A 45,122-nucleotide genomic window follows, 5' to 3' on the forward strand; every position below is an offset into this window, starting at 1 on the left:
CTAGTTTTTTCATAACCCTGTAAAGACTTTCAAGACAGCGTGTATACCCTTGTTTCCTGAGACGATGCCATAGTTCGGGAAGCTCAAGTGTCGGGTTCCGTTTGTGATACCTTTTGATAAGATCTATTTCTTCCTTGGTATGCTCATTGGGATGATGATGCGGTCGGCGTGATTTAACTGCAAGGGACTCCACACTTCCGTCCCAGCGTTTCAGCCAGAAATATATATATGAACGTGATTTATTGTATTTTCTGCTCGCTCGGCTCACTCCATATTTCTTTGCGTAATTCATTAAGGATTGACGAAACTTCATATCTTGTGTTATACTATTCATGAGAGATAGGCTTCCTTTCTGATTTGTATTTGTGTGGTAACTTTATTTTATCAGATTTTTGCCTATCTCTCTTTTCTTTTTTCTTAATTTTGTCCAATATCTATTGTAGCACTACATTCATATTTTATCGCAATTTATTCTTTTGCTTGACAACATATTGCGACACTGCTATAATAAAATGTGTAGTTATCATGTTCATATATTGCAGTTTTTTTCTGCTTCAGATATGGGGGAAAATATATGCAGAAACAATTCTATCCTGTTATAGGAACTGAAAAAGCTCTGCCATTTTATATCATCGGCATAGGCGTGAGCTGCTGGCAGTTTCCTGTCAGCAGACCGGAGGGCTATGATTATCCTCAGCTTTTCGTCTGTCTTGAGGGCGAGGGTGAGGTAACGGTAGACGGCAAGACCGTAAAAATAATGCCTGACAGCATTTTCTATATACCACCGCACTGTCCCCACGAATATAGAGCCACGACTCATTCATGGTATCTTGACTGGGTGTGCTTTGACGGCAAACAGGCTCTCGAACTGCTGAAAGAATGGGATCTTAACAAATTTCATGTTTTCTTAAACTGCGGCGCAGAGCGTATGCACAAGCTTTTTGACAGCGCATATTACACCATAAAAAGCGACAAGGCATACGGCAACTATTATGCCTCCGCACAGCTTTACGATATGCTTCTTGAATACCGCAAGCTTTCGGACGATAAGTTCCCATACAAGAGCCGTGTAAATTCCGAAGCCGTCGCAAAGGTCATGAAATACACCGAGGAGAATTATTCAAAGCCTATAAAGCTCGCCGACATGGCGGCTGTGGCAGGGGTATCAGAACAGCACCTTTGCAGACTTTTCAAGAAAAATTTCAGCATAAGACCAATGGAATATTTAAACACAGTGCGCATAAGCCACGCAAAGGAGCTTCTTACCTACTCCTCAAAGACAGTTGCGGAGATAGCTTCGGAAACAGGCTTCAGCGACAGCTCGTATTTTTATGTTGTATTCAAAAAGCACGAGAACATCTCTCCGGCTGAATACAGGAAGATAAAGGCATAAGGTGGCAATAAATATGGAACAAAAATATATCTATTCTTTTTCTCAAATAGAGGATAAGGTCAAAACTTTGCATGAAACCAATACTGAGGCTGCAGCAGCCGTTGCCCTTTCATGGCTGGGTCTGAGCCGTGATGAGCTTAAAACACTCAGGGTATCAGACTACAACAGCACAATGCGAATGCTCCACTCTGCAGGCAGAGTGGTGTACGTCCGTGAAGATCTTATAGCAGATATTCTTAAAGCTATATGCGAGGAGGCTCCTGAATACAGCATGGGCTTTTTCATCACAGACGTGAACTCTGCATACGAAGCCGCAGAAAAGCAGGAGCTTTCCCCTATCAGCGTGCTTAAAATGAGATACTTCTACGAAAAGCACAGTGCAAAGCTTTCAGGAGAGCCTGAGGACAGAGTATTTCTCAAAGAGATACTGCGCTCAGTTGGCGAAAGCGAAGCTGATATGGAAAAGCAATTCGCCGAATACGAAAAGGACGCACCTGAAAAAATATAGACCATTGCCACTGCACAAATACATCGTCTATATGTAGTTCATTTGCCTACACATCTATTTGTTATAATTCACAAGACGGCTTTCAAAGCCGTCTTTTTTATGTCCTAACAACAAAAAAAGAGCAAAACCGAAGTTCTGCTCTTTTGTAAACTATTCTGTTAGTCTATCAGATCGAAATTAGATAGAAGAATGGCTCTTTACATAGTCAACAACAGCGTCAACAGTTGTGTAAGCAAGACCTACGCAAGTGTCAGCACAGCCGTAGTAAATAGCAATTCTGCCTGTGTCAGCGTCGCAAAGTGTTGCGCATGGGAATGTTACGTTCTGAACATCGCCTACGCACTCATAGATCTCTCTTGGGTTGATGAGATACTCACCGCATCTGTACTTAACTTTCCATGGCTGCTCCTTGTCAAGGATGCAAGCTGAGAAGCTGTATACAAAGCCGTTGCAAGACTCAAGAACACCGTGATAGAAGCAGAGCCAGCCCTCGTCTGTCTCTATTGGAATAGGACCTGCACCGATCTTCTTGGACTCCCAACCCTTGAGAGGTCCCATAACGTGTCTGTGCTCTCCCCAGTACTTCATGTCAGGTGACTGTGAAATGTACATATCACCGAATGGTGTGTGACCTGAGTCAGAAGGTCTTGAGAACATTACATACTTGCCGTCGATCTTTCTTGGGAAGAGTACGCCGTTTCTGTTGAATGGGAGGAATGCGTTCTCACACTGATAGAATGTCTTGAAATCATATGTATAGCCTACGCCGATAGTTGGCTTCCAGCCGTATGCGTTACACCATGTTACCCAATATCTGTCTTCGATGAAGCATACTCTTGGGTCATAACCGTAGCCCCACTGATTTACTTCTTCTGTAGACTTTTCAGCCTGCTCGAACATGATCCTTGTAGGGTTGATGTTCCAATGAATACCGTCCTCAGAGAAACCAGCATGGAGAGCCATGTTTCTTTCCTTATCGTCAACACGGAATACGCCTGCGAACTTGCCCTCGAAAGGAACTACCGCACTGTTGAAGATAGAGTTTGATGTAGGAAGAAGATTTCTAGGAATGATAGGGTTTCTGTTATCTCTCCAGATCACTTCATTGCAGTCAGCCGGCTTATCCTGCCAAGGCATATTTGGGATAGCCTGTCCGTTGATTACTTTAACGCTCATGTTAAAATCCACCTTTCATAATATAAAAAATGATTACTTTTTATTTTTCCCCCGAATAGAAATGCGAAACTTTTCCCGCTTATTCAAGGCGATATCATTCGGCTTACCTTATCGGTAAAATGCCGCTGTTATTATTAAAACACACTTTCAGAAAAATTTCAAGCCCCTATTTTTGCTGAAAACGTTTAAAATTTATATGTAAACGTATTCTTCTTAAATTTAACATTTTATTAACAGTTTGCTTGGTTTCATATTTTTGCATCGCACTAAAAATATGCGACTTTATGCGCCTGCACGTCCGTTCTCCGCCCAGTCCATGATAAAAATGAAATATCAGGCAGTGTTTTGAATGTAAATTATAAAAGTTGCCCATAATGGTCATATTAGCATAAGCATATTCGTGCAAGTTTCTGATTTTTTGCAAGAATAGAAAAAAGCACTTGCAAAAGCAGTGAAAAGGGTATACAATATAAGTAAGGATATCAGATACGTTCGGCAGAGTGCGACAGTGGTCGGGATTTGCCGAATTTGTTCTGTATAGTAGTGTACTATAATTTATAATTTACAAGTGGAGGACATTGATATGAAACTAACAGAAATGTCTGCAGAGGAACTGGCATTATTCAAAGCAGAAGTCCAGAAAAAATATGACGATTTCAAGGCTCAGGGACTTTCGCTGAACATGGCAAGAGGAAAGCCGTCTGCTGAGCAGCTCGACCTGACAGAGGGTCTGCTCACAGCAGTAAAGAGCAGCGAGGATTGTTTCGCTGAGGACGGCACAGATTGCAGAAACTACGGCGGTCTTGACGGTCTGCCTGAGGCTAAAGCACTTTTTGCTCATATGCTCGGCGTAACACCTGATGAGCTTATCATTTGCGGAAACTCAAGCCTTAACATCATGTATGACACTATTGCAAAGTTCATGCTTTTCGGCACAGGCGATGGTGAAAAGCCTTGGAAGGATACAAAAGTAAAGTGGCTCTGCCCTGTTCCTGGATATGACAGACATTTTCTTATAACAGAAAAAATGGGCTTTGAGCTTGTAAACATTCCAATGGACAAAAACGGTCCTGACATGGATATGGTAGAAAAGCTCGTTGCTGAGGACGATACTATAAAGGGTATATGGTGTGTTCCAATGTATGCTAACCCTACAGGCACAACATACTCTGACGAAGTAGTAAAGCGTCTTGCAGCCATGAAGACAAAGGCTAAGGATTTCAAGATATTCTGGGATAACGCATATTGTATCCACCACCTTTCTGATACACCTGACACACTGCTCAACATTCTTGACGAGTGTGAAAAGGCAGGCAACCCTGACAGAGTTTATATGCTCGCCTCTACATCAAAGGTAACATTCCCTGGTGCAGGCGTTGCAATGATAGCGTCATCTGAAAAGAACATCAAGTACCTCAAATCTATGATGACAGTTCAGACTATCGGTTATGACAAGATAAATCAGCTCCGCCACGTTAAGTTCTTCGGCACATATGAAAACCTTATGGAGCATATGAAGAAGCACAGAGCTATAATCGAGCCTAAGTTCAAGATAGTTCTTGACACTCTCGAAAAGGAGATAGCACCTCTGGGAATCGGAAGCTGGGAGAAGCCAAACGGCGGTTACTTTATAAGCTTCAACGCTCTTAACGGCTGTGCAAAGAGAATTTGTCAGCTTTGCAAAGAGGCAGGCGTAGTCCTCACAGGTGCAGGTGCAACATACCCTTACGGAAAGGACCCTAACGATTCAAACATCAGAATTGCTCCTACATTCCCGCCTGAGAACGAGCTTAAAATTGCAGCCGACGTGTTTGCTACAGCAGTTAAGCTTGCAAGTGTAGAAAAGCTTCTTGCAAAATAATTCAACTAAGTCAAGATAACAATACTCTCTATATAAAAAAGCGATGACCTTGCAAAAGGCTCATCGCTTTTTTTGTTTGCCCATAAAGCAAAAGCGGTATCGACCTCCTAAAAGGTCATACCGCCCGCTATGGTAAGGAAATTAAAGGCGGCACCGCACAAGGCACGCCTGTCGGCTTTGCACGCAATCTGCTTGCAGATTTTCCGTCATATAGCACAGAAATTTCTTGACATACGTCAGTATGCCTGCATAATTTCTGCACTATCTGACAAAAAATCTGACTGCGCATCTTACGCACAATCCTTGTGCGGTGCTGCCTTAAAATAGAAATAAAGCTTATTCTTTTACAGCTCCCGAAACAAGTCCGCTGTAAATGTACTTTTGCAGTAAGAGGAATATAATAAGAGTCGGAATGATACAAATTACGATTCCCGCAAAAACTACCTCCCACTGTACAGAAGTGGCATTCATAAGATTGTAAAGCACAGTTGAGATAACAACGTGGTCATCATCAGGCATATAAAGCTTTGGAGTGTAGAAATCGTTATAGATACCAACGAACTTGATGATAAGCACTGTTGCTATTGCAGGCTTGAGGTTAGGGAGAATTATGCTGAAATATACCCTTGGATAAGAAGCACCGTCCATAATAGCACTTTCGTCCAGGGAATATGATATCTGCCCCAAAAACTGAATGAAAATATAGATAGAAATAATATCAGTACCGATATTCAAAATGATAGGTGCAAGCATAGATCTGTAAAGACCAAGCTTGTAAACTATCTGGAATACCGTTACCTGCATTGTGATATTAGGCAGAAGCGTTGCAATAAGGAACGCTGTCTTTACTACTCTTGAAAAATAGGTGTTGAAACGCTGAACGACATAAGCCGTCATCGTACCTGTTATTATCGAACCAACGCAGGATACAACAATGATTATAGCCGTGTTTTTGAATGCAAGAAGAATGTTCTGTGTAAAAAACGCTGTCTTGAAGTTCTCCCACTGAGGCACTTCCGGAAGAGTGAACACCGTGGTGTTTGAAAGCTCTTTGTAGGTTTTCAGCGAGCCTATGAGCACAACAAGTATCGGTACTATTACTATAAGACAACAGAGTATAAGAAAAACATACTTGATAATGTTCAGTACCCTTGAGCCGATATAAAGCGGCTTTGAATCTTTGTTTTCATTCTGTGCCATTATTTCACAGTCCCCTTTCTGCTCCTTTTGTTCTCCTTAGGGGTCTTGTCGTCCTCACGGAAGAAGTATTTTTGTATAAACGTTACGATTATCGTTATGATAAGCAGCACGATACCCATTGCCGAAGCAAGACCCACCTTTTTCAGCGAGAACGCCGTGTTGATAGTCTTGATAACGAATGTGGTAGTGCCCATCATGCCCTTTGTTGTGATATATGGTATCTCGAATACTGAGATAGCACCCTTTACCGCAAGGATAAGCTGCAATGAGATGATAGGCTTTATGCTTGGAAATACGATATATCTGAAGTTCTGCCATGGGTTAGCACCGTCAAGGTCAGCCGCCTCGTAAAGGTCAGGGCTGATAGACTGGATAGCACCGATATACATGATGATATCAAAGCCTATGTATTTCCATATGGAAATGAACACCAAGCAGCAGTTTGCAAGAAACGGCCTGTCAACATCGAACCACAGTATCGGGTCAAGGCCCAGTGTGGTAAGGATAGTGTTGAGCGTTCCGTCAGGGGTAAGACCCTTTTGACCTTTGAGGAAAAATCTTTGGAATATGATAGATACCGCAACGCCGTTCATAAGATAAGGGAAGAAAAGTATTCCCTTGAAAAGTCCCTTTGCTCTTATCTTTGAGCAGAGGATAGACGCCAGCAGCAAAGCCAGTGCCTGCTGAATGAATGAACCAACAAGATAATAAAGGCTGTTCTTGAAAGTTTCAAGATAGTCCTTGTCGGTGAATATCGTTACATAATTTGAAAAGCCTGCATATGTAGGGTTAGTGCCGTATGGATCTCTGTTCTGAAAACTGAATATGACCATATCCAGAGCAGGGATAAAGGTAAACGTTACAAGCAGGATTATCGGCAGTGCAAGAAACAGTATAGAAGTATAGAACTTTTTACCCGCATAAGTCTTTGACCACTGTGCAATGCCTTTTCTATTGCCGTTTTGCATTTGAGGTCCTCCTGAACACAATTATCAGGCACAGGAACAATGCCTGTACCTGATAAGGGATTTATCTTAAGTCTTAGCCGAGAACTTTATCTCTTGCAGCAGCCCACTTCTTGTTTACATCAGCGATGATCTCGTTGAAACCGTCGTCGCCCTTGCCTGCGAATGCTGCCTCAGCAAGCTTGATCTTGAAGTTGTCCTCGTCGCCCTGCCATACGCCAACGCCTGACTCCTTGTCGATCTCGTCGAACTTACCAACGAGGTCATCCGGACAAACAGCCTTCTCGAAGAATACAGCGTCCTTGAATCCTGACAGTGTGCTTGGAAGCTCCTTGTTCTGAACTGTTGAGATCATACCCTCCTGCTCAGAGAAACCTGAATCAGAAACGAACCACTCAACATATGCCTTTGCAAGATCCTGATTCTTGGAGTTTGCACTTACGCCGAGAGTATAGTCAGGGCCTTCCTCTGCGTATACCTTTCCGTCAGCCGCAGTGATAGGAACAGGCATATAACCAATATCGTCAGGGTTCTCAGCCTTTTCCATGAACTGTGAAACTGCCCATGAACCCATTACCATTGTAGCGATCTTGCCCTCGCCGAACCATACCTTTGATGACTCCCACTCTGTGTTAGCGTGGTCTTCTTCAAGAAGGTCAGGCTTTGAGAACAGATCATACATCAGCTTGTATACTTCATAATAGCCGTTGCCCTCTACAAAGAGGTCGCTCTTATCCTGAAGAAGCTTGTTTTCAGCTTCAGCACCGCCTGCTGCTGAAAGAACAAGGTTCTGCCACTGAGTAATAGTCCAACTTGCGTCCTTGAAGTTTGTGTAGTAAGGGATAGCGTCTGTGTTATCCTTGATGAGCTGAAGATCTGCAAGGAACTCGTCAGGAGTCTTAGGAGTTTCTGTTATACCAGCCTGCTCCCATATCTTCTTGTTGTAAAGAACGCCTGTAGCTGTTCCGCCTACCGCAAGTCCGTAAACATTGCCGTCAGCCGTCATCTTCTTGTCTGACCAGCGATATGTGTCCTTGAACTCGTCATAAGTTCCGAGAGATACGAAATATGTAGGAAGTTCCTCAAGCTTAAGGCTTGAAGGGATACAAAGAACATCGCCGTAATCATCTGTACCCATTCTTGTTGCTACATCTGTATCGTAGTCCTTGTATGCAGTGTATTCAACTGTGCAGTTGTAAGCTTCCTCAAACTTGTCTGTGAGAGCGTCGAGCTTGCCGTCCTCTTTTCTGTCAGTTCTGTTCGTAAGAACTTCCAGTTTTGCACCCTTTGCGTCGAATGAGTCTTTGATATCAGCCTGCGATACTTCAGGTGTAACAGCCTTGCTGCTTGAATCTGTAGAGCTTCCGCAGCCTGTGAACGCACTCATTGTTCCCATTGACAAAACCAGTGCCATTGCACCGGCACATATCTTCTTTGCTTTCATACTTGATAACCTCCGAATTAGCTTAATTTAATTAAGTAAATTAATTTGTCTTTGACGACAATATTAAGTATACAGCCTAAATAAAATTAAGCCAATATCTTTTTAGAAATTAATATCTTTTTAATCTCAACTTTGTAAACAAACATAAACTTTAAGACCTGAATTTTAGCAATATGCACAAAAAAGTGGCGACAGTCTTAACAAAGACTGTCGCCAAGATCAGACAACCGACACAACCGACGGGGTCATGTCGCAAACAATAGAAAATCATAGATTAGAAAGGTGCACTTAATAAGTACAGGTATATTATAACTTAAAATTACTTATTTGTCAATAGCAAAACAAAAAAAGATCAACAAACACCATGCTGATCCTTTTGTTATATTCGCTAATAAACACCTATATTCTCTTTACAGAGTCCTTTATAACGAGGTCGCCCTCGATAGTTCTTATCCTCGGCTTGCCGTCAGGTTCTTCCATTCTATCCATAAGTGTCATTACCGCAAGGTCTGCCATATAATCTGCGTCAACGTTTATAGTCGTGATAGTCGGGTCTGAAACTTCGGAGATCAAATAGTTATCATATCCCACAATGGAAATATCCTCAGGCACGTTATATCCCATGCCACGGAGCTGTCTTATTGCACGGTAAGCCACCTCGTCGCAGTTGCACACGAAAGCCGTTGGCATATCGTCCTCAGGGAAAGTCATAGTGATAAAATCACGCTTGTAACGATCGTCGATACGCCACTTTTCGTTGACCTCATAGCCATGCTCTATCATAGCCTTTACATAGCCCATATATCTGTCAAAAATACTCGTTGTGGCAAATTTACTTCCTATGTATCCTATCTTTTTGTGACCCATTTTTATAAGATATGAAGTAAGCTTGTAGCCTCCGCTGTAGCCATTTGTCACAACAGCGTCCAAGTCTAAGGACGGCACATAGTAATCAAGCAGTACAAGATCTTTTACATTGTCATTAAGAAGCTTTGCATAATTCTTTGAAAGCTGTCCCAGTGAAATAAGTGCTGAAACCTGCTTGTCCTCGATACAATGCGGGAGCATGAGCCTGTCCTCGTCCTCCTGATCTAAATTTTCCATTATGCAGAACATATTCTCTTTTTTGAGCCTTGTTACAAGAGCGTTATACAATGCCCAATAAAATGAACCGTTAGGATTGATGAATTTTGATGGGATAAGCACACCGATAGTATTACCTCCCCTGTTCTGAGTGCTTTTCACGCCCACATAACCCATTTCGTCAGCGACCTGCTTTATCTTCTCTCTGAGAGCATCGCTAACTCCGCTTTTTCCTGCAAGGGCTTTTGACACAGTGACATTACTTGTGTCACAGGCTTTGGCTATATCTATAAGTGTAACTGCTTTCTTCAAAATTCTCACCGCTTTTTCTTCTTAATGAACTCCTTAAAATAAACTCTGATAACATTCTCATTCAATTATATCATTTTATGACATAAAGTCAATAGAATATTGCAAAATCTCACATTTACACAAAAACGCAGACCAAAATCAGTTGATAATGCTCTCAACAGGAGCGTTATCCCTCTCTCTTTGCAGTCTTTTTCGCTCAATGAGTTTTCTTATTATAGTGCAGATGAGCAGAGTCGCTGATATGACAGCAACACCTATTATAGGATAAAATCTCCACATATATTCCTTATCCATATTCTGCAAAGACTGATCTACAGCCGAATTGCTCAGCTTGTCCTGTATCCTTTTTATAAGATATCCGCCCGCTTTAAGAAACGATATCATGCCCCCAAGGCTAAGTATAAAGGAAACGATATATTTTTTGAAAAACGCAAACAATATTCCTGCAAACATGACAACAACGCCTGCCGCCATTGCCCACAGCACCCACTTTGGCGGAACGGGCTCTATATACTTGCCCATGATGCCCACGATAGTTACACCGCCGTAGAAAAATCCCGAATACGCAAACGGCACTATCATAAGAAGCTTCAAAATAAGATAATAAACAGGCTCACCGTTCGGTTTAGTGCGTTTCGCCTTTTTCATCATCTTTTTCGCCGAGCGGCTCTGCCTTTCTCTGGCTTCCTCACGCTCTCTCTGTTCTTCAAGCTCCTCTTCTTTTCTGAGCCTGTCCTGCTTTTCTTTCTGTGCTTTAAGTCTGTCTTTTTTTGACATAATGTACCTCTTTTATGTATTAAAATATTATCGTATCATAGTTTTCTCATCAGATATTTTATTATATCATAGTATGCCACGAAATTCAACACATACAAATGAAATTTTCTTCCTTTGCACTGTTAAGAAGGCAGAATAAAATTGAAAAAGGCTTTCCAAGACAAATAATACTTATGCCGACGGCTGAATTAAATTTCTCAGCAGGTCAACAATAAAAGCGAAAAGAAAAACAGAAAGGAACGTGAAAAAATGTCGTCATTTTTCAAAAAAACAGCCTGCGTCACAGGGATAATACTGCTGGGGCTGTTTGGTCTTATAGGATTTTATTCCACAACGCTCCCCGATTTCTACCTTGTTTCAAAGGGCAGCGAGCTTAGCGTGAACTCCTTTTTCACCATATCCTCAAAGCCCTGCGAAAGCAAGGTGACAGTGGCGGTGTCAGGCGGTTCGTCAGGAGCATCACGATACACAAAAAATATGCTCATGCTTTTTGGGGCAGTGCCAGTCAAGGAGGTTGAATCAAAGACAATGGAAAGACCAATGCTTTATCCTTGCGGACAGCCATTCGGCATAAAGCTTCTCACAGAGGGCGTAATGGTAGTCGATCTGCAAAAGGTGGATACTTCAAGCCCTGCCAAAGATTGCGGTATAAGAGAGGGCGATGTTATAGTATCTATCGACGGAGAAAAAGTCAAAAGCAACGCAGACGTTGCAAAGATAATAAGAAGCTCAAACGGTGAAGCCTGCTCGGTGCGCATAAAGCGTGGAAGCAACGACCTGACCTTCAAGCTTTGCCCACGCCTTGAGAGCGGAAGCTACAAAGCAGGAATGTGGGTGCGTGACTCCTCCGCAGGCATAGGCACTCTCACATTCTATGACCCTGAAAACGGAACTTTCGGAGGTCTTGGTCACCCCGTATGCGACGCAGACACAAAAGAACCCCTCCCCCTCTCCGCAGGCACAGTTGGCGAAATAAACCTCACAGGCTTCAACAAGTCACGCTCAGGATGTCCGGGACAGCTTTTAGGCGAGTTTGCAAACTCCGCCTCCACAGGTGATATCCTGAAAAACTGCGAAAGCGGCGTGTTCGGCACACTGAACGCAAATCCTTGCCCAAATGCAAAAGAGTTTCCTCTCGGCTTCCGTCAGGAAATACACCCCGGCAAAGCCAAAATACTGTCCTCTATTGACAATGACGGACCAAAAGAATATGAGATATCTATCGAGCAGATAAATCTCTCAGATTCTGCCGAGCATGACCTAGTTATCAAAATAACTGACAAGACGCTTCTTGAAAAAACAGGGGGCATTTTGCAGGGCATGAGCGGCTCGCCTATCATTCAGGACGGAAGACTCGTGGGCGCAGTGACCCATGTTTTTATCGAGGACACCGCCAAAGGCTACGGTATCTTCGCTGACGAAATGTATTCAAAGACCTCAGAGCTTGCCGAAAGCACCATAGAAAACGCAGGTTAGCGACCTTTGCCGATCGCTGTCGATTTATGAAAAGGCTTTGCATAGAGAAAAATATCATCTGCAGTCGAACAATGCTTAATTATCTTGTTTTGGCATATTCACGCACTGATATTTGTACACTTTGCATTAATAAGTCGATAATTTGTTGACGATTTTTCTAAAAAACTATTGCATTTAACAAATAAATGTGTTATCATTTATCTTGTGAAAGGGAGTTAAAACAAACGCTCTCAAACAAAAATGACAGATTATACGACGGAGGAAATGACAATGACAAACAAGATCAAAATTCTTATTGGCGACGATTCGGCACAGTACGGGGTAGCATGTGCTTCCTCACTGAGAGCAATGGGCTTTTTCGTGATAACACGTCCCAAGGACGGACTTACTATCTATGACGCTATCAAAAACGAACAGCCGGACGTTGTTATCGCAGACGCAGTGATGCCGAGCCTTGACGCAATCGAGCTTATCAGAAAGATACAGAACTCGTCCTATCAGAAACCGCTTTTTATAATCACAAGCGCCTATGAGAACTCATTTATAGAAACACAGGTCATGAACGCAGGAGCATCATATTTCATGCTCAAACCATTCGACATAAAGATACTTGGCGAGAGGATAAAGTCCATGCTGGATATCGACACCGATATATCCTCCGACTCAAGCTATACGAAAAACAAGCAGAGCATAAACCTTGAGATAATCGTCACAGACATAATCCATCAGATAGGCGTACCTGCCCACATCAAGGGCTATCACTATCTCAGGGAAGCTATCATACAGTCCGTGAACGATAAGGAAATGCTTGAAAGCGTTACAAAGCTATTATATCCTGCAGTGGCAAAAAAATTCGCAACTACGCCCTCCAGAGTGGAAAGAGCCATACGCCATGCCATTGAGATAGCATGGGACAGAGGAGATATCGACACCCTCAACAGCTTCTTCGGCTACACCATAAACACAGGCAAGGGCAAGCCCACAAACAGCGAATTTATCGCACTTATCGCAGACAAAATAAGCCTTAAATTCAAGACCACCATGGCGGTCTAGGGGTCATAAGTCATATATGCAAAAAGAGCAGAACGCATTTTCACGTTCTGCTCTTTTGTTACTTGTTGATAAATGTAGGGGCGAACAGTGTTCGTCCGTCTTTGTTCACCTGCTAAATTTGCAATAAGACAAACTTTTTCGCTTTGGGTGTGACGTTGCATTTCCGAACACAGGCGACCTCAGGTCGCCCCTACACACAAAATACAAAAAAGAGGGCGAAAATGATCCGCCCTCTGCATTTTCATATTATCACAGCTTTATCTCTTCGCTGTTCTTTTCGTCCTTGCTGTTATCATGCTCTATCCTGTCACGGTGAGTTTCAAGAGGAGCTGAATCCTTTACGCCCTCAGTGGCTTCTGGTATAAAGCAGGTCTTTACCGTCATAAAGAATATTCTAAGATCAAGCATAAGCGACTGATGCTCTATGTACATAAGGTCAAGCTTCAGCTTGTCATAAGGCGTAGTGTTATACTTTCCCATTACCTGCGCATAGCCCGTAAGTCCAGCCTTGACTTTCAGCCTGTATTTGAACTCAGGCATTGTTTTTTCATACTTCTGCGCGATCTCAGGCCGCTCAGGTCTAGGCCCTACAAACGACATATCGCCCTTTAGTATGTTTATAAGCTGTGGAAGCTCGTCTATCCTTACTTTTCTTATAAACTTACCTATAGGAGTGATACGGCTGTCATTTTTCTTTGCAAGGGTCGCACCGCTTTTCTTTTCAGCGTCAACTATCATGCTTCTGAACTTGTATACCTTGAACACCCTGCCCCCCGTTGTGAGCCTTTTCTGAGAATAAAGCACAGGACCGCCATCATAAGCCTTTATTGCAATAGCCGTCACTAGCATAAACGGTGACGCCACCACCAGTGCGGCAGCCGACAGCACAATGTCAAGTATCCTCTTTATCGCACGCTGTTCCCAGCGCAAGCCGTCATTTCTCGCCAACAAAAGGGGCGTATCGAAAAGGTGGAAATCCTCCGCACCCCTTACGATAATATCTGACAGCTTAGGGTTTATATAAGTCCTGATAGAATTTTCAAAAGTAAATTTCAAAAGCTTGTTTCTCAGGTCATTTGGGATATCCGATATTATAACAGCCTCGTGTTTTAATATCTCACGCTCGATATCCTCAAGACTCTCCTCACAGCTTATAGAAGCGCATATCCTGTATTTGTCATTTCTCACGCTCATTTTTGAAACAAGGTACTTAGCGTTCTTGTTTCCATAAACGATTATCATTCGCCGTGGAGGGTATACCGCCTGATATATCCAAGTGAAAACATAGCTCCACGCAAAGGCTATTGCCACCTGAATTACCGTCATAACAAGTATGGGCGCTACGTTGAGCCTGCCTCGTCCGATAAGAGAAACGAGTATAAATTCTATAAAATTCGCACCCAGCACACCCAGCACCTGCGAGCCGAAAAGCCCCGTGAATTTATCATACCCAAGACGGAAGCCGTTAAAGGTCTTTGCCATGGATATATAGAGCACCACATAGATAGCCACCATAAGAATGTTACCATTATGCCAGAATGGGTCACGCATCGCCTTGTTGTAATAGTTGTTCCAAACCGTGTCGAAGCACTTCATAAAGGCACAGATTATAACAAGTGCGCTGAGATAGTTAAGTATCTTTTTGAACTGATCTCTGTTATTCAACAAAAAACCGCCTTTCTCTGCTGTTTTTGTTATCTGCTCAATGAGTAAAGTATAGCATACTTTTCGCCAATAATCAAGCATTACACACAATTTTCACCGACTGTCACCTTTTTCAGCCTGATTTTTCAAGATAATACCTGTATCTCCGTTCAATATAGCTTTAAGCTATGATAGACCATAAAATAAAAATTATTGATTTACTAGGAATTTTGTGTTATAATATACTTTGCTGAAAAATAAAAAATATATTTTTATATAGATAACAGAAAAGAGGAAAATAAATGAAGACCTGCGAGCTTTTCAAGAAAAAGACAACATTATCCTTTGAGGTGTTCCCACCAAAGAGTTCAACGCCTGTTGAGAGCATATACAGCACCATATCACAGCTCCAGCCACTTAATCCTGATTTTATCAGCGTAACATACGGAGCAGGCGGAAGCACGAACAATGCGACTATCGACATATGCTCGGCTATAAAAAATCACCACAAGATAGAGTCGGTGGCACATCTTCCATGCCTTTATCAGACAAAGGAACGAGTATTAGAGCAGCTTGAAGAGATGAAGTCTGCGAATATTGAGAACATACTTGCTTTGAGAGGTGACAGAAACCCTGATTTTGAGCCGGCAGGTGATTTTCACTACGCTTCCGACCTTGTATCTTTCATAAAAGAACACAGCGACATGAACGTAATAGGCGCATGCTATCCTGAATGTCACCCGGAGTGCGACAGCATAGTAGATGATATAAAGCACCTGAAGGATAAAGTAGACGCAGGCTGTTCACAGCTTATCACCCAGCTTTTCTTTGACAACAGCACATTTTACGATTTCAGAGAAAAAACAGCCATAGCAGGGATAAACGTGCCTATCGAAGCAGGAATAATGCCTGTGACCAACAAAAAGCAGATACTTAGAATGACAACTCTTTGTCATGCGACCCTGCCGAAGAAGTTTCTAAAGATAATGGACAAATACGAGAACGACCCAATAGCAATGAGAGATGCAGGCATAGCCTATGCGGTATCGCAGATAGTAGATCTCATCGCCAATGATGTAGACGGCATACACCTTTACACCATGAACAATCCATATATAGCAGAGAAGATATGTGAAGCGGTGAAGTCGCTTTTCTGATTTACACAAACGCAAGCAGGTGGAGAATTGATCTCCGCCTGCTTTTTTGTTTTCCGCACAGACCAACTGTAGGGGCGAACAGTGTTCGCCCGTTTCATTTTTTCACAATCCTACTGATTATTACATTGTATAAACACTGCACCCAAATGTAGGGGATAGTTTATTGTGCCGCAAAATCACTTCGCTCTTTGATTTTTTTCCTCGTATAAGAAAACACAAAGCGGGTCAGAGCTTTACACTCCGACACCGCTTTATTATAGCTTATTATTCATATCTCAAAGCGTCGATAGGATTGAGCTTCGCCGCCTTTATGGACGGAATAAGTCCAAATACTATTCCAACTACCATTGAAAATACCACCGACACTACTATTGACGCCGAGGATATCGCCACAGGCACTTCCGCTACCTTCGCTATTACCTGTGAAAGCCCTATGCCCGTCAGCACTCCGATTATTCCGCCTATGCTCGTAAGCACTGCCGCTTCTGTCAAAAACTGTGCAAGAATTCTCTTTTTCCTTGCTCCCAGTGCTTTTTTCAGTCCTATCTCTCTCGTTCTCTCTGTTACCGACACGAGCATAATATTCATTACGCCTATACCGCCTACCAGCAGAGAGATGCTAGCTATCCATATAAGCATCTTATTAGTCGATGAACTCAGATCCTGCAATGACTTCGCCTGCTCCAGCAAGCTATCGCTCTTGTATTCCACAGAAGCGCTGGTTTCCTTACTTCCGCCCTTTACAGCCGAAACGTTCTCGTTAAGAATATCCGCCGACTTTTTGCCCGCATTCGTCATCGAGTCCGTGTCCACAGCCTTTACGATACAGTTTTCTGGCTCATCATAGCGGAAAACTATCCCCCAATCGTTTGTGGGGATAAAGACAAGTCCGCTTGATGTCTGATTGTATGTGTAGTAGTCCTCCACGGAGCTTATAACAGGCTCAAAGTTTGAATTTTTCACAGCCACGCCTATTACAGTGAACGGCTCGCCACTTATGTCTATGACCTTTCCCACAGGGCTTTCACCCTGGAAAAGACCCTCTGCAAGCGTCTTGTCTACCACTGCCACCTTGTCAAATTTGGTAAAGTTTCTCTCCGCAAAGCCCTTTCCCTCAACTATCTCGTATCCAACAGTGTCAAAATAATCCTTGTCTACTCCGTATATAGTTGACGAATCCATTTTGTTGTTAAGATAAAACAGATTGTCAGGATTGTTTCTTGTGCGGTAAAAAGTGCTTGACTCCACCTCTTTAAGTTCGTTGATACGTTTTTTAGTGTCCGGTGTGAACATTGCCACATTCGACGGTGGCGCTTCATAAGAAAAGTCGCAAACAGTGTCGCCGTTTGAAAGCTGGATCTTCACCGTGTTGTTTCCTGCGCCGATAAGATTGTTCTTTATCTGCTCATTTGTACCCTTGATAGTGGAAACTATAGCAATGATAGCCGCAATACCGATAATGATACCAAGCATAGTAAGAAACGAGCGTATCTTATGTGAAAGTATTCCCTTAAATGAAAGTCTGATATTTTCTATCATATTATCCGCCCCCTTTTAATACTCAGGATAAAGGACTTTGTCGGTCTCCTTTGTCCTTACGCCCTCTTTGACGTCCTTGCCGTATGGGAAGCATATCTTATCTTTCATAGAAAGTCCGCCCTTGACCTCGATATTAGTGCCATACATTATCTTGCCTGTTTTTATGTAGCTTTTCACAAGTCTGCCGTCCTTGTCGGCTTTCATTATATAGTAGTTTCCGTTTTCCTGCCTTACATAATGTATAGGCAGATAAACGCTGTCACTGGTCGTGGTGTCATTCACAAATGAAACGCCTACCCAGTCGCCCACGTTGAAATCCGTGCTGTCGCTGAGCTTAGCTTCTATAGTGTAGGTGGAGCTGTTAGGATTGTCACCCCAGTTGTTTGACGAGTATGACGTAGGCTCGCTGCTTATCTTTGTTATCTCAGCGTCAATGCTCATTCCCGTGTTGTATGAGTTCACCATAACAGTGTTTCCCACAGCCGCTCTGTCAAGATTAAGCTCGCCCACACTAAAAGTAACGGAAACTCCGCCCTCGCCCTCGATTATTGCGAAAGCGTCATCATCAGAGCTGTCACCACTGTAGTCCGTGCTGCTGTCTGTAATGTCCTTATCGTCTTTGTCGTCACCATCGTCCGAATTATCGCCCTCTGCGGCAGCGTCGCCTACAGTGCCTATCTTTTTAACGACTCCGTCGATATTAGCCACTACCTTGCCGTCTGTCTTTTTCTTCAAAGCGTCATTGTAGTCAAGCTTTGCAGACTTAAGGTTAAGCTTTAAGCTCTTTATCTCGTCCTCTTTTTCTGATATCATTTTCTTTATCTCTGCACGGCTGTGCATATAGTCCTCAGAGCCTGAATTTGCACCGTCCGTCTGTGACGGGTCAGCAGGAGTGACATCTATGCCGGCGTCATTATCATCATAATCACCATTATCAGGTATATCCACATCACCGCCATTGTCGATATCATCAGTATCATCGCTATCGTCAGCACTGTCATCACTGCGGTCTGAGCCTGCAGGCACAACGATAGAGAACTTGCCGAACTGCTCCACAGAAGTGTCAAGAGAAAGCGTACCGCTTTCCTTGTCCTCAGTTATCCCCTGTGAAACTGTCCAGTCTGCAAGAGCCTTTTTGCCAATTGTTTCACGGTTGACTATCCACTTGTATATAAAGTTTGAATTATCATCATAAACGCAAAGCTCCGCATAAGCCCCCGTTGTCTTTATCCTTTCAAGAAACGCTCTGGATACCTTTGTGTTCCTGTTGCAGTTTATAATATAAGGATCGTCCTTTGTGCCTGCATTTTTCGTCTGGAAAACAGCCTTTACAACGTCCACAGTTTCCACAGGCTCAGGAGTTGGCTCAGGATCTGGAGTTGGCTCTGGCTCTGGTTCCGGCTCTGGGTCTGGCTCAGGCTCTGGATCGTCAGGCTCTTGCGGTGCGTCCTCAGAAGGCTTTAAAAGCTTATATTTAGCAAGCTCCTTTTCAGCCATTTTGATGTTCTGCTCGCAGACCTTTACCTGATTTTCTTTCTGTGAAAGCTCCAGCTCCACCACCGTCATGTCATATTCAAGTATAGTGTCGCCCTTTTTCACAGTGTCGCCCTTTTTCACAAACACCTTTTTAACAAGCTTCTCGTTGTCAAGAGTAACTCTCTGAGCGTTGGCAGAAACTATCTGCCCGTCCATGTTCGTTGAGCTGTCCCACTCGTACGCATCCGCAGTTTCCGCCATAAGGTCAACAGGAACTACCGCCACAACAGTTTTCTTGTCCTGATTTTTCTTATATTTCATTGCTCCCGCATATCCGCCTCCGCCGAGGATAGCTATGCACAGGAGTGTTATTATTACCTTTTTCATTCCTGCTCACCTGCCTTTTCTCCATGAAGCTCGCCGTCACGGATATACATTATCCTCTTTGCACATCTTGCAATGTCAGGCTCGTGTGTTATCATAACGATAGTAACACCGTCGTCATTAAGCTCCTTGAAAAGCTCCATTACCTGATCGCCCGACTTTGTGTCAAGAGCGCCTGTGGGTTCGTCTGCAAGAAGAAGCTTTGGATTGTTGACTATCGCCCTTGCAATAGCCACCCTCTGCTTCTGACCGCCTGAAAGCTGAGTAGGCTTGAACATCATTCTCTGTGCAAGCCCCACCTTTTCAAGAGCCGCCTTTGCTCTCTGACGTCTTTCTCTTTTGCCTACCCCCGCATAAAGCAGCGGAAGCTCCACATTTTCAAGTGCTGATTGTCTAGGGAGCAGATTAAAGTTCTGAAATACAAAACCTATCTTCTTGTTTCTTATCTCCGAAAGCTTCCTATCCTTTGCCTGCATAATGTCACAGCCGTCAAAAACAAAGCTTCCCTTTGTCTGCTTGTCAAGACAGCCTATAATGTTCATGAGCGTAGACTTTCCCGAGCCTGACGGACCCATTATCGCCACATATTCCCCCTCTGAAACCTCAAGGGAAATATCCTTAAGCACAGGCACAGCTTCCTTGCCCTGCAAATAATCCTTGTAGATATTTTTCAGTTCAAATACCATTGCAAGCCCTCCTTATTCAGCGAAAGCTGCGTCAGCATCAGCAGCGTCGGCATTCTCACCGTCTGCATTTTCTGCATTTTCCTCTTCACCGTAAAGCTTGTTGAAGTATTCTTCTATCTCCTCGTCCGTCATGCTTGCAAGCATATCCTCGTCTATAGCCATGCCGTCCTCATCACTTCCGTCAAAAGCGATGTCCTCGTCACCGCCCTCGGTATCACCGTCACTGTTGTCGTCCGTGCCAAGGTCATTAGGTGGAACAGACACGTCAGCCTCATTTGTGGTAGCCGTCATGCCCTCCTCGATAGACTTGTCAGGGTATGCGATATAATCGCCCTTTTCAAGACCTGACTTTATCTCGCAGTCACCGTTATCCTCGTCCTTCTGACCTATCTCAACATATCTCTTTTCTATCTTTCCGTCCTTGTCCTTAGCCCAAACGTAGTTCTTCTTGCCGTCCTTGCAGATAAAGTCGGAATAGAGCCATATGCCCGTCTTGTTTATAGAAGTATCCTGACCGTTATCTATCTCGATAAGAACGTGCTGACCGAGCATAAGACCGTCAAAGTTCTCAGGCTTAACATAGAAAGCGTAGTTTGAAGACTGGCTCATCTCATCGCTTGAACCGAAGCTGTATATATCATCACCAGAATTTTTCTGCGGACTTGTGTCAACAGAAGTTATCTCGCCCTTCCAAGTGGAATCATCAAGCCTTGACTTTACGATAACAGAAGCTCCCTGCATGATATCTTTGCTGTTCTGCTCGTTGAATCTGCCCTTTATTCTGTAGTCGCCCTCTTCTGTTATCTGCATTATAACGTCGCCGCCGTCCTGCTGAAGCTTGTCCACCGTCTTGACGTTCTTTACAGTTCCGTCGATAGAAGCGGTGACGTATGCGTTCTTTGTGGAAGCCTCCAGCTTTTTGATCTCAACGTTTTTAGCCTTTATATCATATTCGTTCTTAGCATTGTCGCTCTGCAAAGAAAGGATCTGGGTCGTGTATGACACGGCAGCGTCCTGATCGGCGTTTTTCTTTTCCTTTTCAAGCTCAGCTATCTGGCTCTTATTTGAAGCTATCTCGTTCTGGAGCCTCTCCACCTCGAGCTTAGCCTGCTCAAGCTGAAGATTTATAGCCTCAACGTCATATGTAAGAAGCTTGTCGCCCTTTTTAACAGAGTCACCGTTCTTAACAAGTATCTCGGCCACCGTCTTTGAGCTGTCATACTTTACGTCCACAGACTCCTGTGCCTCAACAACGCCCAAAAACGAGCGATTAGAAAGCTTGAAGTCCGACGCAGTGTTAAGTGACGATACCTTCTGCACATATACCTTCTGTGAGCTTTTTGAGCCTCCCTTGCCGGTCTTTTTCCATACGAAAAAGCCTCCCACACACACTGTGCAGACGATAACAAGCACTATTATAACAGTGCATATCCTTTTTTTCGTGGTCATTGCAATACCTCCGTTTGTGATTTTTTCCAAAACAGCATAAAAAAATCCGCCTGACAGCAGCCAGACGGATAATACAGCCCCACCTTCCCCATAAGGGTATAGCATGGGCGTATTATTCTTTGTTATCTTGCTGTCCTGTTGTCTTTTGTTCTTATCTGTTTTTATGTATACATTATACCATAAAAAGAATACAAGTCAATAAATAAAGACGTTGTTTTAAGAAACTCATAAGAATTTCCCTCATCTATAAAGACGTGCAATAACAAATAAAGTTGCAAACAAAAAAAAATCTCTCGTACTATCCCGCAGAGGCACCTGATGTTTTTCAACACTCTCGGTGCAAACAGCATTCACCAAAACAGATTGTAACAAATCACCCCAACAAAAAAAGGGCAGCCCACGCCGCCCTAATATGTATTATTTTTTCTTAGCCATAAGCCCTATCATTATAAGCACTACCACCGCACCGCCACCGATACAGCCGAAAAGTACCCAGTCCGTCTCCGTGTTCTCTGTGGCGTTCTTCTGCTCCTTGATGACCCCCTGCTCCGCCATAGCCTCCGCCGCAGAGCTTTCCGTCACAATGGAACTGTCCTCCACCTGAGGGCTGTCCGCATACACCGCCCACGGTATTATCATCATAAGCGACATCACAGCCGCCCCAAGCCCCGACAAAAGCTTTCTCGTCCTCATATAAAAAGACCTCCTCCGATACGCCATTTATCAACAGCAAAGCTTTATCACAGAGCTGCTTAAAGTTTCCCTCATTCAATTATACACATTTTCCAATAAAATTACAAGCAGAATTTTGTACAAATCATACATTAGTTTACACAACAATATACACAACACCTCACGAATTACAAATAAATCGCTGTAAATTTTGATTTATCAGTTTATTAATTGTGTATTGTCACAAAAATATATAGCAAAATTCATCAAAAATAGCATTGAAAATCTTGTTCATATGTGATATAATAACGAATAGCAACATACTGTTCATACTTTACTTGTAAGGAGGTCTTTATTTTGGAAGAACGTATGCAAATTATACAGGCAGCAGGCAACAGCAAGATACAGATAGGCGTTATACCGGGTCACTATGCAACTAACCACTCGCATATCAATTATTATGTAGATATAACATCTCTTAAAACTGGTTATAAAATGGCAAAGGAAGCCGCAAAGGCATTGGCAGCCACCTATGTTTCAACACATATCGACACTATCATATGCCTTGAAGGTACAGAGATCATCGGTGCCTTTCTCGCTGAAAGCCTTGGCGAAAGCGGCATAAACAGCGGTGCAGACGTAAATGTAGTAACACCTGAGCTGAACGCTGTAAATCAGATGATATTCAGAGATAACACTCAGAAGAAGATATGGGGCAAGCAGGTGCTTCTGCTTATCGCTTCCGTTTCAACTGGAAAGAGCATAAACAGAGCAATGGACTGTCTGAAATACTATAACGGCAATCTTGTGGGAATAGCTTCCATATTCTCCGCTATCAAAGAGAACAACGGCACTGCTATCCACGCCCTTTTCACAGAAAAGGATCTGCCTGATTACATGACATATACATCATCAGAATGCCCAATGTGCAAATCAGGACAGAAGGTCGACGCTTTGGTAAACAGCTTCGGCTATTCAAAGATATAGCTTGTAACTTCATTCTCCATAAAAATAACGTTAAAGGGACGGAATTTGACTTCCGCCCCTTTTTCTTTTGCCAAAATGCGTAGGGACGACCTGATGTCGTCCACTTTGCTTATCACGCTTTTATGCCAATAAATTATCCAAACAAATGTGAAAACTTCTTTTTAAGTCCAGCCTTGTCAAAAGCAAGTCCAAGCACTATATAAAGTATCGAGCTTGCAAGCACCTGTATGCAGTAAGCAGGAGTCTGACCGAAAGCCGAGATTATAGCACTCTTTGAGAAACCGCCTGCCATAAAAATTCCCTCATAAAGACTGTAGCATACCACGCATATAACAAGTGCAGGGATAATTCCAAGCAGATTTCTCACGCAGATTATTTTCTCTGTCTTTCTTGAAAAGCAAAGGGCAGTTATAGCCTTTATAACGATAGTTCCAGGGAGCCATACCACAAATCCTGAAAGTCCGTCTGCAAGACCTGCTCCGATAGCGCCTGCCGCCATTGCATAAGGTGTAGGAAGCATCGAAGCCGCAAGATAAATAAGTCCGTCACCTGCGTGTGTGTAGCCTGCACCCGTAGGAATGTGAAGCCATGCCGTAAGAACATATATCATTGCCGCAAAAAGACCTGTCACACAAATAAGCTGAATATGCTTTGTTGAATTTTTTACCTGAACTGTTGTACTCATTATTATCACTCCAATTTAATTTCTATCCTTATTTTATACCTCCAGACTATGATTTGCAAATGCCTCAGTTTCACACTTTTTCCACCGCAAATTGTATCTTTTGCACAATCCAAAAGTCCTATCCGAACATCACATTTGTGCATCAAAGCAATACCATATCCCACAATAATTTTACAAGAACATGACAAAATCAATTATGCACAAAACCAAGCTGTCATATAGGCTTTCTTTTGTGCTATAGGTAGAAGATAAAAAGGCGTAAAAAAAGAGCGGTCATGGGCAAGACCACTCCATTCTGCAAACAGACAGCTTAAAATCGCACAAAAAACGGGCGAGCAAAGCCCGCCCCTACAAAATATCAAATAACGTAATCATCTATCCTTGCATTTTCCTGATTTACAAGGTCCTGCAAGGTAATGCCGTCAACAACACCATTTATAGCACCGTAAAGCTTTTTCCATACCGTCAGCGTTGCACAGCTATCCTGACGTGGACAGGTATTTTCTTCCCCCTCCAGACAAGCCACAGGAGCAAGACTTCCCTCTGTGAGCCGAAGTATCATTCCCACAGTGTATTCCGCAGGCGTTTTTGCCAGCTTGTATCCGCCCCCTGCACCACGAACGCTCTTTACAAAGCCCGCTCTTGCAAGAATGGATATTATCTGTTCAAGATACTTGTCGCTGATGTCTTGTCTTTCAGCGATCACTTTGATAGGCACATATCCGCTCTGCTCATGTAAAGCAAGGTCAAGCATAAGCCTCAGTGCATATCTTCCCTTTGTGGATATTTTCATCAGCGTCAGATCCTTTCATAAATCCTATAGAAAATCTATGATTAATTATATATCATATTTGTAAAAATGTCAAGCAAAAACCACCGCAAAGGGCGTATTTACAAAAAACTTCTTTTTACCCTCTTTATTTTTCTCAAAAAGTAGTGTATAATACAATTAAGTATACAAGTTCACAGTAAAGAAAATAAAGGGAGGTCAAAAGCTATGAAAAACAAGCTTAAAGTAAATATTTATAACCGTACATACAATCTGCTTTCCGAAGAGTCGCAGGAGTATACCAATAAACTTGCGTTGGTGATAAATTCAAAGATAAAAGGCATGATGAAAGCTATCCCGAGCCTTTCCGTTCAGGACGCCGCAGTGCTGACAGCACTTGATTGTCTTGACGAGCTTAGCAAGGCAAATCAGAATATCGAAAATATCCGCACCCAGATAAAGGACTATGTTGACGACGCAGGCAGAGCAAGAAGCCAGGCTGACGAAGCTCAGAAAGAAATAAGAGAGCTTCAGGCAAAAGTCCATGACCTTGAAGAACAGCTCGAAGCACGCACAGTTGTAAAAAGAGAGCCTGAGGACGAAGTTATAAACGCAAACGAGCTTCTTTCGCAGGAGATAAAGAACGCTATTGAAAGACCTGTCCACCCTAATCAGCCTAACAACGGCAATTTTGTCGGCACAGTGAATTACAGACCCGAGGGAGGAAGCCATTAATGGCTCACAAAGCTGAGATACTTGCCCCCTGCGGTTCTTTTGAAGCTCTCGAAGCCGCCCTTAGAAGCGGCTGTGACGCAGTTTATCTCGGGGGAGAGAAATTTTCCGCCAGACAAAACGCCGCCAATTTCACAGATGAACAACTAAAAGAAGCCGTAAGGCTCTGTCACCTGCGAGGTGTAAAGGTCTATCAGGCGATAAACACTGTTGTCTTTGACGAACAGCTCGAAGAGTGCAAAAAAACCGTCAAGTTTGCCGCAGAAATTGGCGTTGACGGACTTATCACCCAAGACCTAGCCCTTGTGAAAATATGCCGTGAATGTTGCCCCGACCTTGAATATCACGCCTCCACCCAAATGACCATCCACAGCGAAAGCGGTGTGAAAATGGCTAAAAAGCTCGGTTTTTCAAGAGCCGTCCTGTCAAGAGAGCTTCCCGAGCATACCATAAAAGAACTCACCGCCCTTGGCATCGAAACAGAGGTCTTTGTCCACGGCGCACTTTGTATGTCCGTGTCAGGTCAGTGCTATATGAGTGCGTTGATAGGTTCGAGAAGTGCCAACAGAGGACTTTGTGCTCAGGCTTGCAGACTTCCTGCGCAAGGGGATAAGATAACAAAGGGGCAGGAGCGTTACGCCCTCTCTCTGAAAGATATGTCCTATGTTGATAAGCTCCAAAGGCTCGAAAAGGACGGAGTTTTCTCTCTTAAAATAGAGGGCAGAATGAAGCGCCCTGAATATGTTGCGGCGGCAGTGAACTGCTGTAAAAATTCTCTGGAAAACAAGCCTTATGACCTGAAAGCCCTTGAAGCGGTCTTTTCCCGCGGGGGCTTTACAGACGGCTATTACAATGGCAGATTAGGCAGAGAAATGTTCGGCACAAGGCAGAAAGAGGACGTTTCCGCTACCGCCAAAATTCTTCCCGAGCTTCATGAGCTTTACCGCAGATGTGAAAAGCGCACAAAAGCCTTTTTCACCATAAAGCTTCAGGAAAGTTCTCAGGCGGAGCTTTCTCTCCGTGACAGCGAGGGAAACACCGTGACCGTTTACGGCGATATACCACAAAAAGCCTTGAAAAAGGCCTGCGACAGCGACTATGTAAAAAAACAGCTCTCCAAGCTTGGGGACACCATATACGAGTTCGGAGGACTTGAAGCCGCCATAGGCAAAGACCTTGCCTATCCAGCTTCCGCACTTAATGACCTAAGACGGCAGGCGGTAGAAAAGCTTGACCAGAAGCGTATAGACTTTTTCACCCATACCGCCGAATTCACCGACAAAGCACTTGACGATCTTCCTACCCTGCCAAAAGCCTATGAACACAAAAAGATCCGCATAATGCTCTCAAAGCTCTCTCAGCTTGAGGGTGTTGACCTTGACAAAACAGAGCTTGTGGGTGTGCCAATAGAGATAGCGTCAGAAGCGGCAAAGATCGTGTCAGACAAAAGCAAGCTTATGATAATAATGCCACGCTTCACATTCGACGAGAAAGCCCTATGTGAAAAGCTTTCAGCCGTAAAAGAAGCAGGCATAACAAAAATGCTCGCCATGAATATCGGTCACTGCCTTATTGCGAATGACCTTGGCTTTGAGCTTCACGCAGGCTATTCATTCAATCTCTGCAACTCAGCCGCATTGGACGAGGTAAAAAAACTTGGTGCAAAAGACTGCACAGTGTCCTTTGAGCTTAAAGCGTCGCAGATAGAAAAGTTAAAGAAGCCCATTGAGATAGGCTTTGTGGCATACGGCAGACTTCCCCTTATGCTCACAGCAAACTGTCCTATAAGAAACGATATAGGCTGTAAAAACTGCAAGGGCAAGCTTTTTGACCGCACAGGCAGAGAGTTTCCGGTGAGATGTCCAAAGGGCAGAGATTGCGCAGAGATACTAAATTCCGATATTTTGTATCTTGCAGACAAGCTGACGGATTTCGACAATGCCGACTATATGGAGCTTCACTTCTATGAGGAGAATGCCCACAGGATAAACGAAATAATAAAGGCTTACCATGGCGAAAGGGGCGCAAAGCCCGAAAACGCCACCAATGGCCTATACTACAGAGGAGTTTTATAAAATGAGATTACTTATAAAAAAGCTTAAGGAAAATGCAGTTATCCCTGCAAGACAAACAGAATTTAGCGCAGGCTATGACCTTTGTGCCTGCACAGACGCACCTGTTACCATAAAAGCAGGTCAGACCGAGAAAGTACACACAGGCATATCAGCCGAGGTTCAGGGCGAGAAAAACTGCGTTCTTCTTATCTATGCAAGAAGCTCACTGGCATCAAAGTTCGGCATTGCCCCTGCAAACTGCGTTGGCGTTGTTGATTGGGACTACAGAGGTGAGATAATCTGCGCTCTCCACAACAGTTCAGACAAGGACTACACCATAAACAGTGGCGACAGGATCGCACAGCTTGTGATAACCCCTGTTTTCACTCCCGAAGTAGAGGAAGTAACAGAGCTTTCCGATACAGAGCGTGGCGCAGGCGGCTTTGGCTCAACAGGCAAATAAGAATGGTGAAAACTGCATATGAAAATTTACAACGTTAAAATAAAGACCATGGACAGCGACAGACGTGTTATTGAAAACGGCTGGGTCGAAATAACAGACGGCATTATTTCCGCTGTAGAAAGTGGCTCTCCCGAAGCTGTCACAGCCGAGGACATAGACGGCAACGGCAGAACAATTTACCCTGGTTTTATCGACATTCACACACATCTTGGACTATCCACAAGCGGCGTAGGCATGGAGGGCGAGGATTTCAACGAGGAATCTGAACCATGCACAGCACATATCCGCATTGTTGACGGCATAAACCCAATCGACTATTCCTTTGAGCTTGCAAGAAAAGCAGGTGTAACCTGCTGTCTTGTATCCCCAGGCTCAGCAAACCCTGTTGCAGGCAGTATTGCGGCAGTAAAAACCTATGGCAAGCGAATAGATAAAATGCTTGTAGGCACAGTTGGAATGAAATTCTCAATGGGTGAAAACCCTAAACTCACCTATTCTGACAAAGAGGACGCCCCCTACACCCGAATGGCAGTGGCAGGCATAATAAGAGAAGCACTTATAAAGGCGCAGAAATACGGTGAAGCGGTCGAGCGTGCAATGGGAAGCGAGGAGGATATGCCTGAGTTTGACATGAAGTCGGAGGCTCTGCTCCCTGTTCTCAGAGGCGAAGTCAAGGCGCATTTTCACTGTCACAGGGCGGACGATATTTTCACCGCCATAAGGATAGCGAAAGAATTTGAGCTTGACTATGTACTTATACACTGCACTGACGGTCATATCATAGCTGACGAGCTTGCAGAGGAAGAAGCAAGCTGTGTGATAGGTCCTGTAATATGCGACAGGTGCAAGCCTGAAATGGCAAATCTGACTCCGGCAAACGCAGGCATACTTTCTTCTCACGGCATAAAGGTAGCTATCTGCACCGACCACGCAGAAGTGCCGATAGAATATCTGCCCTTGTCAGCGGCTATTGCAGTAAAAAACGGTCTTGACTATGAAAAGGGCATTGAAGCTATCACCTGCACAGCGGCAGAGATAGCAGGCATATCCGACCGGGTAGGCTCTGTAAAGACAGGGCTTGACGCAGACCTCACCCTATTCAGCGGCGACCCACTTGATGTAATGGTATCACCTGACATGGTGATATGCGGTGGAAAAATAATTTGATATGATACCAATGCGGAACGGTTTTCGTTTCGCATTTTTTATTTGCGTTATCCGCAATTTGTCATTTTTAACCATGTAGGGGCTGGCGCCCTCGACAGCCCGCACCTGTTTGCCTGTCCAATCCTGCGATAACCATACAAAGTTCAGCACGTTGTTTCAAAATGCCATACGACACATATACACAATATTGCGAAACATAACCACTAAAAATTATTGCACAAACCCCGATAACCCCACAAATGGCGGTAGGGGCGAACAGCGTTCGCCCGCCTTTATTCGCCTACATGGTTTGTACAAATTCAACCCCCCACAACTCCTCGAAACGGGACGTCGTATTTCTGCAAAGCAGAAATTGCGCTGCTCCCCTACAGGTATTCGGGCAAGTTTCTGCCGCCGCAAAATCGCTCCGCTCTTTGCGGATATACGTTTTGCTTTGGGATAGAATAGCGGTGCAGATTGTGTTACTCCGATATTTCTTTTGTCTGATATCTTATTTCTATATGCTTTTAATACTACAATCTGCACCTAGTCGGCTATCGCCGAATGAGGCTCTGCCTCATACTCCGCTAGGGGCTTTGCCCCTAGACCCCACAAGCCCTCCAGCGCCGAGCTTGAGCGTGCGCTTTATCTCTCGCTTCGCTCGGTGCTTGGGGGCAGCTTTGCTCATTCCTCATTCCTAATTCCTCATTCCTAATTCCTAACTCCTCACTTGATCGTTTCTTTTACTTAAAATGCACAAAAATGCTTGAAAAATATCAAAAAATTTGCTATAATATTATTGATTATATCCGTATGCTTCAACAGCACCGAAAGGGAGTGACTTTTTTGCCGAAATTTGAAAGCGGTATGGAAAATATGGCGGATATGTTCGTCTTTGAAACAGGCGACCTTCTGGAAAAGTTGGACGAGATCCTTATGCGCACCGAGCAGGAAGACTCTATCTCCTCCGACGATATCAACGAGATATTCCGTACCATGCACACTATTAAAGGCTCTGCCGCCATGATGAGTATGCACAATATGTCTACCCTTGCCCACTCAGTTGAGGATCTCTTCTACATTATCCGTGAAGACCCTACTGTGAAATATGACAAACCTGCTCTCTATGAGCTTCTTTTCTCAGCCTCCGATAATCTTAAATCTGAGCTTGATTCACTCTATGACGACGCTCCGCTCACCGATTTTTCAGAGCTTGAAAATAAGATACACGCCTTTGCTGCCACCATGAAAGGTCAGCCTGCCACAGACAGTTCCGATACTTCCTCAGCCGATACCGACACCTATGAGGGGCTTTTCCCTGATGATGAAAAAGAGGGAGTCCTCACCTATAAGATCACATATTCCGAAAGCTGTGCAATGCCTGATATGCGTGCATTGGTGCTTTTGCGTGCTTTAGGTAAAATGTGCGAGGTAATAAAAACTTTCCCTGAGGATCTTGACGCTGACAATGCAGGGGACGAGATATCCAAAAAGGGACTTTACATAAAGCTTATCACCGATGACCCGAATGGCGTCCTTGACCTTATGAAAAACGCCGTGAACGTTGACAAAGCTGAGCAGGTGAAAAAGCCTGAGCAACCTGCTAACGCAGCCAAAAAACCTCAGCCTGCCCAAAAGTCTGCTCCGGAAAAACCAGCCCCAAAGCCTGCTCAGCCTGCAAATGCAGTCCCCAAAAAGCATGCCGAAAAGCATGAGCAATCCATGATATCCGTCAAGCTCGATAAGCTCAACAGACTTCTTGACCTTGTGGCTGAGATCGTTATAACCGAAGGTTCTGTTATCTCCTCTCCCGACCTGAAAAAAGCCGAGATAAACCTTGACCGCTTCAATAAATCCTCCCGTGAGCTGAAAAAGCTTACCGATGAGCTTCAGGACGTTGTAATGTCCATACGAATGGTGCCTATTTCCACAGCATTTCAGAAGATGAACCGTGTTGTCAGGGATATGAACCAAAAGCTCAAAAAGAACGTTACTCTTGTGTTTGAAGGGCAGGAAACGGAAGTGGATAAATCTATCGTAGATATCCTCAACGACCCCCTTATGCACATTGTAAGAAACGCAGTTGACCACGGCATAGAAGACCCCGAAGTCCGTGCAAAAGCAGGCAAGACCGAGCCTGCCACAGTTACTCTGAGCGCAGGCTATGACTCCAACGAAGTGGTTATCTCCTGCCGTGACAACGGTGCAGGAATGGATACCGCAAAGCTTATGGCGAAAGCCAAGAAAAACGGTATGCTCACAAAGCCTGAGAATGAATATACCGACAAAGAGATATTCAATTTTGTCGTGGCCGCAGGCTTTTCCACCAATGATAAAATAACCGAATATTCAGGCAGAGGCGTGGGAATGGACGTTGTAAAGAAAAACCTTGAGAAAGTCGGCGGAAAGCTCTATGTTGACTCCAAGTTTGGCGAAGGCTCTGTCTTTACTATCAGGATACCACTCTCTCTGTCTATCCTTGACGTTTTAAGCGTTGACGTAGGGGGCGAGAATTTCTCTCTGCCTGTTTCCGCAGTTTCCGAAGCTTTCTCCTGCAAAGCCGAAAGCTTTATCACCGACCCCGAGGGCAACGAGTTTATAATGCTCCGTGAAAAATGTCTGCCTCTTATCAGAATGAGCGACCATTTTGATATACCAAATGCCGAAAAGGACGTAACAAAGGGCATAATGCTCTGTTGTAAAGACGGTGGCAAGGAAGCCGTCCTCATGGCAGACAGGATAACAGTTGACCAGCAGGTGGTAGTAAAACCGTTCTCACCTCTCCTTGACGCCTATCCCCTCAAGGAATCAGGCATGGCAGGCTGTTCGGTACTCGGTGACGGCAGTATAACCATAATACTGGATATGAAAGAATTTCTCGGCAATTATGACTTCCGAAAGGGTGAATAAAGATGTCAGAACAGGATATAAACGAATTTTGTCAGAAGGGCGGAAAAATACTCTCCTTTGTTTCTGATGAAAAATATTACGCCTTTGAGGTAAAAGATGTCACCGATATAATAGGGCTTCTCCCCGTCACAAGGCTCCCGAAAACACCAAAGTTCATAAAAGGCGTTATAAATCTGCGAGGAAAAGCCGTTCCCGTGATAGATCTCCGCCTGCGTCTTGGACTGCCCGAAGGGGAGTATGACAACAGAAGCAGTACCATAGTGATAGAAGTCGGCTCAAATCAGGCTGGCATAATATGCGATAAGGTCTTGGACGTTGAGGATATCCTCCCCCAGCAGACCGCCGTGTCGCCCGTAAAAAACAGCCTTGTAAAATGCTTTATAAACGCAAACAACAAAAACATATCCCTGCTTGACCCTGATATTCTGGTCAGAACAAACAGGTAAAACATAATAACAAGGAGGAAGAGGAATGCTGTCACGTCTTGAGATCTCTCAGTCAGACTTTGACGAGCTTACTGCATTCATAAAAAAAAAATACGGCCTTGACCTTGCAAGGAAAAAGTCTATCGTTGAAAGCAGGCTGAGCAACTATGTATTGGACTGCGGCTTCAACAGCTTTTCAGAATATCTCAGCGCCGTCTACAGCGATGAAACAGGCAGAGAAACTGCCAACCTTATAAACCGCCTTACTACCAACCATACATATTTCATGCGTGAAACGGACCATTTCCAACACTTCATGGAGAAATTTCTCCCCTATGCCGAAAAAAACGTCCTCGATCATGATATGCGTATATGGAGTGCAGGCTGCTCATTCGGCAACGAGCCATATAATCTTGCCATGTGTATGGACGATTATTTCGGCTTTGACCGCCGTTTCTGGGGCTTGAAAATACTTGCCACGGATATCTCCCTTAACGCACTGCGTTCTGCCAAAAACGGCATTTATACCAGTATGTCCATAAAGAATATCCCCGAAGATTGGCGTAAAAAATATTTTCACCCATATTCAAACACAAAGGATCTCTGGCAGGTCAGCGATACAATAAGGCAGAATGTTGAGTTTCGCTACCACAATCTTATGGATGATTTCACTTTCAAAAAGAAATTCGACCTTATCGTCTGCCGTAACGTCATGATATATTTTGACGACGATACAAAAGCCGAGATATGCAGAAAATTCTATGACGCAATGGAGGATGGCGGCTATTTCTATATCGGTCACGCAGAATCAGTGCCGAAGTATATGCCTTTTGTAAAAGTTGCCCCTGCAATATACCGCAAGCTGGGAGGGGATAAAAAATGACGCCTCTCTTTCTTGTGATAACCGAAAACAAAGCCTTTGCACAGCTTTGCAGAAAATCCCTTACAAACGCAGGCTTCCAAAGCTCAAAGCTTGCCTCAGCCTGCCTTAGCAACGGCAGAAAAAGCGTCACTGCCCTTTCTCCCGACTATGTTCTTCTCGACGGTGATTGCCAAGACAATATGGACGACTACATCATAAGCCTTGCCCCACGATATTCTGTGCCTATAATCTATCTTACCATTCAGCATAACAATAAATATCCCATGATGCAGGCAGGTGCCATAGACGTCGTATATAAACCTGACGGCACTCCGTCTGATAACGAGCGTTTTCAGAAACGCTTTGCCGAAAGCATACAGCGCCTTGAAAAAGCAAGAGTTAATTCTGTTGTGCATATACCTGCCATAAATACCTCCAGAATAATAGCCATAGGCGGTTCAACAGGCTCAACGGAAGCCCTGAAAGCTATCCTTAAAGACCTCCGCCACGACCTGCCCCCTATAGTGGCAGTCCTGCATATGCCTGCGGGCTATACAAGGATATATGCCGAACAGCTATGCACTGAAACCGGTCACAACGTTGTGGAAGCCAAAAGCGGTCTGTATCTCAGCCAAGGCATGGTGGTAATAGCGCAGGGCGGTCAGCACCTTAGATTGTTCAGGGATAAAAAAGGCTATTTTGTCACCTCTGAAGCAGGTGTAAAGGTTTCAGGTCACTGTCCGTCAGTTGACGTGCTTTTTGACTCTGTGGCATACAGCGCAAAGCGTAACGCTATAGGCGTTATCCTCACCGGCATGGGCTGTGACGGTGCAAAGGGTATGCTCAACATGAAGAAAATGGGAGCATATAATATCGGACAGGACGCAGAAAGCTCCATAGTCTATGGTATGCCCAAAGCCGCATATGAAAACGGCTCAGTGTCAAAGCAGTGTCCCCTTGACAAGATAGCACAGGAGATACATTATCGCATCGACAGCGGCTTATGATAAAATATAACAAGGAGGGATAGCTGTGGAAAACAGCAGATATCTCATTTTCACCTCAGCAGGGCGAAGCTTTTCACTGCCCTTTGAGGATATAAAAATAATCATAGCGGAGCAGGCCCCAACTCCCGTGCCTGATTTTCCCGATTATGTGCCGGGAACAGTGGTGAACGAGGGCGAGGTAGTGCCTGTCATAGACCTGCGCAGACGTTTCCACTATGAGCCAAAAGAGATCTCCGACAGAGATTGCATAATAATCACAATGGGCGAAGAAGTTTCCGTAGGTCTTTTGTGCGACAACGTAGCAGGCTTCACGGATATTCCCGAGGATAAGCTGTGTAAAGCCCCAAACGTCAACGAAGAAGCCTGCGCAGATTTTCTAAAAGGAGAATTTCTTCTGGAGGGCAAGCCATGCTATGTCCTTGACAGCGAAAAAGTAATAAAGCTCAGCGACCGTGAAAAGGTAGCAAATACAGAGCGAAAGGATAAATAAAAATGAGAGAGATAAACGTTTCAGAAGTAGAAGAACTTGTAAGAGATCTGTGCATAAAAGCCAATCTGTATCTTCCTGAGGATATGGAAAGCTGTATAGAGTGCAACGCCAGGAAAGAGCAGTCCCCGGTGGGAAAGAACGTCTTTGCTGATATCCTTGACAATATGAGAGTAGCAAGAGAAGAAACTATCCCTATCTGTCAGGACACAGGCATGGCAGTTATCTTCATGACCATAGGACAGGACGTGCATTTTGTAGGCGGTTCGCTGAATGAAGCCATAAATAAAGGCGTAGCAAGAGGCTATACAGAGGGCAGACTGCGCTGTTCCATAGTATCCGACCCATTGGAAAGAGTAAACACAGGGGATAATACACCGCCTGTTGTGCATCTTAAAATAGCAGAGGGCGAAAAGGTAGAAATAATGGTGGCACCAAAGGGCTTTGGCAGCGAAAATATGTCACAGCTTAAAATGATGACCCCGTCAGTTACCGAGGACGAGATAGTGGATTGGGTAGTGTCGGTGTGTGCAAAAGCAGGTTCTAACCCATGTCCGCCAATAGTCATAGGCGTAGGCATAGGCGGCGACTTTGAGAAGTGCGCATACCTTGCAAAGAAAGCACTGTGCAGAAGCGTATCAAAGAGGAATCCAAAGGAACGTTATGCAAAGCTTGAAGCGAAAATGCTGGAGAAGATAAACCTCCTTGGCATAGGACCACAAGGCTTTGGCGGCACACAGACCTGCCTTGCAGTAAATATAGAAGAAGCACCGACCCATATCGCAGGTCTGCCGGTATCAGTGAATGTAGGCTGTCATGTGACAAGACACGCAAGCGGAGAGATATAAGGGCATAATGTGGGAGCGAACGGTGTTCACCCGCATTTTCCACAGCACGCACATCTTATTATTCATCAAACAAGCTCCTACATCTTATTCGGGCAAGTTCTTCCGCCGCAAAATCGCTCCGCTCTTTGCGGATTTACATTTGCTAAGGGATAGGGAAAACGGTGCAGATTTTTGCTCCGATATCACCTTTGTTTAATATCGGACTTTCATGTGCTTTTTTCTCATTAAATCTGCACCTAGTCGGCTTATGCCGAATGAGGCTCTGCCTCAAACTCCGCAAGGGACTCTGTCCCTTGACCCTGCAAGCCCTCTGACGCCGGGCTTGTGCCTGCGTTTTACCTCTCGCTTCGCTCGGTGCTAACTTTTACTTTGTGCTTGTGCACAACTCTGGTCAGCTTTGCCAATTCCTCACTCCTCACTCCTCATTTCTCATTCCTCATTCCTCATTTCTCACTTCTCACTCCTCATTCCTCATTTCTACCTCTTTTCTCCACAACACCAACACCCCGATAACATTCGGCACTGCCATAAGTCCATTGAAAATATCCGACACTCCCCACACAAGCTCCATGCTCCACATCGTTCCAATGCACCCACAAGCTATCGCCATGATCCTATAGATCATATCATTTCGAGGGAAAAGGTATCTCCAAGCCCTCTCTCCAATGAAAAACCACCCTGCCACTGTCGCTAATGCAAAAAGTATCAGCGAACCTGACATGAAATACTTCCCCGCTCCACCAAGAGCAGCATTGTAAGCCCTCACTGCCATATCCTCCCCCGTGAGGTCAGTGCCGCTTATTATTATCACCACAGCCGTCAGCGTGCATATGACAAAGGTATCTATAAAAACCTCAGCCATTGCCCATGTTCCCTGCAATTCAGGCGACTTTATCCTGCACGAGCTGTGTACTGCCACCGTCGAGCCTAAGCCTGCTTCGTTTGAAAACGCTCCACGCTTTAACCCCTCCACCATGGAAAATATTATCGTCCCTGCCACCGAGCCTGTTATGCAGGCTGTGGGGCAAAAGGCGTTTTTTACTATCATTGCTATCGCTCCTGCGGCTTTTAATGGGTGAAATATTATCACTCCCAAACTGCCGCCTATGAAAAGCACCGCCATTATCGGCACAAGCTTTTCGCAAAGACAAGCTGCTGAGTTTTTTCCCACAGCTACTAAAAATACGAAAATAAGCACCACAAGTGCAAATATATATGAGGGTATCCCAAACCCCTCTCGGGCAGCCGCAGCCGCCGAACCCGTCTGCACCATGTTGCCCATTCCAAGGGACGCACCCACCGTAAAAACTGCAAACAAAACAGCCGTGAGCTTCGTCCTGCCTATCTTTTCGAGATAAGACGCCGCACCGCAAAGCTTTCCGTCAGAGCATCTCACTCCCAGAAAGTTTTCGCAGTAAGCAAGCCCCATTCCGAAAAATGCAGACACCCACATCCAGAATACCGAGCCTGCGCCCCCTATCCTGATACATTCCCCCACGCCCACCACCGAGCCTGTTCCTACAGTTGCCGCAAGCGCCGTGGAAAATGTCTGAAACTGCGAGAGAGAATCGCTTTCGGAGCTTTCTTTTTTAAACAGCGTAAAAACCGTTTTCTTCATTATTTTTAAAATGTGTATCTGTGGGAATCCAAGCTTTATGCTCAGATATATTCCGCCCCCAAGCAAAAGTATCAAAAGCGGAACGCCCCACAAAAACGAATTTATCTTGTTTATTATAGCCGTAAGTTCCATAGCTTTCCCCCGAAAACACTTTTTTCGTGCAAATAATTGCCTTATAAATGATATGATATAAAAGGGAGATTAATTCTTGAAAACTGAGATAACCATACATACAAATACGCAAAAAAACAAACAGCGAGGTGAACGTCCTCAAATGCACAGATATAAGCCCTCAAAAATACCGCTTTTTATCTTCTGGGCTATCCTTGCGGTAATATTGTTTCTTATCCGCTATGCGGTCAATCTCATAGAAAAACTTATCCCATTTTCCGTGAATTATATCCTTATGCCGATGTGGATAATCGCCGCACTTTTTTGCCTGCTGGTGCTTCCCTTTTATTTCATCAGATCTTATTTCACCGTCAGCTCAAAAGAAGTCACCGCCTTTACAGGGCTTTTCTTTACCATGCGGCATTTTATGCCCACCTCGGCAATAAAATCCGTCACAACTATCATAACCCCACTAGGCAGTATAACAGGACTTAACTTCGTTGTCTTAAACGCCTTGGGCGCAAGACTTCTTATACCTTTTATGAGCCGCCGTGATGCCATGGAAATATCCGCCATAGTAAACAGCTCCATACGAAACAGAGAACGCAAAGAAGACTAGATACCATAGACAGGAAAGGTTTAAATGAGCCGCAGAGAAACTATCAAAGAAAAAAGAAGCTGGCTGAAGAATTTCTTCACCCACCGCCAGCACCCTATAATGATATTATCTTATACAACTAAATATATGTGGCTTCTTGCTATCCCTCTTGCCAAGTATCTCATAGCCGCAAAATTCAACTTTCAAAGCTGGTTTCAGGCACATTGGGTTGATATCCTCACTATCACATTTATCTTCGGCTACGCTTTCCTGCGCTGGATATTTGTCTACTATGAGCTTGAAGAAGATTGCATCATAGCCCACACAGGCTATTTCGGCATAACACGAACTAAGGTCTATTTTGCCGAGATAAGCTCATTGTCACTGTCACAAGGATATATTTCCAGACTTATACATTCCTGTGCCGTATACATAGACACCGATGCAAAATCACTGCAAAATGCAGATATAATGCTCACCCTTACAAAAAAACGAGCCTTTGAGCTTTATCATTTTGCCACTGCCAAATGCAAAAACAAACCTAAATATGTCTACAACTCAAAGAAAAGCCTGCTCGTTATATTCTCTCTCATCTTTTCATCAACTCTGTCAGGCATGATAATCGTGCTGTCGGTACTTTACGAAGCATATAGGATAGTAGGACGAGAGGCGGAGGAACAAATACTCCGCAGAGTGAATACGGAGATAGCAAAAGTTCCGGTGCTTGCAGAAGTGCCTGAATATATCCTTATCGCAGGCGGTGTGCTGGCAGGAGGCTGGCTCATATCATTTCTGTCGAATCTAATGCGCCACTGGAATTTTTCCTGCACACGCTGTTCCGACCTTTTCATAATCAGAAGCGGGATAGGCACAAGACGCAGACACGTCCTCTATAGAGATAGAGTAAACTATATCGACCTAAGACAATCATTGCTTATGAAGATATGCAAAATAACCTCTGTGTCTGCCCACTGTACAGGATACGGAAAAAGACGGCTTGAAATATCAGCACTTATACCGATAACGACAAACGGACAGGTTGACCGCTCCCTGAAGATGCTCATGCCGAAAATACCGCCGGTGAAAAGCGACATCTCCACAGGAAAAGCCGACCTTGGCAGATTTATAACGATACCGCTCATATGCACGTTTATACCCATCGTATCAGGAAGAGGAACGCTTTACTTTTTTCCTAACTGGAAAAGAGAAATAACCATACTTGTTATACTAACTACCATACCATTGCTGTGGCTCGTGATAGTCAAGGCGGCGGCAGCGTTCACAACGTCAATAGGCTTTGAAAACGGGTATTGTACATTGTCATATTGTAAATGGTATAGCTTTCATAAATCAATAGCCGCACTTGACAGAGTGTCAATGGTAACCGTCATGCAAAATCCGTTTCAGAAGATAAGCCATACTTGTGCCGTGAGAGTTTATACCAATTCGGAGAGTACAGACTATCATACTGTAAAGGGACTTAATTATGATAAGGTTATAAAATTGTTGAACAGGAATGGGTATGCGGTGTGAAAAAAATGAGGAATGAGGAGTGAGGAATGAGGAATTAGCATAGCAGACCAAAGTTACCCCCTCAGCACCGAGCGAAGCGATTTTGCGGCGCCAGCACCTACACAGTTTGATAAACAAATATCATCAGGGACGACCACCTCGTCCCCGATTTTTTTATTCAAAAAAATATTTTTCACTGCAACATTTCAGTGAAAAATATACACTTATATTATGACGGACGACAGGGGGGATCAGATTGGACAAAAAGGGAAGAAAAAAGCTCGCAGAACTTGCGGTGAACGGCGATACGGACGCCTTTTCTAAGCTCTATGGAGAGATATATAAGGAGCTTTATTATTACGCCCTCGCTAACCTGCAAAATGCCGAGGACGCCGCCGATGCAGTGCAGGACGCTGTGCTGGACGGCTATATGAGCATCTCCTCGCTACGGAAAAGCGAAGCTTTCGATAGCTGGATGTTCAAAATTCTGGTCGCCAAGATCAAACAAAAACAAAAGGAATACGCCCAAAGACGCTCTAACCTCGATTATATTAATGAAAGCGACGCAATAATCAAGGACGAAAGCGGCTTCAAGCGGTGCGAGATCTTAGAAGAGTTTGCTGATCTCAGTGAAGCGGAAAGACTCTGTATATCACTTCACTGTATAGCAGGCTACAAAGGCAGGGAGATAATGGAGATAACAGGTATTAAAGATACGACAGTCCGTTCCCATATATCCAGAGGTAAAGCAAAAATACGCAGTAAGCTGTTTGGAAAGGAGGTGACATGATGAGAAATTTAAGAAAACGCAGAAAGCTTATCAGACAAATGGAACAGGCAAACAAAATTCCTGATAAGCTCATGCCCCAGGAAATAAAAGATATGCTGGACGTGGCAGGCTTCAGACCCGTTATCGAAAATACTCCAAATAGTGCAGAGATAAAAATAAACAGCGGCAGAAGCAACGCCCTGAGATGTCTGGCTGTGGTGGCGGCTTTCGTCCTTGTGGTAGGCGGATTTGCTGTGCTTAGGTTCAGCAATACCCAGTTCGTCAAAAAATACCCCAATTCCGCTTCTTCACAGTCCGCTGACGCCTCAGGTCTTGACGGCCTCCGTGGAACGACCTATAAGGGTCTTTACAACTATATAAATAGCAACAGCAAAAACATAGAGGACTTTATAGTTGACAATAGCTATATATTCAAAAATATCGACACTTTGACTGTTGATGACGATGACTATGTGGCTTTGTATAAGCAGGCACTTAGAGATCACCAGCTCACCCCTAACCCCGCTGATATACAGCTCACTCGCTCAGGCGTGGATATCACCCCCACAAACAGCATAGATGAGCTGGAAACAAACATAACCTACGGAAATGCCCATTTCATTACTGACAATGGCGGTATCGACGTTTATATTACCCAAAACGGAAATATCACAAAGTCAGAACAGGATATCTTTGCGGAAACCTTCCTTAAAAAGGGTCTTGTCGACATTGCCGAATACGAACAGTACGGCTGTAAGTTCGCTCCAAGCGTTGTTGCAATGTATTTGGATAATAACGAGCTTTACGCTTTCTTCGACTTTATCTTACCCGTGAAGTCAGGAAAGAAAAACCTCGATATCGAATACTGCGGAATGTGCGGATTTGACGTGAGCGACCCTGAGAATATCAAGCTCATAAGCGAGTTTGAACAACCCGGCGTGCTGGAGGGCATAAGAAAAGTTGACGGAAAGTTTTTCATCGTGTCACGCTACACCCGAGCAGCTTCACTGCTATTAGATGACCAAAAGCCCGAGGATATCGCTCCCGTGCGATACATCAATGGTGAAAAACAGCTTTTTGAAGAAAGTGAAATGTATATCACAGCCAGAGATAATACACCGTCCATGATCCTGCTTTCGTCCTTTGACGGAAAAAATCAAGGCTCATACATGGCTTCAAAGCTTATCGCCTGCGGTGAAAGCAGCATCTTAATGGGAACAGACAACATTTATATTTTAAGAGCATATGGCTTTGAAAAAACAGACGATGATTACAGCACAGTGCCAACAAGAGCGCTTATTACAAGAATAAACTACGGCGGCGGCGACATGAAGCTTAACAAAACCCAGACCGTCACAGGCGCAGACGCCGAGCATATAAGCCACGCCATATCAGGAGATGAGTATAACGGCAGATTGTCGCTGTTCTCAAACGACTCTGCAAACATTTACGATATCAGCACACACAATATCTATTATAGCGGCATTAATATCTGCACCCTGTGGCTTTTTGACAATGACCTTGGCGGCCCTGTGAAAAAGACCCTCACATACGAGGACACTGATTTCGAGAGTGCAAGATATAACACGTTCTATCATTCTATGCTGTATGTTTACAGAGATTATTCTTCCGCTTACAGCAATGATGACACTTATCAGCAAGCGAACAATATCCAGCTTGATGAAGTATATGATTTCTCAGACCCTAACAAGATAACTCAGGTGACCCCTGATGATAAAGTGATAGCAGTGTCAACGGCAAACAACATTTTCCAATATGGTCTGACGAACTATAACGATGATATTGCAGTGCGCACCGACAGCACGTCATTTGACTCTTTCAGCGTAAAGATACTCGACAAGAGCAAAACAGAAAAGCAAGAAACGCTTTTATACGGCTCAAGCGGCAAGGGCATAGCGAATGCTAACGGCACAGTGGATCAGGTGCAGGTTTATGACACAGAGGTAGTAAAGAAATTCAACTTCTTCAAGACTATACAGGAATACAAATATCACGAGAAAGAAATGGGAACAACAGTTGACGGAAAGGATATGACCCAAAGATCCGCCAGCACTATTTCTTCAAACTCCATAATAACAGACAACGAAAACGGATATATAGCCATACCATTCTATGACATAACCACAGTAGGCAAGACCGATGACGGCGACAATTGGGAATATACCTATTATGAAAAAACTATTGAAAAAATTCTGGTAATGAAATATAACATAGAAACAAAAACTTTCAGCGAGTATGGAACTATAAAGCTTGACGAATATACGGATTATTTTGACGATTATTTCGATCATGCTAGCGAAGACGAGATCACGGCTATGGTCAACGACAATGACCAGAAAGATCATTACCGCAGTGCATTCGTTCAGGACGGATATATTTATATCTTCTCCGACAGACAGATACGCTCATACAGCTATGCCGATCTCTCAAAACCCACTGACAGTGTAGACATAGTTAAATAAAATTACACCAAATTTCCCCTTTAGCACCCGACGGATAAATTTCTGTCGGGTGTTTTTTTGCTAAAACGTTTTCGTTATTGCACACAAATAAAACCACCGCAAATTGTATAGTATGTACAATAAATGTTCACAGTAATATAACCAATTGAAATTCTATTTGTGCTAAAATAATATGGTTTTAGGAATAAATATAAGACATAAATAGGAGAAAGAATTATGAAAGACCTAACGAAAGGAAATATCACAAAGCTGATATTGATGTTTTCCCTGCCCCTTCTGCTTGGCAACGTTTTTCAGCTTTTTTATAATCTTGCCGACACCCGTATCGTGGGACAGACCTTAGGCAAAAACGCCATAGCCGCCCTTGGCGCAACTTCATCAGTAAACACCGTCATAATAGGCTTTCTGAATGGTCTTACAAACGGCTTCGCCCTTGTGACAGCACGCTTTTTCGGTGCAAAAGAGTTTGACCGCCTGAAAAAGTCCGTCGCCCACGCCCTTACCCTAGGTATCGCAACGGCAATAGCCCTCACCGCCCTCAGCCTTGCCTTTATCGACCCACTGCTGAAAGCGTTGAACACGCCTGACAACATCTTTAAGCAGGCAAAAACCTACATAGTCATAATCCTTGCAGGAATGATAATATCAATGTTCTATAACATCTGCGCAGGTATCCTCCGTGCAGTGGGCGACACTGTTTCGCCACTTATCTTCCTTATAATATCAACTATCGCTAATATCGGGCTTGACCTTCTCTTTATCCTGGGCTTTAAAATGGGTGTTGAGGGTGCGGCATATGCCACCCTTATCGCACAGGGTATCTCAGTTGTGCTTTGTATAATATACATCATTAAAAAGCACAAATTTCTTATCCCATCAAAAAGCGACTTCCGCTTTAACTTCAAGCTCGCAGGAGATATGTATGCAACAGGAGTTTCAATGGGACTTATGATATCTCTCGTTGGTATCGGCACTGTTATAATGCAGGGCGCAATAAATATCTTCGGCACTGACATAATAGTCGCCCATACCACCGCAAGAAAAATATCTGAGATCTATATGCTCCCTATATCAGTTTTCGGTGCAGCTTCAGCAACCTTTTCAAGCCAGAACTATGGTGCAGGCAGGATAGACAGAGTAAAAGAGGGCGTGAAAAAAGCGACCCTCATAACATGGGGCTGGTCTGTTATCGTAATAGCCGCAACATGGCTTTTCACACCATTTTTCGCACACCTTATCACAGGTATCAGCGACCCTGAGATAGTGGGTACAGTGGAAAAATACATGAAAATAAACACAGCATTTTACTTTATCCTCGGCATAGTAATAGTTTTCAGAAACGCACTTCAGGGCGTAGGAGACAAGATAACACCTATAGCTTCAAGCATAATAGAGCTTTTGGGCAAGTTCGCAGTGGCAATGATACTCGCCCCACGCATGGGATATTTCGGCATCATGATAAGCGAACCCCTTGTGTGGGCAGGCATGGCAGTGATGCTCGGCATAGGCTTTGCCGCTAATAAGACCTTCCGTAAAGAGAATATCCCCAATACGGCAGAGCAAATGTAAATAGTTTGTTAACTCACATAAAACAGATAGCTCCCTATGTAGAAAAAAAGTAAGCCACTATTGATTTTATCAAAGAAACGTGTTATAATTAGTAAAAACATACAATCCACAAAAGTGTGGCTAACATACCATAGACGTGAAAGGGGGAAATGCCTGCAAACGGCAGGCATGACAGAAAAAATGCTTTCAAAAATATTGTCAAAAGAGGAATGTGCAAAGTGCAGGATATGCTGCTGCTTTGACAGCTATGATATATGGGAAACACCGTATATCTCACAAACGCTTGCAAGCAAGATATTGCAGGAATATACCCCTAAGCAGGAATTTATAAAGAAGGAAAACCACTTCTTGTTCAAAATGGATAAGGAACAGAATGCAGACCTGTATTATTGCCCAATGCTGGATAACGAGAAGGGCTGTATATTAGGCGACGACAAACCGTTCGACTGCAGGATATGGCCGCTGAGAGTAATGGCACTAAATGAAACTAAAGTAATAACATTGTCGCCGGTCTGTCCTACTATGAATGAAAAGTCCATAAAGGAGCTGACGAAAACGGCTAACGAGCTGGCAGATCAGATATTTGAATATGCAGACGAAAATCCGGAAGCCGTGAAACCGTATCTTGACGGCTATCCAATATTGGTGGTAGAGGGCAAGAAATATAAAGATACACTTGTATGATAAAAGGCGTTGTAAAAAAACAGCGCTCAAAGAGTCGAGATTTCCTGCTTTTGGGAAATCTCGACTCTTTTTTATGCCAGATCGCAAAAATAACTATTTTGGCTGAATTTTGGGTACAGCAAACACAGCGGCACAAAAACTGCGTTTT

The 45,122-nt window shown here is 43.9% G+C and carries 38 protein-coding genes and 1 pseudogene; 23 read left to right on the top strand and 16 right to left on the bottom strand.

The features are described from left to right. Positions 1-292 (bottom strand): annotated as a pseudogene (locus tag WS40_RS04580) (IS481 family transposase); the annotation flags it as partial. A 282-nt stretch (positions 293-574) separates the two neighbouring features. On the opposite strand from WS40_RS04580, the gene WS40_RS04585 reads away from it, so the two are divergent. Both WS40_RS04585 and WS40_RS04590 read left to right on the top strand, forming a co-directional pair. Continuing rightward, positions 575-1,393: an AraC family transcriptional regulator gene (locus tag WS40_RS04585; protein WP_038670292.1), complete on the top strand. Its 819-nt coding sequence runs from the start codon at positions 575-577 to the stop codon at positions 1,391-1,393. Between the two features lie 13 nt (positions 1,394-1,406). Beyond that, positions 1,407-1,901, top strand: coding sequence for a hypothetical protein (locus tag WS40_RS04590; protein WP_325208415.1), 495 nt, complete (start codon positions 1,407-1,409; stop codon positions 1,899-1,901). 177 nt (positions 1,902-2,078) lie between these two features. Here WS40_RS04590 and WS40_RS04595 read toward each other — a convergent pair whose 3' ends face one another. After that, positions 2,079-3,077 carry a glycoside hydrolase family 130 protein gene (locus tag WS40_RS04595; RefSeq protein ID WP_046440570.1) on the bottom strand — a complete coding sequence of 333 codons (999 nt, stop codon included), beginning with the start codon at positions 3,075-3,077 and terminating at the stop codon, positions 2,079-2,081. Positions 3,078-3,660: 583 nt separating this feature from the next. On the opposite strand from WS40_RS04595, the gene WS40_RS04600 reads away from it, so the two are divergent. After that, positions 3,661-4,938 (top strand): aminotransferase class I/II-fold pyridoxal phosphate-dependent enzyme, encoded by a 1,278-nt coding sequence (locus tag WS40_RS04600; protein WP_046440572.1) that lies wholly within the window; start codon positions 3,661-3,663, stop codon positions 4,936-4,938. A 336-nt stretch (positions 4,939-5,274) separates the two neighbouring features. Here the strand turns inward: WS40_RS04600 and WS40_RS04605 are convergent, their stop codons facing one another. The 5 genes from WS40_RS04605 to WS40_RS04625 form a co-directional block, all read right to left on the bottom strand. Beyond that, on the bottom strand, positions 5,275-6,138 hold the full coding sequence (locus WS40_RS04605) for a carbohydrate ABC transporter permease (protein ID WP_022288678.1): 864 nt from the start codon (positions 6,136-6,138) through the stop codon (positions 5,275-5,277). Further along, entirely contained in the window at positions 6,138-7,106 is a 969-nt protein-coding gene (locus WS40_RS04610) for a carbohydrate ABC transporter permease (protein WP_046440574.1), read from the bottom strand. The genes WS40_RS04605 and WS40_RS04610 overlap by 1 nt, the downstream gene beginning before the upstream one ends. 73 nt (positions 7,107-7,179) lie before the next feature. Continuing rightward, positions 7,180-8,547: an ABC transporter substrate-binding protein gene (locus WS40_RS04615; RefSeq protein ID WP_046440576.1), complete on the bottom strand. Its 1,368-nt coding sequence runs from the start codon at positions 8,545-8,547 to the stop codon at positions 7,180-7,182. A gap of 399 nt (positions 8,548-8,946) precedes the next feature. Next, positions 8,947-9,942, bottom strand: a complete 996-nt coding sequence (locus tag WS40_RS04620) for a LacI family DNA-binding transcriptional regulator (RefSeq protein ID WP_046440578.1) — start codon at positions 9,940-9,942, stop codon at positions 8,947-8,949. Between the two features lie 138 nt (positions 9,943-10,080). Then, positions 10,081-10,719, bottom strand: coding sequence for a hypothetical protein (locus WS40_RS04625; protein ID WP_038670282.1), 639 nt, complete (start codon positions 10,717-10,719; stop codon positions 10,081-10,083). Positions 10,720-10,968: 249 nt separating this feature from the next. Between WS40_RS04625 and spoIVB the strand changes: the two genes are divergently transcribed. Next, positions 10,969-12,195 (top strand): SpoIVB peptidase, encoded by a 1,227-nt coding sequence (gene spoIVB, locus WS40_RS04630; RefSeq protein WP_046440580.1) that lies wholly within the window; start codon positions 10,969-10,971, stop codon positions 12,193-12,195. A 270-nt stretch (positions 12,196-12,465) separates the two neighbouring features. Beyond that, positions 12,466-13,248 (top strand): sporulation transcription factor Spo0A, encoded by a 783-nt coding sequence (spo0A, locus tag WS40_RS04635; RefSeq protein WP_022288684.1) that lies wholly within the window; start codon positions 12,466-12,468, stop codon positions 13,246-13,248. 249 nt (positions 13,249-13,497) lie between these two features. Here the strand turns inward: spo0A and WS40_RS04640 are convergent, their stop codons facing one another. Further along, a complete protein-coding gene (locus tag WS40_RS04640) occupies positions 13,498-14,913 on the bottom strand; it encodes a sugar transferase (protein WP_046440611.1) in 1,416 nt (471 codons plus the stop codon). Between the two features lie 281 nt (positions 14,914-15,194). On the opposite strand from WS40_RS04640, the gene metF reads away from it, so the two are divergent. Beyond that, entirely contained in the window at positions 15,195-16,049 is an 855-nt protein-coding gene (gene metF, locus WS40_RS04645; protein ID WP_022288686.1) for a methylenetetrahydrofolate reductase [NAD(P)H], read from the top strand. 264 nt (positions 16,050-16,313) lie between these two features. Here metF and WS40_RS04650 read toward each other — a convergent pair whose 3' ends face one another. From WS40_RS04650 to WS40_RS04670, 5 genes are all read right to left on the bottom strand, one after another. Further along, a complete protein-coding gene (locus WS40_RS04650; protein WP_038670279.1) occupies positions 16,314-17,588 on the bottom strand; it encodes an ABC transporter permease in 1,275 nt (424 codons plus the stop codon). A gap of 15 nt (positions 17,589-17,603) precedes the next feature. Continuing rightward, a complete protein-coding gene (locus tag WS40_RS04655) occupies positions 17,604-19,451 on the bottom strand; it encodes a biotin/lipoyl-binding protein (RefSeq protein ID WP_046440583.1) in 1,848 nt (615 codons plus the stop codon). Beyond that, positions 19,448-20,134, bottom strand: coding sequence for an ABC transporter ATP-binding protein (locus WS40_RS04660; RefSeq protein ID WP_022288690.1), 687 nt, complete (start codon positions 20,132-20,134; stop codon positions 19,448-19,450). The genes WS40_RS04655 and WS40_RS04660 overlap by 4 nt, the downstream gene beginning before the upstream one ends. A 12-nt stretch (positions 20,135-20,146) precedes the next feature. Beyond that, complete coding sequence (locus WS40_RS04665) at positions 20,147-21,583, bottom strand: efflux RND transporter periplasmic adaptor subunit (RefSeq protein ID WP_046440585.1); 1,437 nt, start codon at positions 21,581-21,583, stop codon at positions 20,147-20,149. Between the two features lie 417 nt (positions 21,584-22,000). Continuing rightward, a complete protein-coding gene (locus tag WS40_RS04670; protein WP_289148436.1) occupies positions 22,001-22,276 on the bottom strand; it encodes a hypothetical protein in 276 nt (91 codons plus the stop codon). A gap of 336 nt (positions 22,277-22,612) precedes the next feature. Here WS40_RS04670 and WS40_RS04675 point away from each other — a divergent pair, with 336 nt between their 5' ends. Continuing rightward, positions 22,613-23,242 (top strand): phosphoribosyltransferase, encoded by a 630-nt coding sequence (locus WS40_RS04675; protein WP_022288693.1) that lies wholly within the window; start codon positions 22,613-22,615, stop codon positions 23,240-23,242. Between the two features lie 133 nt (positions 23,243-23,375). Here the strand turns inward: WS40_RS04675 and WS40_RS04680 are convergent, their stop codons facing one another. Both WS40_RS04680 and WS40_RS04685 read right to left on the bottom strand, forming a co-directional pair. Continuing rightward, positions 23,376-23,927, bottom strand: coding sequence for a TIGR04002 family protein (locus WS40_RS04680; RefSeq protein ID WP_046440589.1), 552 nt, complete (start codon positions 23,925-23,927; stop codon positions 23,376-23,378). A gap of 358 nt (positions 23,928-24,285) precedes the next feature. Continuing rightward, on the bottom strand, positions 24,286-24,720 hold the full coding sequence (locus WS40_RS04685) for an RrF2 family transcriptional regulator (RefSeq protein WP_046440590.1): 435 nt from the start codon (positions 24,718-24,720) through the stop codon (positions 24,286-24,288). A gap of 204 nt (positions 24,721-24,924) precedes the next feature. Between WS40_RS04685 and zapA the strand changes: the two genes are divergently transcribed. The 10 genes from zapA to WS40_RS04735 all read left to right on the top strand — a co-directional run bounded on the left by zapA (position 24,925) and on the right by WS40_RS04735 (position 35,630). After that, a complete protein-coding gene (gene zapA / locus WS40_RS04690) occupies positions 24,925-25,431 on the top strand; it encodes a cell division protein ZapA (RefSeq protein ID WP_022288696.1) in 507 nt (168 codons plus the stop codon). Continuing rightward, complete coding sequence (locus tag WS40_RS04695) at positions 25,431-27,503, top strand: U32 family peptidase (protein ID WP_046440592.1); 2,073 nt, start codon at positions 25,431-25,433, stop codon at positions 27,501-27,503. Before zapA ends, WS40_RS04695 begins: the two co-directional genes overlap by 1 nt. 1 nt (position 27,504) lies before the next feature. Next, a complete protein-coding gene (gene dut, locus WS40_RS04700; protein WP_046440594.1) occupies positions 27,505-27,945 on the top strand; it encodes a dUTP diphosphatase in 441 nt (146 codons plus the stop codon). Positions 27,946-27,963: 18 nt separating this feature from the next. After that, on the top strand, positions 27,964-29,112 hold the full coding sequence (locus WS40_RS04705; RefSeq protein ID WP_046440596.1) for an amidohydrolase: 1,149 nt from the start codon (positions 27,964-27,966) through the stop codon (positions 29,110-29,112). 825 nt (positions 29,113-29,937) lie between these two features. After that, on the top strand, positions 29,938-32,001 hold the full coding sequence (locus WS40_RS04710; RefSeq protein ID WP_325208416.1) for a chemotaxis protein CheA: 2,064 nt from the start codon (positions 29,938-29,940) through the stop codon (positions 31,999-32,001). 2 nt (positions 32,002-32,003) lie between these two features. After that, positions 32,004-32,447, top strand: coding sequence for a chemotaxis protein CheW (locus WS40_RS04715; protein ID WP_022288702.1), 444 nt, complete (start codon positions 32,004-32,006; stop codon positions 32,445-32,447). Between the two features lie 25 nt (positions 32,448-32,472). Beyond that, positions 32,473-33,309, top strand: coding sequence for a CheR family methyltransferase (locus WS40_RS04720; protein WP_046440598.1), 837 nt, complete (start codon positions 32,473-32,475; stop codon positions 33,307-33,309). Beyond that, the gene (locus WS40_RS04725; protein ID WP_256321677.1) at positions 33,306-34,295 is read left to right on the top strand and encodes a CheB methylesterase domain-containing protein; all 990 of its coding nucleotides are present in this window, start codon (positions 33,306-33,308) and stop codon (positions 34,293-34,295) included. Before WS40_RS04720 ends, WS40_RS04725 begins: the two co-directional genes overlap by 4 nt. Before the next feature lie 25 nt (positions 34,296-34,320). Then, positions 34,321-34,785 (top strand): chemotaxis protein CheW, encoded by a 465-nt coding sequence (locus tag WS40_RS04730; protein ID WP_046440600.1) that lies wholly within the window; start codon positions 34,321-34,323, stop codon positions 34,783-34,785. A 2-nt stretch (positions 34,786-34,787) separates the two neighbouring features. Next, positions 34,788-35,630 carry a fumarate hydratase gene (locus tag WS40_RS04735; protein WP_046440602.1) on the top strand — a complete coding sequence of 281 codons (843 nt, stop codon included), beginning with the start codon at positions 34,788-34,790 and terminating at the stop codon, positions 35,628-35,630. Between the two features lie 457 nt (positions 35,631-36,087). Here the strand turns inward: WS40_RS04735 and WS40_RS04740 are convergent, their stop codons facing one another. After that, positions 36,088-37,380: an alanine/glycine:cation symporter family protein gene (locus WS40_RS04740; protein ID WP_046440604.1), complete on the bottom strand. Its 1,293-nt coding sequence runs from the start codon at positions 37,378-37,380 to the stop codon at positions 36,088-36,090. 142 nt (positions 37,381-37,522) lie between these two features. Between WS40_RS04740 and WS40_RS04745 the strand changes: the two genes are divergently transcribed. The 6 genes from WS40_RS04745 to WS40_RS04770 all read left to right on the top strand — a co-directional run bounded on the left by WS40_RS04745 (position 37,523) and on the right by WS40_RS04770 (position 44,974). Further along, complete coding sequence (locus WS40_RS04745; protein ID WP_046440618.1) at positions 37,523-37,978, top strand: hypothetical protein; 456 nt, start codon at positions 37,523-37,525, stop codon at positions 37,976-37,978. Positions 37,979-38,002: 24 nt separating this feature from the next. Further along, on the top strand, positions 38,003-39,490 hold the full coding sequence (locus tag WS40_RS04750) for a PH domain-containing protein (protein ID WP_325208417.1): 1,488 nt from the start codon (positions 38,003-38,005) through the stop codon (positions 39,488-39,490). Between the two features lie 235 nt (positions 39,491-39,725). Next, positions 39,726-40,259 carry an RNA polymerase sigma factor gene (locus WS40_RS04755; protein ID WP_325208418.1) on the top strand — a complete coding sequence of 178 codons (534 nt, stop codon included), beginning with the start codon at positions 39,726-39,728 and terminating at the stop codon, positions 40,257-40,259. Continuing rightward, entirely contained in the window at positions 40,259-42,721 is a 2,463-nt protein-coding gene (locus tag WS40_RS04760; protein ID WP_046440606.1) for a hypothetical protein, read from the top strand. The genes WS40_RS04755 and WS40_RS04760 overlap by 1 nt, the downstream gene beginning before the upstream one ends. 216 nt (positions 42,722-42,937) lie before the next feature. Further along, positions 42,938-44,290, top strand: coding sequence for an MATE family efflux transporter (locus tag WS40_RS04765; RefSeq protein ID WP_046440608.1), 1,353 nt, complete (start codon positions 42,938-42,940; stop codon positions 44,288-44,290). Between the two features lie 168 nt (positions 44,291-44,458). Next, positions 44,459-44,974, top strand: a complete 516-nt coding sequence (locus WS40_RS04770; RefSeq protein ID WP_242989446.1) for a hypothetical protein — start codon at positions 44,459-44,461, stop codon at positions 44,972-44,974. Positions 44,975-45,122 lie beyond the last annotated feature (148 nt).

Origin of the sequence: Ruminococcus sp. N15.MGS-57 (assembly GCF_000980385.1) — a bacterium.
In the GTDB taxonomy this organism is placed as follows: domain Bacteria; phylum Bacillota; class Clostridia; order Oscillospirales; family Ruminococcaceae; genus Hominimerdicola; species Hominimerdicola aceti.

What these genes read in the sequence shown, in the direction of transcription:
- WS40_RS04670 (WP_289148436.1), bottom strand. Translation starts at nt 22,276, where the DNA reads ATGAGGACGAGAAAGCTTTTGTCGGGGCTTGGGGCGGCTGTGATGTCG.
- WS40_RS04695 (WP_046440592.1), top strand. Translation starts at nt 25,431, where the DNA reads ATGGCTCACAAAGCTGAGATACTTGCCCCCTGCGGTTCTTTTGAAGCT.
- metF (WP_022288686.1), top strand. Translation starts at nt 15,195, where the DNA reads ATGAAGACCTGCGAGCTTTTCAAGAAAAAGACAACATTATCCTTTGAG.
- WS40_RS04765 (WP_046440608.1), top strand. Translation starts at nt 42,938, where the DNA reads ATGAAAGACCTAACGAAAGGAAATATCACAAAGCTGATATTGATGTTT.
- WS40_RS04615 (WP_046440576.1), bottom strand. Translation starts at nt 8,547, where the DNA reads ATGAAAGCAAAGAAGATATGTGCCGGTGCAATGGCACTGGTTTTGTCA.
- WS40_RS04595 (WP_046440570.1), bottom strand. Translation starts at nt 3,077, where the DNA reads ATGAGCGTTAAAGTAATCAACGGACAGGCTATCCCAAATATGCCTTGG.
- WS40_RS04720 (WP_046440598.1), top strand. Translation starts at nt 32,473, where the DNA reads ATGCTGTCACGTCTTGAGATCTCTCAGTCAGACTTTGACGAGCTTACT.
- dut (WP_046440594.1), top strand. Translation starts at nt 27,505, where the DNA reads ATGAGATTACTTATAAAAAAGCTTAAGGAAAATGCAGTTATCCCTGCA.
- WS40_RS04590 (WP_325208415.1), top strand. Translation starts at nt 1,407, where the DNA reads ATGGAACAAAAATATATCTATTCTTTTTCTCAAATAGAGGATAAGGTC.
- spoIVB (WP_046440580.1), top strand. Translation starts at nt 10,969, where the DNA reads ATGTCGTCATTTTTCAAAAAAACAGCCTGCGTCACAGGGATAATACTG.
- zapA (WP_022288696.1), top strand. Translation starts at nt 24,925, where the DNA reads ATGAAAAACAAGCTTAAAGTAAATATTTATAACCGTACATACAATCTG.
- WS40_RS04665 (WP_046440585.1), bottom strand. Translation starts at nt 21,583, where the DNA reads ATGACCACGAAAAAAAGGATATGCACTGTTATAATAGTGCTTGTTATC.
- WS40_RS04600 (WP_046440572.1), top strand. Translation starts at nt 3,661, where the DNA reads ATGAAACTAACAGAAATGTCTGCAGAGGAACTGGCATTATTCAAAGCA.
- WS40_RS04725 (WP_256321677.1), top strand. Translation starts at nt 33,306, where the DNA reads ATGACGCCTCTCTTTCTTGTGATAACCGAAAACAAAGCCTTTGCACAG.
- WS40_RS04655 (WP_046440583.1), bottom strand. Translation starts at nt 19,451, where the DNA reads ATGAAAAAGGTAATAATAACACTCCTGTGCATAGCTATCCTCGGCGGA.
- WS40_RS04760 (WP_046440606.1), top strand. Translation starts at nt 40,259, where the DNA reads ATGAGAAATTTAAGAAAACGCAGAAAGCTTATCAGACAAATGGAACAG.
- WS40_RS04740 (WP_046440604.1), bottom strand. Translation starts at nt 37,380, where the DNA reads ATGGAACTTACGGCTATAATAAACAAGATAAATTCGTTTTTGTGGGGC.
- WS40_RS04735 (WP_046440602.1), top strand. Translation starts at nt 34,788, where the DNA reads ATGAGAGAGATAAACGTTTCAGAAGTAGAAGAACTTGTAAGAGATCTG.
- WS40_RS04685 (WP_046440590.1), bottom strand. Translation starts at nt 24,720, where the DNA reads ATGAAAATATCCACAAAGGGAAGATATGCACTGAGGCTTATGCTTGAC.
- WS40_RS04660 (WP_022288690.1), bottom strand. Translation starts at nt 20,134, where the DNA reads ATGGTATTTGAACTGAAAAATATCTACAAGGATTATTTGCAGGGCAAG.
- WS40_RS04610 (WP_046440574.1), bottom strand. Translation starts at nt 7,106, where the DNA reads ATGCAAAACGGCAATAGAAAAGGCATTGCACAGTGGTCAAAGACTTAT.
- WS40_RS04585 (WP_038670292.1), top strand. Translation starts at nt 575, where the DNA reads ATGCAGAAACAATTCTATCCTGTTATAGGAACTGAAAAAGCTCTGCCA.
- WS40_RS04680 (WP_046440589.1), bottom strand. Translation starts at nt 23,927, where the DNA reads ATGAGTACAACAGTTCAGGTAAAAAATTCAACAAAGCATATTCAGCTT.
- WS40_RS04745 (WP_046440618.1), top strand. Translation starts at nt 37,523, where the DNA reads ATGCACAGATATAAGCCCTCAAAAATACCGCTTTTTATCTTCTGGGCT.
- spo0A (WP_022288684.1), top strand. Translation starts at nt 12,466, where the DNA reads ATGACAAACAAGATCAAAATTCTTATTGGCGACGATTCGGCACAGTAC.
- WS40_RS04770 (WP_242989446.1), top strand. Translation starts at nt 44,459, where the DNA reads ATGACAGAAAAAATGCTTTCAAAAATATTGTCAAAAGAGGAATGTGCA.
- WS40_RS04715 (WP_022288702.1), top strand. Translation starts at nt 32,004, where the DNA reads ATGTCAGAACAGGATATAAACGAATTTTGTCAGAAGGGCGGAAAAATA.
- WS40_RS04705 (WP_046440596.1), top strand. Translation starts at nt 27,964, where the DNA reads ATGAAAATTTACAACGTTAAAATAAAGACCATGGACAGCGACAGACGT.
- WS40_RS04605 (WP_022288678.1), bottom strand. Translation starts at nt 6,138, where the DNA reads ATGGCACAGAATGAAAACAAAGATTCAAAGCCGCTTTATATCGGCTCA.
- WS40_RS04650 (WP_038670279.1), bottom strand. Translation starts at nt 17,588, where the DNA reads ATGATAGAAAATATCAGACTTTCATTTAAGGGAATACTTTCACATAAG.
- WS40_RS04750 (WP_325208417.1), top strand. Translation starts at nt 38,003, where the DNA reads ATGAGCCGCAGAGAAACTATCAAAGAAAAAAGAAGCTGGCTGAAGAAT.
- WS40_RS04625 (WP_038670282.1), bottom strand. Translation starts at nt 10,719, where the DNA reads ATGTCAAAAAAAGACAGACTTAAAGCACAGAAAGAAAAGCAGGACAGG.